At 35.0% G+C, this 46,508-nt stretch carries 46 protein-coding genes and 1 riboswitch; of the genes, 44 read left to right on the plus strand and 2 right to left on the minus strand.

The genetic code is table 11. The features are described 5' to 3' along the window. Positions 1–76 precede the first annotated feature (76 nt). From J2Z80_RS11635 to J2Z80_RS11665, 9 genes are all read left to right on the plus strand, one after another. Positions 77–1,009 carry a tellurite resistance TerB C-terminal domain-containing protein gene (locus J2Z80_RS11635; RefSeq protein WP_245301298.1) on the plus strand — a complete coding sequence of 311 codons (933 nt, stop codon included), beginning with the start codon at positions 77–79 and terminating at the stop codon, positions 1,007–1,009. Beyond that, a complete protein-coding gene (locus tag J2Z80_RS15210; RefSeq protein ID WP_280953193.1) occupies positions 1,006–1,842 on the plus strand; it encodes a BREX system ATP-binding domain-containing protein in 837 nt (278 codons plus the stop codon). Before J2Z80_RS11635 ends, J2Z80_RS15210 begins: the two co-directional genes overlap by 4 nt. A gap of 19 nt (positions 1,843–1,861) precedes the next feature. After that, positions 1,862–2,338 (plus strand): BREX system ATP-binding domain-containing protein, encoded by a 477-nt coding sequence (locus tag J2Z80_RS15215; RefSeq protein WP_349292602.1) that lies wholly within the window; start codon positions 1,862–1,864, stop codon positions 2,336–2,338. A gap of 71 nt (positions 2,339–2,409) precedes the next feature. Beyond that, positions 2,410–4,545 (plus strand): DEAD/DEAH box helicase, encoded by a 2,136-nt coding sequence (locus tag J2Z80_RS11645; protein WP_209454544.1) that lies wholly within the window; start codon positions 2,410–2,412, stop codon positions 4,543–4,545. Next, positions 4,521–4,697 carry a hypothetical protein gene (locus tag J2Z80_RS11650; protein ID WP_209454545.1) on the plus strand — a complete coding sequence of 59 codons (177 nt, stop codon included), beginning with the start codon at positions 4,521–4,523 and terminating at the stop codon, positions 4,695–4,697. The genes J2Z80_RS11645 and J2Z80_RS11650 overlap by 25 nt, the downstream gene beginning before the upstream one ends. A gap of 121 nt (positions 4,698–4,818) precedes the next feature. Further along, positions 4,819–4,974: a hypothetical protein gene (locus tag J2Z80_RS15030; RefSeq protein WP_245301299.1), complete on the plus strand. Its 156-nt coding sequence runs from the start codon at positions 4,819–4,821 to the stop codon at positions 4,972–4,974. Then, a complete protein-coding gene (locus J2Z80_RS15035; RefSeq protein WP_245301300.1) occupies positions 4,971–5,219 on the plus strand; it encodes a helix-turn-helix domain-containing protein in 249 nt (82 codons plus the stop codon). Before J2Z80_RS15030 ends, J2Z80_RS15035 begins: the two co-directional genes overlap by 4 nt. After that, positions 5,216–5,674 (plus strand): preprotein translocase subunit SecB, encoded by a 459-nt coding sequence (locus tag J2Z80_RS11660; protein WP_209454546.1) that lies wholly within the window; start codon positions 5,216–5,218, stop codon positions 5,672–5,674. The genes J2Z80_RS15035 and J2Z80_RS11660 overlap by 4 nt, the downstream gene beginning before the upstream one ends. Positions 5,675–5,796: 122 nt before the next feature. Continuing rightward, positions 5,797–6,945, plus strand: coding sequence for a plasmid pRiA4b ORF-3 family protein (locus J2Z80_RS11665; protein ID WP_209454547.1), 1,149 nt, complete (start codon positions 5,797–5,799; stop codon positions 6,943–6,945). Positions 6,946–7,030: 85 nt separating this feature from the next. On the opposite strand, the gene J2Z80_RS11670 is transcribed toward J2Z80_RS11665, so the two are convergent. Then, entirely contained in the window at positions 7,031–7,474 is a 444-nt protein-coding gene (locus tag J2Z80_RS11670; RefSeq protein WP_209454548.1) for a helix-turn-helix domain-containing protein, read from the minus strand. Between the two features lie 234 nt (positions 7,475–7,708). Here J2Z80_RS11670 and J2Z80_RS11675 point away from each other — a divergent pair, with 234 nt between their 5' ends. From J2Z80_RS11675 to J2Z80_RS15295, 16 genes are all read left to right on the plus strand, one after another. Further along, positions 7,709–7,918 carry a helix-turn-helix domain-containing protein gene (locus J2Z80_RS11675; RefSeq protein WP_209454549.1) on the plus strand — a complete coding sequence of 70 codons (210 nt, stop codon included), beginning with the start codon at positions 7,709–7,711 and terminating at the stop codon, positions 7,916–7,918. A 312-nt stretch (positions 7,919–8,230) separates the two neighbouring features. Continuing rightward, on the plus strand, positions 8,231–9,436 hold the full coding sequence (locus J2Z80_RS11680; RefSeq protein WP_209454550.1) for a sugar ABC transporter substrate-binding protein: 1,206 nt from the start codon (positions 8,231–8,233) through the stop codon (positions 9,434–9,436). Positions 9,437–9,689: 253 nt separating this feature from the next. After that, positions 9,690–10,697 carry an ABC transporter permease gene (locus J2Z80_RS11685; protein WP_209454551.1) on the plus strand — a complete coding sequence of 336 codons (1,008 nt, stop codon included), beginning with the start codon at positions 9,690–9,692 and terminating at the stop codon, positions 10,695–10,697. Continuing rightward, entirely contained in the window at positions 10,694–12,205 is a 1,512-nt protein-coding gene (locus J2Z80_RS11690; protein ID WP_209454552.1) for a sugar ABC transporter ATP-binding protein, read from the plus strand. The genes J2Z80_RS11685 and J2Z80_RS11690 overlap by 4 nt, the downstream gene beginning before the upstream one ends. Continuing rightward, positions 12,205–13,155 carry an ABC transporter permease gene (locus J2Z80_RS11695; RefSeq protein WP_015311266.1) on the plus strand — a complete coding sequence of 317 codons (951 nt, stop codon included), beginning with the start codon at positions 12,205–12,207 and terminating at the stop codon, positions 13,153–13,155. The genes J2Z80_RS11690 and J2Z80_RS11695 overlap by 1 nt, the downstream gene beginning before the upstream one ends. An 82-nt stretch (positions 13,156–13,237) precedes the next feature. Beyond that, positions 13,238–15,346, plus strand: a complete 2,109-nt coding sequence (locus tag J2Z80_RS11700; protein ID WP_209454553.1) for a beta-glucosidase family protein — start codon at positions 13,238–13,240, stop codon at positions 15,344–15,346. A gap of 357 nt (positions 15,347–15,703) precedes the next feature. Then, entirely contained in the window at positions 15,704–15,898 is a 195-nt protein-coding gene (locus J2Z80_RS11705; protein ID WP_245301301.1) for a hypothetical protein, read from the plus strand. Positions 15,899–15,974: 76 nt separating this feature from the next. Continuing rightward, complete coding sequence (locus J2Z80_RS15040) at positions 15,975–16,109, plus strand: TM2 domain-containing protein (RefSeq protein ID WP_349292604.1); 135 nt, start codon at positions 15,975–15,977, stop codon at positions 16,107–16,109. A gap of 193 nt (positions 16,110–16,302) precedes the next feature. Next, on the plus strand, positions 16,303–16,467 hold the full coding sequence (locus tag J2Z80_RS11715) for a hypothetical protein (protein WP_209454554.1): 165 nt from the start codon (positions 16,303–16,305) through the stop codon (positions 16,465–16,467). Positions 16,468–16,522: 55 nt separating this feature from the next. Further along, positions 16,523–17,227 (plus strand): restriction endonuclease, encoded by a 705-nt coding sequence (locus J2Z80_RS11720; RefSeq protein ID WP_209454555.1) that lies wholly within the window; start codon positions 16,523–16,525, stop codon positions 17,225–17,227. 33 nt (positions 17,228–17,260) lie between these two features. Next, on the plus strand, positions 17,261–17,389 hold the full coding sequence (locus tag J2Z80_RS15220) for a hypothetical protein (protein ID WP_280953196.1): 129 nt from the start codon (positions 17,261–17,263) through the stop codon (positions 17,387–17,389). Positions 17,390–17,468: 79 nt separating this feature from the next. Continuing rightward, a complete protein-coding gene (locus J2Z80_RS11730; protein ID WP_209454556.1) occupies positions 17,469–17,945 on the plus strand; it encodes a GNAT family N-acetyltransferase in 477 nt (158 codons plus the stop codon). A gap of 408 nt (positions 17,946–18,353) precedes the next feature. Further along, on the plus strand, positions 18,354–19,610 hold the full coding sequence (locus J2Z80_RS11735) for a 2-hydroxyacyl-CoA dehydratase subunit D (protein WP_209454557.1): 1,257 nt from the start codon (positions 18,354–18,356) through the stop codon (positions 19,608–19,610). An 11-nt stretch (positions 19,611–19,621) separates the two neighbouring features. After that, positions 19,622–21,331 carry an acyl-CoA dehydratase activase gene (locus J2Z80_RS11740; protein WP_209454558.1) on the plus strand — a complete coding sequence of 570 codons (1,710 nt, stop codon included), beginning with the start codon at positions 19,622–19,624 and terminating at the stop codon, positions 21,329–21,331. Positions 21,332–21,440: 109 nt separating this feature from the next. After that, positions 21,441–22,028, plus strand: a complete 588-nt coding sequence (locus J2Z80_RS11745) for a YdcF family protein (protein ID WP_209454559.1) — start codon at positions 21,441–21,443, stop codon at positions 22,026–22,028. A gap of 51 nt (positions 22,029–22,079) precedes the next feature. Beyond that, complete coding sequence (locus J2Z80_RS15295) at positions 22,080–22,184, plus strand: hypothetical protein (RefSeq protein ID WP_349292605.1); 105 nt, start codon at positions 22,080–22,082, stop codon at positions 22,182–22,184. 64 nt (positions 22,185–22,248) lie between these two features. Here the strand turns inward: J2Z80_RS15295 and J2Z80_RS11755 are convergent, their stop codons facing one another. Beyond that, complete coding sequence (locus tag J2Z80_RS11755) at positions 22,249–22,632, minus strand: carboxymuconolactone decarboxylase family protein (RefSeq protein WP_209454560.1); 384 nt, start codon at positions 22,630–22,632, stop codon at positions 22,249–22,251. 260 nt (positions 22,633–22,892) lie between these two features. On the opposite strand from J2Z80_RS11755, the gene asrA reads away from it, so the two are divergent. The 19 genes from asrA to J2Z80_RS11850 all read left to right on the plus strand — a co-directional run bounded on the left by asrA (position 22,893) and on the right by J2Z80_RS11850 (position 46,421). Then, positions 22,893–23,939 carry an anaerobic sulfite reductase subunit AsrA gene (gene asrA, locus J2Z80_RS11760; RefSeq protein ID WP_209454561.1) on the plus strand — a complete coding sequence of 349 codons (1,047 nt, stop codon included), beginning with the start codon at positions 22,893–22,895 and terminating at the stop codon, positions 23,937–23,939. Next, positions 23,932–24,720 carry an anaerobic sulfite reductase subunit AsrB gene (asrB, locus tag J2Z80_RS11765; protein ID WP_209454562.1) on the plus strand — a complete coding sequence of 263 codons (789 nt, stop codon included), beginning with the start codon at positions 23,932–23,934 and terminating at the stop codon, positions 24,718–24,720. Before asrA ends, asrB begins: the two co-directional genes overlap by 8 nt. Positions 24,721–24,737: 17 nt before the next feature. Continuing rightward, complete coding sequence (asrC, locus tag J2Z80_RS11770) at positions 24,738–25,754, plus strand: sulfite reductase subunit C (protein WP_209454563.1); 1,017 nt, start codon at positions 24,738–24,740, stop codon at positions 25,752–25,754. A 76-nt stretch (positions 25,755–25,830) separates the two neighbouring features. Then, a riboswitch (TPP riboswitch) is annotated at positions 25,831–25,930 on the plus strand. 113 nt (positions 25,931–26,043) lie between these two features. Beyond that, on the plus strand, positions 26,044–27,348 hold the full coding sequence (thiC, locus tag J2Z80_RS11775) for a phosphomethylpyrimidine synthase ThiC (protein ID WP_209454564.1): 1,305 nt from the start codon (positions 26,044–26,046) through the stop codon (positions 27,346–27,348). A gap of 28 nt (positions 27,349–27,376) precedes the next feature. Next, positions 27,377–27,859 carry an energy coupling factor transporter S component ThiW gene (thiW, locus tag J2Z80_RS11780; RefSeq protein WP_085113025.1) on the plus strand — a complete coding sequence of 161 codons (483 nt, stop codon included), beginning with the start codon at positions 27,377–27,379 and terminating at the stop codon, positions 27,857–27,859. Positions 27,860–27,948: 89 nt separating this feature from the next. Then, positions 27,949–28,251: a ferritin family protein gene (locus J2Z80_RS11785; RefSeq protein ID WP_085113024.1), complete on the plus strand. Its 303-nt coding sequence runs from the start codon at positions 27,949–27,951 to the stop codon at positions 28,249–28,251. 209 nt (positions 28,252–28,460) lie between these two features. Then, a complete protein-coding gene (locus J2Z80_RS11790) occupies positions 28,461–29,033 on the plus strand; it encodes a Uma2 family endonuclease (RefSeq protein WP_209454565.1) in 573 nt (190 codons plus the stop codon). Between the two features lie 348 nt (positions 29,034–29,381). Then, positions 29,382–30,068 (plus strand): GntR family transcriptional regulator, encoded by a 687-nt coding sequence (locus J2Z80_RS11795; RefSeq protein ID WP_245301302.1) that lies wholly within the window; start codon positions 29,382–29,384, stop codon positions 30,066–30,068. 41 nt (positions 30,069–30,109) lie between these two features. Further along, complete coding sequence (uxuA, locus tag J2Z80_RS11800) at positions 30,110–31,180, plus strand: mannonate dehydratase (protein WP_209454566.1); 1,071 nt, start codon at positions 30,110–30,112, stop codon at positions 31,178–31,180. 144 nt (positions 31,181–31,324) lie between these two features. Continuing rightward, positions 31,325–32,296 carry an ABC transporter permease gene (locus tag J2Z80_RS11805; RefSeq protein WP_209454567.1) on the plus strand — a complete coding sequence of 324 codons (972 nt, stop codon included), beginning with the start codon at positions 31,325–31,327 and terminating at the stop codon, positions 32,294–32,296. Positions 32,297–32,311: 15 nt separating this feature from the next. Beyond that, positions 32,312–33,184: a carbohydrate ABC transporter permease gene (locus J2Z80_RS11810; RefSeq protein ID WP_209454568.1), complete on the plus strand. Its 873-nt coding sequence runs from the start codon at positions 32,312–32,314 to the stop codon at positions 33,182–33,184. A gap of 140 nt (positions 33,185–33,324) precedes the next feature. Then, positions 33,325–34,977, plus strand: a complete 1,653-nt coding sequence (locus J2Z80_RS11815) for an ABC transporter substrate-binding protein (RefSeq protein ID WP_209454569.1) — start codon at positions 33,325–33,327, stop codon at positions 34,975–34,977. A 119-nt stretch (positions 34,978–35,096) separates the two neighbouring features. After that, positions 35,097–38,534 (plus strand): glycoside hydrolase family 2 TIM barrel-domain containing protein, encoded by a 3,438-nt coding sequence (locus tag J2Z80_RS11820; protein WP_209454570.1) that lies wholly within the window; start codon positions 35,097–35,099, stop codon positions 38,532–38,534. Positions 38,535–38,718: 184 nt separating this feature from the next. Then, positions 38,719–39,729 carry an endo-1,4-beta-xylanase gene (locus tag J2Z80_RS11825; protein WP_209454571.1) on the plus strand — a complete coding sequence of 337 codons (1,011 nt, stop codon included), beginning with the start codon at positions 38,719–38,721 and terminating at the stop codon, positions 39,727–39,729. 15 nt (positions 39,730–39,744) lie between these two features. Next, on the plus strand, positions 39,745–41,838 hold the full coding sequence (locus J2Z80_RS11830; RefSeq protein WP_209454572.1) for an alpha-glucuronidase family glycosyl hydrolase: 2,094 nt from the start codon (positions 39,745–39,747) through the stop codon (positions 41,836–41,838). 89 nt (positions 41,839–41,927) lie between these two features. Next, complete coding sequence (locus tag J2Z80_RS11835; RefSeq protein WP_209454573.1) at positions 41,928–43,088, plus strand: Gfo/Idh/MocA family protein; 1,161 nt, start codon at positions 41,928–41,930, stop codon at positions 43,086–43,088. A 19-nt stretch (positions 43,089–43,107) separates the two neighbouring features. Beyond that, positions 43,108–44,178 carry a Gfo/Idh/MocA family protein gene (locus J2Z80_RS11840; protein ID WP_096232012.1) on the plus strand — a complete coding sequence of 357 codons (1,071 nt, stop codon included), beginning with the start codon at positions 43,108–43,110 and terminating at the stop codon, positions 44,176–44,178. 30 nt (positions 44,179–44,208) lie between these two features. Beyond that, positions 44,209–46,251, plus strand: a complete 2,043-nt coding sequence (locus J2Z80_RS11845; RefSeq protein ID WP_209454574.1) for a glycoside hydrolase family 52 protein — start codon at positions 44,209–44,211, stop codon at positions 46,249–46,251. A gap of 38 nt (positions 46,252–46,289) precedes the next feature. After that, positions 46,290–46,421: a GH39 family glycosyl hydrolase gene (locus tag J2Z80_RS11850; protein WP_245301303.1), complete on the plus strand. Its 132-nt coding sequence runs from the start codon at positions 46,290–46,292 to the stop codon at positions 46,419–46,421. Positions 46,422–46,508 lie beyond the last annotated feature (87 nt).

The raw sequence follows: 46,508 nt of genomic DNA on the forward strand, positions 1-46,508 counted from the left end.
ATGATTTCAGAATGAAATTTTGGGGGATAAATTTAAAATATGTCTCCTGAAATTCAGTTATATCAGGCAACAGAAGTTGCCGAGAATACTCATTACATTTAAGGAGGCATTAAAATTATTTCAAAAAATAAACATTGAAGAAGGGTTAGATTTAGAAAAGGCTTGGTTTAAACAAGAGAAAAAAACGGCAACGTATTATTTATTTAAAAGTGCAGTGATTGGTCGAAATGTTGGTAGCCGAGTTATTGAATATACGGAATACGTACCGACAGAATATTTTTATAACGAGATCACTGCTTTATTTCGTGTTTCTGAAAATGTTACTCGTTTGTGTAACGGTATTAAGAGGCAAATTCAAGCAAATGAAGAGTTACTTCCACCTAATTTCAAAAAACGTTTATTAGAAGAGATGAAAAACAAAAAAGTATATAAGACTGATGAAGATGTAGGAATTAAAAGTCGTTTTTCGCATATTGTAACAGCAAAAATTGAAGAGAAAGGGAGCCAAATTCCTCCAAAGCCCAATGAAACATTAGAAACAAAAATAGCTAATAATGATTCTAACAAGTCTTGGAGAACAGAATTGGACGGTAAACAAGTTGAAGCATTGAAGCAAAGGCATCAGGCTTTTCTTTCAGAGTTTTCCAGTGATGAGCAGGATGAGGATAAACAAATGTTTGACGTAGAGAAAACAAAACTTGACATTCCCGAGCGGCCGATAATTACACTGAGTGACGATGATGTGGATGTTGAAGGATTTCTTTCCTCATTAACGGAAGAAGAAATTAAATTTATTAGCACATTCTCTAGCAAAAGGAGAAGAATCGACGTGGTGAATGATGAGATAAGAGATAAAGGAATTCCCGCTGCGGTTTTTATTAACGAAATCAATACAAAAGCGGAGGAATATTTAGATGATGTGTTTATTGAACAGATAGGCGATGATTATGTGATAAACGAAGAATTAGTATGTGTATTGGAGGAAATAGAGAGGAGTAAAGCAATATGAAAATTAAAAGGCGTGATTCAGCAGATATTTTAAATGCATTAGCTGGTGGGGTAGTTCCCAGTCGAGGCCTTCAATATATAATAGTTGGTCGTGAAGCTGAGATGAGACAAATAAAAGAGGATCTAAAGGATATTAAGGAAAATGGAAGTTCGTTAATTAAATTTTTTATTGGAGCATACGGAACTGGCAAAAGCTTTATGCAAAATTTTGTTCGTCAGATAGGTCTAGATGTAGGGTTTGTCGTTGCAAAAGCTGATTTTACTCCACATAGGAGATTATACGGTAATGATAACCAAGCTGTTGCTTTGTACAGCGAGCTAATGAGGAACTTATCCACTAAATCAGTTCCACATGGTAATGCTTTACCGGCGATTTTGGACCAGTGGATAACAAATATTCAAAATAAGGTGGTACAAAAATTGGGCTATGACGGGCCTATTTTGAATGATCCTACTTTTATTCAAGCAGTTGAAAAAGAAATTATTGATGTTGTTTCACACTTGGATGAGCTAACGGGGGGATATGATTTTGCAAATGTATTAGGCGTTTATTATCGGGGTTTTGTAGAGCAAGACAGGGAAAAGCAACGCCGTGCTTTGAGATGGATACGAGGGGAGTACCTGGCAAAAACCGATGCTATTCGTGATTTAGGAATTCGTGAAATTATCAATGATAACAATTATTATGGATATTTGAAGGTGCTGTCGAAATTTGTGCGTCAAATAGGATATTCAGGATTAATCATTAATTTAGATGAGGCAGTTAATTTATATAAAATTACGCACCGAGAAGCAAGAGAAAAAAATTATGAGTATATTTTAATGAATATATAATGATATTTTACAAGGAGCAGTGGAAGGTTTATATATTACCTTCAGCGGTACACCTGAGTTTTTGGAAGATGAGCGCAGGGGACTTTACAGCTATAAAGCATTGGAACGTAGGTTAAAACCAGGTGTTCAAAGCGATGAATACCGTGATTTGAAGCAACCCGTAATTAAATTAACGCCAATTACTCCTAATGAAATTCTGGTTTTATTAATGAATATCCGTGATATACACGCAGCTCATTACGGTTATGAACCAATGGTAACGGATGAAAAGATTCGTGATTTTTTGATTCATTTTTACGAACGACCGGGTGCAGAGAAGCAAATCATCTTGGGGGACGTTATTCGACAGTTTATCAGTAGTTTAAATATTCTTATTGAAAATCCGATGACAGATTGGAAAGAATTATTTGATGCTTCTGATGTAACACCACAAGATGATAAGATAGATCGAAAAGTGGTTAATATACATGATCGCTTTCAACGTGGCAAGTTTTAATAGCTTAAGGTATTTTTACATGTGAATGATACAGAATGCGCTATTTGTGTTGGTATGGGAAGAGGGATAAAATGAGCCAGATATTTTATATGTTATCTGATACTGTGCAAAAGAAAATATGGGATATGAGTTGGACACGATTTACATCTATTCAAGAGAAAGCAATTCCCGTTATTATGAATACGCAAAAGGATGTGGTTCTTTCGTCAGCTACAGCTTCGGGAAAAACAGAAGCAGCGTTTCTGCCTATTCTTAGCCAAATTGAAGAAACAGCGCCTTATACTCTTAAAGTTCTTTATATATCACCATTGAAGGCGTTGATTAATGATCAATTTGAACGCATTCAAAAGTTATGTGATCAAATGTATATTCCGGTTCATCGCTGGCACGGTGATGTTAGTCAATATAGTAAAAAGAAGTTTATTGATAATCCTGCTGGTATATTGCAAATCACACCTGAGTCCATTGAAAGCTTGTTTATAAATCGTACTTATGCACTGCCTTTGTTATTTCAGTATCTTCAATTTATTGTGATTGATGAAATTCATGTTTTTATTGATACAGAACGTGGAGTTCAGTTACGTTCATTATTGTCTCGCATTGAATGTTTTACCAAAGATCGACCACGTATTATTGGGTTATCGGCAACAATTGATAATTTTGAGTTAGTTAAGAACTGGGTTAATTACCGAGACCCAGATAACGTTGAAATTATCGAGGCAAAAGAAAATGACAAAGATCTTTATTATAATTTGATGCATTTTGACAGTGAGAAAATGAGGAGTTATCCTATCGAACTTTATGAAGATATCAGGGAATTGACCTGTAATCATTCTGCCTTAATTTTTTTTAATAGCCGAGGTGCTGTTGAAGAAGCAACAGTTATTTTAAATCGTTTGGCTGAACGAGATGGAATAGGGCAGATGTACTACGCACACCATTCTTCGATTGCTAAAGCGGAACGTGAATTTGTTGAGAAGATGATGGCTAAATCTACTGTGCCTAAAAGTATCGTAGCAACCAGCTCATTGGAGCTAGGAATTGATATTGGAGAAATAGATTTTGTTATTCAAGTGGATAGTACTTTTACTGTTTCATCTTTAAAACAAAGGTTAGGAAGGTCAGGCAGAAAACAGGGTAAAGATCAGTATTTGCAATTATATACAGCAGATAAGTACGGGTTATTACAATCTATTGCAGTGATGGATTTGTTATTACAAAAGTGGATAGAGCCGAGTAAAGGTTATTCGCACCCTTATGATATTTTGTTTCATCAAATTATTTCAATATGCCACCAAATGAATGGCGCTGCACCAGAAGATTTAATTACATTGTTGAAACGCAATGGTGCATTTTATGATTTACCGGAAACAGATATTTGCCTGTTAATTGAACATATGGTTAAGCAAGATTATTTGGAACAACTTAGTGATACAGGCCAGTTGATTGTCGGATTAGAAGGGGAACGACTGCTTAGAGGAAAAGATTTTTATTCTGTTTTTATGACTGAAGATTCATATGAAGTATTAGATGGAATTAAAAAAATTGGGGAAATTGAAAAAACGCCATTCGTAAATGAAGGAGATAACATTATCCTTGCTGGGCGATTGTGGACGATCAAAGAAGTAGATGCTAAACGCAGCAAGGTATATGTGCAGAAAGCAGTGGATGGGCATCCACCTAATTATTCAGGTGGGGGTGTGCGATTGCACAGAAGAATTCCTGAACATATGCATGAGATATTATGTTCAGATTATATATTTGATTTTATTAATGATGATGGTCGCTATACTTTAGAAGAGTTACGTGCGCCTTATCGTCATTATAAAGTAAGACCGGATGAGAGAATAATATGGAGGATGGATGGTGAACTATTATTTGAAACATTTACCGGCACTAACATTTTTCAAACGTTAATTTGGATGCTTCGCTATTATGGTGTTAATGTAGATAAGACTGATGGTATTGGGCGTATCTCTATTTTGGACAATATTGATTTAATAGAAATATTAAAGGAGATTCGACAGAAAGATTGGTCTTTGAGTGATTTGTTACCTTATACAATGGACCACGAGTTTTTTGTGTCAAAATATAGCCCGTTTCTTACTAAGGAATTACAGATTAAAATGCATGAAGCACATTATGTTGATATTAAAGGTGTACTCGATTTTCTAAATTGCTATTGTATTCGAGAAATCAGGCTGTAGTACAAAGCGGAATTTGCTTGTATCAACAACCTGAAGGTTACATCTCAAGCCATGAAAGAGAGAACATAAAAGATAATAAAGGGAATGGTGAATTTGGGGAAAAGAGATGGAAGATAAAGGATCCAATTTACGGTTTTATAGTAGAACCGTGAAGATTCTATTCTTAAATACCTTGGATAAAGAAAAGTTTATAAGAATGTATAGGCAAAGACTTAAATTTTTAGAAGAGTATAAAAATCAATGTTATAAGAAAAAAATAGAAGGGAATTTATTATGGAGATTATTGACAATGAATTAAAATTAGGAGATGCATGGAAGTTAATTGATGAGTTAGCTGATGAATCAACAAAAGAAAAGTTTGAATTAGATGATATATTATATGAGATTTCTATGAAGATATATGAATTTAGGATTAAAAAAATGATTTGACGCAAAAACAGCTTGCTGAGAAATTGGAAATTAAGCAATCAATGGTATCAAAACTTGAAAGTGGTCAATATAATCCAACCATTGAACAACTGTGGAAAATTTCAAAAAAGCTAGGATGGAATTTTAAGATAATATTTGGAGAAGAGAATGGCAAAGCTAAAATCTGGGATACAGTTGACTTTGAAGAAAACCTAAATGATCAAACAGATAAAAAATTAGAAATTAAATTGGCGGTGGGGTCATGATTAATGCAAATAGGGTGTTAGCAGACTTTCAGTTTGTTGCAAATAGGGTATCTGAGTTTAAAATTGAGACGAGGGATATTGGTACAAATGAGGCTAAAGTACATGTTACTTATGATTTTGACTATAATATAAAAGAAATTGATGAATTTGAAGATAAATATACAGGATATATTGAATTTATAACTGTGATAAAGGCAAAGATTAAGAATACTATTTTGTTTAAAATTAATTTAAATATGGAAGGGGCATTTATTGGAAATGCTCAAAAACTAAAAAAAGATGATTTTCTTAGCATGCTGGAGCTAAATGGCTTAACGACACTTTCTCAGTTATCGCGGGCATATATTTTAACTGTTACATCTCTTTCTGGAATAAATCCACCAGTAAAATTGCCTATGGTAAATATTTTTAAATTAATGCAGCAGAAAAAGAATAATGAAGCAAATAAAAAATAAACAGGAAACAAGGAATTTGCTTATAGTTTTAAAAACAATTATGTTAAATTACTGTTTTTGTTTGACTATGACCACGATTTTATGTATTATTGAAAATGATCATGTATAAGGTGTGATAGGCTATGTTAATACAATGTACAAAAAAGTTGTTAGATGTGCTGGAGAGAAAACCCGTTACGTATGAAGAAGAAAATTTATTATTTTCTTGGCACGCGAATTTAATTACATTGAATCGAAGGAAAACGATGGTTCTTGTAAATGATAAAAACAGGTATGTGGTTGTTTTATATGGACTTAAGGCAAAGGATTTTAGAAGGTTTGATGAAGTTATTTTAAATGCTATTCGTCTGGTGTTATTAGATGAGTGTATTGATGAAGAAATTGTGGAAGAGTATATAAGACAAGCGGGAAAAGTTGTATATGGAAAAACAAAAAATAGTATTTATGTAGGGAAAATGAATGCTGCTTGTAATGTGGTGTACTTATATGAAGATTTGCTTTTGGACAATACAGTTTATCAAACTTTTGTAAGCAAAGTAGCAAGCCGTTATTGGGTAGGCAAACAGGAAGAAGGATATACATCTCCAAGTAAAGAAATGTTTAAAGATTTAGAAGATTTTGTTGGTAGACCCATTTTTAAATGCAGGGCAGTAGAGTTAAAAGTAACACTTGAGATAGAAAATCATAATATTTGGCGCAGGCTTGTTGTTCCTATAAATACTACATTTACACAGCTTCACAAAGTACTTCAGGCTGCTTTTGGCTGGCAGGATTATCATCTTCATGAATTTTTCATTTATGGCAATGAACGACAGGATGTCTCATTTATCAATCATCCTTCTTACAGTAAAGATGGATATAAGGCGATTGTAAATTTAGTCAGCGATGAAGAAGCTTTTGATTATCCAAACGAGAGTGGCATAGAAATGATTTTTGAAAAGGGTATTAAGTTATCAGAATATATTCCGCAATATAAAAGGTTGATGTATGTTTATGACTTTGGAGACAATTGGCAGCATTATATTGAAGTTCAAAAGATCATTGACAATTATGATAAAAATTATGCTGTCTGTATTGATGGGGAAGGAAATGCCCCACCAGAAGATGTAGGCGGTGAATATGGCTATGATGAATTTTTAGAAATAATTTCTGATAAAAACAATCCAGAATATGAAAATATGATGGCTTGGGGAGAAAATCAAGGGTACAAAGAATTTGATATTGAGGAGGTAAATAAAAAGATTAGTTCATTCTATGAATTAAGTTGCTAACTATGGAATGTTTATTAAAAGAGGCTCTAACGATAAGTGGGTCACAGGTAATCCTCTTTTATAATTTTTTAACATAATTTAACTTTTATTCAAAATCCTTTCTATATTCAGGACCTTTGGCAAGTTTTTCTTGCTGTTTTTTATATATTTCATCAGCAGTAACTAAAAAAGCATATACATATCTTATTTGCTCTTCTGCCAAAATTTGCCCTTTAAAAGATAACATTTTTCGACCATCTAAAAACTGTTCAATATCTTCAATAGGTATATCTTTATAATCTGAAGAAGTATTTTGATTTTTAACATTATTACTTTCATTAACTTGACGCATAATTTCATCAGATGTTGTATCAAGTGCTTTAGCAATTTTAGAAAGCATTTCAGGATCAAAATATTTATTTTTATTTTTTTCTATTTGATATATTGCAGTATTACTAACTCCTATCAGATTAGCTAATTTTCTTTGAGAAATGTTTTTACTTTGCCTTAATTCTTTTATTACGTCACCAATCGTTTTTTTGCTCTTCAAAATAACCACTTCCTCTTAATTTACTTTCTTATTTCCAATTGTAGCAAAAAAGTGACATGTATGTCAACGTATAAATGACAATCTGAAGTTTGACTGTAAACGGATTGATAAGAGAGATATTAATGTCATTAATAAAATTACAAAATATAAAATAATATAATAAAATAATTGACATTTATTAAATGACATTATATAATAAAAGTAACAACACAAGATGTCAGAGGGGGAAATTATATGATTAATAATATTAATAATGTTATTAATGAGATACTTATAAAATATAATTTAACTCAAAAACAATTATCACAAAAAGTTTACATGAGCCAAAGACAACTAATACGCATTAAAAAAGGCGAATCGCGTCCAGGGAATAAATTCATAACAGGTCTAAAAAATGCATTTCCAGAGATTGACCTAAACGAACTTATTGAAAACATAAAATAAGAATCTTTATTTTAGGTAATGTAAATGATACCAATTGCTGTGAAAATGAAGTAAATTGAATGTCATACAATCCATTAATAACTTTTAATAGTTTAAGCTTAGTTTTATAAGGATGCCTCCATTTCTGATATTGATAATTCTTTGAAATTGGAGGAAGTCCTTTGAAATATGCGAAACCTTAATATTTTAAAGTTTTTTGGGTTTTGCAAACTAAATGTCAGTAATCAATGGAGGTGTTAAATTTATGTAGAATAATGAGAAGTTTGGGAGTTTGCGTTATCTTATCAAGTAAGTTGAAAAGGAGTGATAAAAATGAGGAAAATTTTCTACGTTTTATTGGTAATTATTTTAGCATGCACATTAATATTTAGTGGGTGTGGTTCGTCATCTTCGTCTTCTAAAATATCATCGACCACTACGCCGCCTTCTCAGAAAAATTCAACAACAGCTAATAAAAAGCTTAAATTGGGATTTAACAATTTCTTAAAAGGCTTTTATTCATTGGACATTCTTGAAAAAAGTTTTAAAGCGACTGCCGATGCATTAAATGTGGATACTATGATTACAAATGATGAAGGCAAAGTAGAACAATCGGTTCAGAACGTTCAGAACATGATTTCTTCGGGTGTTGATGGGATTGTATTCTTCGGTATTTCAGATACGCTCTTTCCTGTTGTATCACAAAAATGCAGAGAAGCTAAAATACCGTTTGTAATTTATGATCATATTCCTTCTGATAAAAGTATGGAAATACTCCAACAAAATCCTTATTTTGTGGGTGTAGTCGGCGAACATGACTATGATGCTGGTTATCCGATAGGTGAATACGCTGCAAATCAAGGTCTTAAGAAAGCGATTGTAGTAACAGGAAAAAATACGGATACAACACACTCTGCGAGAGTTAAAGGTTTTACAGATTCATTTACCAAAGCTGGTGGAAGAGTCCTTGATGTTGGCTGGGGCAATACAACGCTAGCTGACGCACTTTCCCAAACTGACGACTTACTTACGGCTCATCCCGATGTTGATTGTATCTATGCTACTGGTGGCGATTTTGGCAGCGGTGCTCTGCAGGCACTTCAAAAACATCCTAACGTTAAAGCAAAAGTATTTGTAACTGATCTTGATCCAGATATTCTTGCTGGTCTAAAGGCAGGTACAATTACTGCCGCTAACGGTGCGCATTGGGTTAATGTTGACTTTGCGACTATTCTCCTTGTTAATTACCTCAACAATCATCCATTGAGAGATTCTGGCAATAAGGCACCCGTAGTAACAGTCCCAGTTCTGACATTACCCAATAATCAAGTATCTCTTTACCAAAAATTTTGGCTGAACAATGAGCCGTTCTCAGTAACTGAATTACGGAATTTAACTGTTCCGTGGAATCCGAATGTTACTTTAAATGAAGTAAAATCTGTAATTAGCAATTATTCTATTAAATCTAGGTTGGAGGAAAAGCAGAAAGAAGGCCTTGTTACTTCAGATGAATTAAAAAAAGCAGGAATCATCAACTAACATATTTGATGTTTTTGTGATATGAGAAAGGAGATGGAAAGCTCCATAGATAAATAGCTTTTATCATAATATATAAATATAGAAGACCTGGAGAAAAAGGGGCTTTCCATATTGTTCAACTGTTAATTATAAAGAATGATTTTGTTTACAATTAGTTTTGGTTTTTTCTAAATACATAGTTAGCTTTATTAAAGCAATTGATATCATGAATGGTATGAATAGATTTTCAATATTTTACAGGGGAGATGCTGCGATGAAATCGGTTGATAGTGAGAAGAGTTATTCTCTGGGGAAATTTCAAGAAAGAAGATTTTTGGTAAGTAGATATGATATAAAAAAACTTTTAAGTGTTATTCTTATCATAATTCCTTACATAATATTTAATATTTTTACTAAAGGACGTTTCATGGAAAGTTCTAATATTCTTTCTATTTTGGTCCATGCTGTTGTGCCAGCTTTCGTAGCGTGGGGTTTTTGCTTCATTTTTACAAGTGGAATTATGGATTTGTCAATTGGAGCTATCATGATTTTGGCCTGTATTGTAAGCGGTATTCTGGCTATAAAAATCGGGTACTTCGGTTTGATTTTAGGTGGGATTCTTGTATCATTTGCACTAGAATATATTAATTTAAAATGTATGATTAAGACGAAAATACCTTCTTGGGTGTTTGGACTTGGTATGGCTATGATATATGAGGGAATTGGTGCACTTTATGGAGCATCACAACTTAAACTAGGCAAACAGGTAGTATCTTTAGGAGTTACTGCTAGAAAATTAGGTTCTATTCCATGGATTATTATTGTTTTGGCATTAGGCCTTATTATGGCATATATCATTTTTAATAGGACTTCTATCGGCTTTGATATTCGAGCTGTAGGTAGTAACAGAGAGGTTGCCAAAATGATGGGTGTAGATGTAACTAAAGCAATCATAAGGGGTGGTCTAGTTGGTAGTGTTTTTATTGGCCTTGCGAGCGCTATTAACGAGAGTTACGCAGGAAGAGTTATGCCAACAACAGGTCTAAACAGTATAGCCTTGATATTTATTCCTCTTGCTGTATACCTGTTAGCACAAGCATTTGAGCAGATTTTTAATCTTACCGTGGCTGTTATAATTAGCTCGGTAATTGTCGAATCATTATTTAATATTTTAACTATACTCGGTGTACCATCTGGAACATGGCAACAGGTTGCGGTAGGAGCATGTGTTATAGTATGTGGCGTCCTAGCTCAGAGGCATTATAAGGGGGTAGTAAAATGACAAACGAGTATATTTTTAGAGCTGAAAAACTTAATAAATTTTTTGGACCAACACATGCAAACAATGATGTTTCAATCTCTATTCAGAAGGGAGAAATTCGCGGTTTAATCGGTGAGAATGGCTCCGGAAAGTCTACGTTGATTTCATTGATCTCAGGTATTATCCAAAAAGATAGTGGGATGATGTTTTTAGACGGAGAACCGTACGAACCGAAGACGCCGTTGGATGCTTTCAATCATAAGATAGGTACAGTAGTTCAAGAACTTGGATTGGTGGATGGACTGCCAATAGGAGTAAATATTTTTTTAGGTAGGCTTGATATGTTCAACAAAAATGGAGTAATTGATTTGCAAGGTCTTTATAAAGCTGCAAGCGAACACCTGAGTTATTGGAATCTTGGTAAATTTCCGGTCCAAAATCTTGCTAGTACTCTTTCTGTTGAAGAGAAAAAAATGGTTGAACTTGCAAGAGCTCTGTCAGTGAATCCGAACTTTCTGATTCTTGATGAAATTACTACGGCCATTTCGCTGAACAACAGGAAATTGCTGTATAGCATTATAGAGCAATTTAAAAAACAAGGGAAATCTGTTTTGCTAATTACACACGATCTTGAGGAAATTATCAAAATTACGGATAACATTACAATTATGCGTGATGGAGTTGTAGTGGATACAAGGAAAAGTTGTGAACTGACTCCTGATATTTTGAAACGCCTGATGGTCGGCAGAGAGTTAAGTGGTTCATATTATAGGAATGACTGGGAAGATCAATATGAAGACGATGTGGTGTTAAGTGTGTGTGATTTGACTGTTGAAGAGCATTTTGAAGATGTCTCATTTGATTTGCATAAAGGGGAAATACTTGGCATATGTGGCTTAAGTGATGCTGGAATTCATGAACTTGGAGAGACTATTTTCGGCGTAATAAAGCCGCAAAAAGGTTCCATATACTTTATATCATCAAATGAAAAGATAAAAGTAAAAAATTCTATTCATGCAAGAAAGCTTGGCATTGGGTATGTTCCGAAAGATAGGGATAAGCAGGCGCTGATGATAAACGACAGTGTAGAGAATAATATATGTTTGCCATCTATTGAAATATTGCAAGGTCCCTTCGGTTATATCAGACCTGCAAAGATGAGAAAATTAAGCAGCAAAGTTGTTAATGATTTTGAAATAAAGGCAAAAAGTATTTCTCAGTATATTAGGGGACTAAGTGGTGGAAATAAACAAAAAATTAACTTTGCCAGATGGATGAACGAAAAAGTCAGAATTTTAATTATGGACTGTCCTACTAGAGGAGTTGATGTAGGGGTAAAAGCTTATATTTATAGTGTGATGAATGAAGCAAAAAAGCAGGGGCTTTCAATCATCATGATTTCGGATGAGTTGCCAGAGCTAATCGGTATGTGTGACAGGCTTCTTGTAATGAAAGAAGGAAAAGTTGTAAAAACCTTTTATAGAAGTTCTGGCTTCACGGAAGAATCAATTATGGAGGTGATGATGTAATGAAAAAAGGTTTATGGTCTAGTTATCAGCGTATTTTCCCATTTATAAGTTTGATTTTGCTTATAATCATATTCAGTATTATTGTAGGGCCCAAATTCTGGAGTGTTGATAATCTGGTTAATATAATTAATCAGGTAGTACCATTGATTTTGGGTGGGGCAGGGATGATTTTTGTTGTGACTCAGGGAGGGTGTGACCTCTCACAAGGCTCTGCTCTGGCGCTAGTTGGAACGATTGCAGCAATGGCTTCTAATAGTCTCGGGTTTATAGCATATTTCCCTGTAGCTATTTTTCTAGGTGCATTGATTGGTGCTTTTAACGGCGTTATCGTGAGCAAATTCAAAGTTCAGTCGCTAATGGTTACACTTGCCATGATGATTACTCTTCGTGCGATAGTCGTGTATATAACAGGTGGACAAGTTATCTATGTTTCTAGCTCTGTGCTATTATTAGACAATTTTGCTATTAAAATCTCGATTTTTGTTACAACTATGGCAGTTATGTATTACCTGTTTGAATATACAAAAATAGGATTTTATAGTAAAGTTATTGGAGAAAACGAGATGGTCGGAATTTATACCGGTATTTCTGTAGATAAATATAAAATTCTAGCCTTTATGATTTCTGGTATTATGGCAGGAATTGTGGGTGCTTTAACAGTCGGACGAATTGGCGGTGTTGATCCGGCAATGGGTAATTTTTTTGAACTTCAAGTTCTTATGTCCCTGTTTGTCGGTGGAGTGCCAGTTACAGGAGGAGCTGGAAGTAAAATCTATAAGCTATTTATTGGTGCGCTGATTCTTTCTGTACTTCAAAATGGCTTGATTCTCTCTAGAGTCAGTGCAGAAGTATCGGAATTAGTTGAAGGTATTATTTTGATTGGTGTTGTATTCTTTACTTTATATATACGTTCTAAATTTATACAGGTTCAATCTGCAGGAGAAAACTGATTAAATAATGTATTTTGTTAAGTTTTAAGAAGCAAGACAAATTTATTGTCTTAAAAAAATGATTATATGAGGAGGAATAAGTATGTCAAAAAAACAAAAATCTAATAATACAAAGGGAGAAGAAGTTATGTCAAGTCTAAAAGAATATCGATTGTCTCTTACCGAAAGAGCTAAAGATATTGTTTCAAAACTAACGCTGGAAGAAAAAGTATATTTGATGAGTGGACGTGTAAGTGAGGAGGAACTTACAGAGGCTTTTAACATTAGTTCTTCTGATGTGCATTATAACTATTATCCTTACCCTGCTGGTGGAAATCAGCGTTTGAATGTACCTGAATTGAAATTTTGTGATGGTCCACGTGGGGTAGTTTGCGGAAAGAGCACTTGTTTTCCTGTGCCAATGGCACGCGGAGCTACTTTTGATCCTGAGTTGGAGGGAAAAATTGGCGAAGTGATTGCTAAAGAAATCAGAGCTTACGGTGGGAATTTCTATGGTGGCGTATGCGTAAACCTCCCTTATCATCCCGGATGGGGACGAAGCCAAGAGGTTTATGGTGAAGATGATTTCCTTTTGGGCAAAATGGGTTCAGCGCTAGTAAAAGGAGTACAAAAACACAATGTGATTGCCTGTGTTAAGCATTTTGCATTTAACAGTATGGAAAATGCACGCTTTACCGTTAATGTGAAAGCAGACCAAAGAACGGAACAGGAAGTATTTTTACCACACTTTAAAGACTGCATAGATGCAGGCGCAGCCGCTGTGATGAGTGCCTACAATAAATACAATGGAACTTATTGCGGACAAAATGGCTATTTGCTTGATCATGTGTTAAAAGAAACGTGGGGATTCGATGGATTTGTCATAAGCGATTTTATTTGGGGAGTAAGAGACACTATCGGTTCTGCAACAAACGGACTTGATGTCGAAATGTGTAACACAAAGTTTTATGGAGAAAGATTAGTGAAAGCTGTTCATGACGGTCTAGTGAGCGAATCAGAGATTGATGAAGCAGCGGTTAGAATTGTTCGAACACTTCTTGCTTTTACCGATGCAAAAGATCCACAAGAATATACTAAAGAATTAATTGCTTGCCAAGCACATATTGCTTTAGCTAAACGGGCCGCCGAAGAAGCAATGACACTTTTAAAAAATGATAATAAAGTTTTGCCATTTTCTAAAGCAAAAGTAAAGCGTATCGCTGTAATAGGAAAACTTGCAAATAAAGCCAATATTGGTGATCACGGTTCCAGCCGAGTATTTCCGCCTTATGTCGTAACGCCACTTGCAGGTATTACCAACTTAATGGAAAACAGCGAAGTGGACTACTATAATGGGGAAAATTTAGAACTAGCGGTACAGATTGCGAAAGCTGCTGATGCAGTTGTATTGGTAGTTGGCAATGATCATGATGACGAAGGAGAGTATTTGGAGCCAAATGATGTTGCTAAATTTAGTAAAAAAATCGGTGGAGATCGCAAAAATCTTGGATTACATAAAAATGAAATTGAGCTAATCAAAAAAGTTGGACCCATAAATCCAAACACAGCAGTTGTGCTGATTGGCGGTAGTATGATTTTAATGGACGAGTGGAAAGACTATGTTCCAGCCATACTTATGGCTTATTATCCTGGTATGGAAGGTGGTACAGTAATTGCTGAAACGCTCTTTGGTGATGTGAACCCAGGTGGTAAACTTCCGTTTGCGATAGTAAAGAATGAAGAAGATTTGCCGAAGATTGACTGGTATGCGGATGAAATTACTTACGGTTATTATCACGGATATACGAAATTGGACAAGGAAAGAATTAAGCCGTTGTTCCCATTCGGTTATGGTTTGTCATATACGTCATTTCAGCTTTCAGACCCTTCATTTATTGTAGATAAAGATAACATCATTGCAAGCTGTAAGGTAAAAAATACAGGTGAAATGAAGGGGGATGAGGTAATACAGTTTTATGTTGGCTTCAGTAATTCGTCGGTTGATCGTCCGGTTAAATTGCTGCGGGGTTTTCAACGTGTAACTTTAGAGCCTGGACAAGAAGTAACAGTTAATATTACCTGCCCGGTTGAAAAATTGAAGTGGTATAATCCGCAGACTTCTTCATGGGAGTTGGAAGACATCACTTATGAGGCATATATTGGAACCAGCAGTGATCCAAATGATTTACTGTCTGGAAATTTCCGAATTTGAGAATTATAATAATCGATTAGGATAAATAGAAGTTTTTAGTCTACAAAAAAGTTTATTCGAAAGGTACTGTGCATGTTGAAGATTTGCATAGTACCTTTTTAGTTTTATAGATACTGTATGCCCAGAACGTAGGAATGTGTAGAATAATAAAAAATATTTTAGATAAGCTTTTTGACATTATATGTGATAAAATATAAATATAAAGAATTGCAAAAATAAAAACAAAAGAATAGCTGATGAAAATTATTGAAAGTAACAATAATAGCACAATAAATAAATGATATGAGAAAATTATGGAAATTGTAATAGTGCTAAGATTTATAGGAGGGATTAATAATAAAGTCAAATTTAAACGAAGTGTGGAATTTAATAAATAGTCTATCGTTTGCAGAAAAAAAGATAATTTATAAAAGAATGCAAAATGAAATAGACAAAAAATTATTTGAAATAGTTAATAAGATTAATGAAAGAGCTGATACGGACCCGATATCTTTAGATGACATAACAAAAGAAGTAGAGTATATTAGAAGGAAGAAATATTATGTACGATAAGATAACTGATTGTAGAGATGAAAAAAAGAGTGTTGCTTTAACATGGATCTTATAGTTTTTTTTAGGAGGTTTTGGGATTCATAGGTTTTATCTTGGCAAAACTGTATCAGCGATAATCTTGCTTATTTTAACAGTTGTAACGGTTTGGTTTACTGCTGGAATACATACTTTAATATGGTTTATTGTTGATGCTTTTTTTTACCAAAAATGATAGGAGACAATAATAGAGAAATTGTAATAGAAATACTCAATCAAATAATAGGATTAAGCAAAGGTGGAACAGTTTAAAGTTAATAGTTAAGTCTTAAGCAAATTATAAACGTTTATCATAATTAGCAAAAACTTTTTTTATGGTGAAAACGGAGAAAACGGACGAGATACTAGCCATGAAAGAGGTTTTGAAAATGATACGTTTGATTAACTTAGAAATGTACATGAGAAATATATATTCCATGAATAATAACTACTATTCCATTTATCAATATCATAGAACAGGCCGTAAAGAGATAGATTTCACAAAAGATGTATCTAAATTATATGATGAGGAAACAGGTTTTAAATTTATTTAAAAAAATATATTGTTGTGAACTATGATATTCAAATAAGATAGGGGTGCAAATTAAAATGTCTTCTAATGATGTATCTTCTATAATAACTTCTTCATTTTTGAAAGGAATTTTAATGGGAGTAAAAATACTTTGGCCTTTATGGTTCTTAATTTTCGCTACAGTACTTATAAAAATTCTTTTTCATTTATGGGAATTGCGTAGGCTTTCAAAATCAGGTATTAAAGAAATAGATCAAATGGATGGATTGACTTTTGAAAAATATTTACAATCTTTATTTAGAAATCTAGGCTATAGAGTAGAAAGAACTGCATATATTGGTGATTATGGAGCAGATCTTATTGTCTCTAAAGATGGTATAAGAACTGTTATACAAGCAAAGCGATATAGCGGAAAAGTAAACATAAAGGCAATCCAAGAAGTAGTTGCGTCTAAAGCAAAGTATCACTGCACTGAAGCTATGGTTGTCACAAATAGCTATTTTACGAAGCCAGCAATAGAATTAGCAAAGGCAAATGGAGTAAAATTATGGGATAGAGATAAATTAGTAAATGCATTGTTATCAATAAAAAAAGATACTGGATTAAATGATGAAATAAATGAAATTGTAGTATCTGAAGAGCAATTAGCAGATATGGATGATAATAATGTTTGTGCTATATGTGGAAAGCGTGTGACAGAAAAAGTAAAACAATATTGTCTTTCAAATCCACAGAGATTTGGAGGTAAAGTATATTGTTATGAGCATCAGAAGAATAAATAAAATCTAAGGCCTGTTTTGAGTGATGAGCTATCGATGTTATCACGGGCATATATTTTAACTGTTACATCTCTTTCTGGAATAAATCCGCCAGTAAAATTGCCTATAATAAATATTTTTAAATTAATACAGCAGAAAAAGGATAATGAAGTAAATAAAAAATAGGTAGTAGATAAGGGACTTGGTTATAGTTTGATATTTGGGAATATTTTGACAATACCGAATAAAAGTGGTGAGAAATCTAGTGAATATAAAAATAAGAGAAGCAGAATTGAATGATTATGAATCTATAAGTACTCTTGTAAAAGAAGTACATAGTTTACATGTGAGAAATAGGCCGGATGTGTATGCGGATGTAGAGAATCCTTTTACGGAAGAAAGATTTAAGGAGATATTAAATGATGATAAAACGAAAGTTTTTGTGGCTGAAAATAGTAATAATGAAATAATCGCTTACAGCATTATAGAAATAATGATTGCGAGAAATATTCCAATTCTTAAAGAGAGAAAATTTGTCTATATAGATGATTTATGTGTTAGTTCCACTCATAGAAGAAAAGGCGTGGGGAGAATGCTATTTAAGCATATTGTTGATTATGCAAAAAAATCAGGTGCAGATGCTCTTGAATTAACTGTATGGGAATTCAACAGCGATGCGATAAAGTTTTACGAAAGTTTAGGTATGACGACAAGAAATAGAAGAATGGAATTGAAGATTTAAACTTTATAAATAATTATTTAAACATTTTAACAGGATATTATCCATTATCTTATCTAATTTTATTTTTGAGAAGCGAGGCATGAGAAAAAATTGGTGAAGCCGGAGGGTTGGGTTATAATATTAATAGATTAATATTATAAAGACGATGTTCTCCTCTTAGTAATTAAAGAAAGGCTTTTAAAGGTTTTGGCACTCATTAAAGTTTTTTCAGAAGTTACACAGGCTTTTAAAATCCGCAATAAATAATATATGAAGTATGGATGCTGAGAGCATGATGTCAAACTTTACAAAAAAATAATAGAAGAGTTAAAAACATGAAAGAAGGTAATAGAAGAAGGAATAAGTACGTACATTTTATGATAATTAGTTTATTGAAAATTAATTGAAGGTATATAGGGGTGTCGTCAAATGGATTTAGTAGATACATATGCAAGATGGATAAAGAAGAATGTGGATGACCCAGAGATGGTCAGAAAGCTTATTATATTGGGTTTGAAGGCAGAGCATGCCTACTTTTCTCTATTTAGAGACAAGCAAGTGCCAAGGTCGTTTAACTACCTAAATAAGATAGGTGTGGAGTTTATATTAAATCCATTGATATATAGAGATCAGTCAGCATGGGTCAATTTGTTTGCTCCCACCGAAATACTTCATGCTATGGACATATACCCATTGTGTATAGAGGCTTTTTCTTCTTTCCTTGTTGGTTTTCACTGTGAAGATGTATATGTAGACTATGCCCAACGGTCCGGGATATCTGATACCCTTTGTAGCTATCATAAGGGGTTTATAGGAGCTGCTTTAACCGGTCTTTTACCTAAACCTAAGTTTATGATTACATCATCAATGCTGTGCGATGCCAATATAAGCACATTCAGATATCTTTCATGGTATCACCATATACCCATGTATTCCATAGATGTGCCGCTTGAATATAGCCAACAGAGTATTAGCTATTTGGAAAAACAGCTTAGGGAAATGGTGAAGATGCTGGAAGAGGCAACTGGTAAAAAGATGGATGAGGATAAACTGAAGGATGTAATAAAAAGGGAAAATAAGATTCACGCACATATGAATAGATATATTGATGCTTTGAGGTATAAATGCCATCCTACCACCTTGACGTTAGAGATGTATATGTTGTTTATCAATCATACATTTATGGGGACTCAACCAACATTGAATTTTTATGAGATGTTGACAAATGAGCTGGATAGCTTTCCCCACAGCAGAGCAAAGAGGGTATTTTGGGTACACATCGTGCCTTTTTATCCAAATGCATTAAAACGTTATTTTAATTACAGCCATAGGTATGAAATTTTGGGACTTGACTTGAATTTTGATTATTTAGAGGAGATGGATTATGAAAACCCGTACAGGACATTGGCCAGAAAAATGCTTCTTAATAATAACAATGGGCCTTATCAAAGGAAAGTGGACAGCATAATGAGCATAGTTGACAGGCTGCAACCTGACGGTATAATACATTTTTGTCAGTGGGGATGTAAGCAGTCTGTAGGAGGAATGATGCTGCTTAAAAAGGCACTGGATGAAAGGGGCATACCTTTTCTTGCTTTGGATGGCGATGGAGCGGATCGGCGCAACCATCATGAAGGACAGATAAATACAAGGCTGGAAGCTTTTTTGGAGATGTTAGATAAGTAAGGGAGATGCTTATGATCATAGGATACATATGTAAATATACACCTGTAAAGCTTTTGGAGAGCATGAGTATTGAATGCGTGCGCATTGAGCCATCATATATTGATAATGGTATAGCCGAAGCCCATATGCATCCCAATGTGTGTACATACGTAAAGGGAGTGCTGACAGAAGTATTTAAGGGGGGATATGATGGCATAATCCTTGTAAACTGCTGTGACAGCGTAAGGCGGTTGTATGATGTCCTAAAAAACGCAGAAAAAGGCAAAATGATATATATGTTGGACTTACCGAGGAAAAGCGGAGACCAGTCAGTGGCCATGTATGCCTCCGAAATAAAAAAACTTGTACAGACATTTACAGATTTCTATGGGAAAAAATTCAATGCTCAGGATTTTATAAGGTATATATCGACAGAGCAGGAAAATGCCGGGCAATTTAATATGCCCAAGGGAAACGATGGTATAAGGCTGGCTATAATGGGAGCCAGATGCAATTCATCTCTTATTGATTTGCTTAAAAAGGCAGGGGCAGATGAGGTGTTAAATTATACATGTACTGGGAATTTATTAAATTTTAAGCCGCTTCCTGATTTCTCAGCAGGTGAGCAGGACATAATAGAGTGGTATGCTGGAAGCCTTATCCGCTCTATACCATGTATGCGCATGGCAGATATTGATAGAAGACGTGATATGTTGAAGGATATAATGGCAAACGTTAATGGAATTGTGTATCATACTATAAAATTTTGTGAATTCTATTCATATGAGTATTCGTATATAAAGGATAATTGTCGTTTTCCCATCTTAAAGATAGAGACCGATTTTACCCAGGGCAGTGAAGGACAACTTATAACAAGGATTGGTGCCTTTGTGGAATCATTGAAGGGTAGCAATAATAAAGTAGAGAGACCTTCACATGGAACTAGGAAAACTATAGTTGCCGGCATAGACAGCGGGTCTTTGTCAACCGACGTTGTTATACTGGATGAAGACTGTAATATACTGTCATATAGCATTGTACCAACTGGTGCATCTATAGTGGATAGTGCCAACAAGGCCTTTTCACAATCTCTTAAAAGAGCTGGAATTACTCCACAAGATGTTTCATTCATCGTATCTACTGGATATGGGCGCATTAATATCCCTTTTGCCAATAAACAGGTAACAGAGATAACTTGCCACGGCAAAGGGGCCTATTTCTTAAATAGCAATATAAGGACTATCATTGATATAGGCGGGCAGGATAGTAAGGTAATAAGATTGGATGAAGATGGCAATGTGGTGGATTTTGTAATGAATGATAGGTGTTCGGCAGGTACGGGACGATTTTTGGAAGTTATGGCAAAGGCCCTTGAAATTCCACTGGAAAAGATGGGAGAAGAAGCTGAAAAGGCGACGGAAGACATAAATATTACAAGCATATGCACGGTTTTTGCAGAGTCGGAGGTTATATCCCTTATTGCACAAAATAAAAAAAGGGCAGATATAATAAAGGGATTGCACAATTCAGTGGCCAGCAAAACAATTGGCTTGCTTGATAGGCTGGGCCGGAAGGGTGCCTATATGATGACAGGTGGAGTGGCAAAAAATAGAGGTGTGGTAGAGGCAATAGAGCAGCGAATAGGGGACAAAGTACATATTCCTGCGGAGCCACAGATGGTAGGAGCTTTGGGAGCAGCCATTTTGGCGCTACAGGAAATTAAGGCGAAACACGTTAAGTAAATGAAAATATATTTTTAATACAAAAGATTGTTCCAAGAGCCACTTTTTTAGGGATATTTAAATTCAATATAGTATTCTATTAAAATTAAAAGAAATTTTGGGGGTTATGATGAAACTTCTTATAAAAATTACTGCATTGCTAATAATTTTTGTCGTGCTTTTAAATATTATTGCAGAGTTACAGGTGATTACATTTGCATATAATGCAAAACCGGTAAAATCTGATGCTATTATTGTCCTCGGATGTGCAGTTTACGGGAAAAATCCGAGTCCTTTTTTTAAGGAAAGGTTAAATGAAGCTATAAAACTTTATAAAGAGGGACTTGGTAAGTACATTATTGTATCTGGCGGTAAAGGACCTGGTGAGGATATATCTGAGGCAGAAGCAGGGAATGAGTATCTTTTGAAAAATGGTATACCTGATAATACTATATTAAAAGACGACAAGTCGTATTCAACGTTGCAAAACCTTGAAAATTCTAAGAAAATTATGAATGAAAAATCGCTAAAGACAGCAATAATTGTATCAAACAAATTTCACCTGAAAAGGGCAAGCATAATAGCGAAAGAAGCAGGCATAAATGCAAGCTATTCAGGAGTATTTGTAAAAAGGTATTTTTATGAAGAAGTGTACGGCTTTTTACGAGAAGCACCTGCATTATTGTATATGTATTTAAAGAATATTGCTAATTTGTGATATCGAAAGCACATTAGAGAGAAAATTCCGTACAGAGGAATTGGCTCTGGCATAAGAAGAATGATAGCGGAATGCAAGAAAGCAGGTATCAAAGAACCTGAATTTATTGAAGATAAAGAAGCAGAATTATTTAAGGTTATATTTTACAGACCGTAATATTGTGTAAAAGGCTTTCCTTTTCTCATAGGAGAAGGAAAGCCTTTTTTAGTGAAAGTGTGCTTTATTTTTCAGATGGTTTTATCATAAGTCCATTGTTGAAGTGGTTTAAACCACCGACTAGATCGATAACTGATAAAAGCTCAACTATTTCTTCATCAGTTACGCCCGCTTCCTTTAATTTGTTGGTGTATGTAGTAATGCACATTTCACAATTGTTTAAAATTGACACAGTTAAAGCTACAAAAAGTTTTGTTTTTTCGTCTATCTTGCCAGATCCCATTACAACACGTGATTTTTCAAGAAAGAGTTTAAGATATTCTGGCTTATTTGCCATTGCACGCATTGTTGGAGGAATAAATCCCATCTGCTTTTCTATTTGCTCAAATAATTGCTTTACTTCTGGACCTGCCTCTTCATTGCTAACTAATTTAACACCTATAGCCATACTATCACTCCTAAAAATGAAATAATATATACCACCCTCTATGACGGGGTACAACATAATAATACTACTATTCTTTTATGAATGCAAGTACGGTGAAAATTTCAGCTTATGTAAGCTTTGAAACAACTAAAGAGATATCCGACATATAAGTTCCTGTTATGGTTTCTATAAATTTTTATTATTATACTCGTTAAATATTTGATGTTATAATTATATCAAAATATGTTAAATAATTTTCAATTTTCAAAGGAGGAGAGAACTTGGGATATCTAATTGAGAATAAAGATTTTGACAATATTTTAAATCTACTGAAGAAAGATTATAAAATTTATGCACCGAAACGTTTTGAAAAGCGTGGCCGGTATTCTGACACAGATCTTATAAGATATGATGAGATAAAATCTTTGAAGGATATTGTATACGATGAAAAATCCGATTTTTCACCAAAAGAAGTTATATATCCAATAACACAAGCTTTGTTTTATTTTACAGAGGATGAGTACAGAGAAAGCAAGGTATTTGATAAAAAAATACTATTATTTGTAAGAGCTTGTGATATAAATGGCATAAGAAGACTTGATACGATTTTCCTCCAAAACGGAGGTACAGAAGATATTTATTACAAGAGGCTCCGTGAAAAAGTAAAATTCGTTTTGATGGAATGTAAAGATGGTTGGGATACCTGCTTCTGTGTTTCCATGAACTCTAATAAAACAGATAACTATAGTCTCGCGATAAGATTTAATAATGATAATGTAATGGTTGAAGTTAAAGATGATGAATTTATTGACATATTTAAAGATAAGGAAGAAATAGATTTTAAACCTGAATTCGTAAAATCAAATCCGAAGGTTGTCCATGTTCCAGAAATAGACAGCACAGATCTACTCAAAAAAGTATATGATCTTGACATGTGGGAAAGCTTTAATTCCCGCTGTATAAGCTGCGGTGCTTGTACTGCTGCTTGCGTAACATGTAGCTGTTTTAATACAGTAGATTTAATTTACAGTGAAAATGCAAATGTCGGCGAAAGAAGAAGAGTGCAGGCAAGCTGTATGCACAAGGATTTTACAGAGATGGCGGGTGGCCATGTATTTAGAAAAACTGCCGGTGAAAGGATGAGATTCCGTACACTTCATAAAGTATATGATTATAAAGCTCGCTTTAAAACTGAAAACATGTGTGTCGGTTGTGGCCGCTGTGATGAAAGATGTCCAGAGTTAATATCCTTTTCAACAACGATAAATCGCTTATACGATGAAGTTGAAAAGTTGAAGTCGGGTAAAGGAGGCAGCATAAATGAATAATATTTTCATGCCTAAGCCATATAAGATACTTGAAATAGTTCATGAGACGAATTTGGAATACACATTTAGAGTTGAAGTTGATGTAAAGGCAGAGCATGGGCAGTTCTTTCAAATTTCCATTCCAAAGATAGGTGAAGCACCTATCTCGATAAGCGCTATGGGTGACAATTGGATGGAATTTACTATAAGAAAAGTTGGAAAAGTAACAAATGAGATATTTAACTTATCTCCTGGCGATAAGATATTCATGAGAGGACCTTATGGTAATTCATTCCCAGTTGACAAATATAAAGGAAAAGACCTAGTTGTTATAGCTGGTGGTACAGGTGTATCACCTGTGAGAAGCTTACTTAAGTATTTTTATGATAATTCGGAAGAAATAAAATCACTACACTTTATAGCAGGCTTTAAAGATGAAAACAGCGTCTTGTTTAAAGAAGATTTAAATAATTTTAAGACAAAATTTAACACCATATATACTCTTGATAAGAAAAAAGTTGATGGATTTGAAGTTGGCTTGGTGACAGAGCATATAAGTAAAATACCATTTGATAGCTTTGATGATTACAATGTCATTGTCGTTGGTCCGCCAGTGATGATGCATTTTACAGCATTAGAATTATTGAAAAATGGGGTACCAGAAGATAAAATTTGGGTTTCCTTTGAGAGAAAGATGTCTTGCGGAGTTGGAAAATGCGGTCACTGCAAGATAAACGAGACGTATGTTTGCCTCGAAGGTCCTGTGTTTAATTACACAAAAGCAAAGGATTTACTTGATTAAATGTGGAGGTGTATGTAATGAACTATGATATAGATGTAAAAAAAGTCCGCAGAAATTGTTACAGGCAATCGAAAGTCCGCGGTGAATTCATGCTGCAGATGCGCGTTCCAGGCGGTGTAATGGATGCTAAATATCTGTCATATGTAGAGCATATTGCAAAAACATGGGGGAATGGACAATTTCATCTTGGCGTTAGACAAACTTTATCAATTCCGGGAATAAAGTACGAAAATATCGATGAAGTCAATAAGTATATAAAGACGTTCATTAAAGAGATAGAAGTAGAGCTTTGTGGTGTTGACATGGAAGTAGATGACAATGGATATCCAACGATAGGTTCTAGAAACATCATGGCTTGCATAGGAAATAAACACTGCATAAAGGCAAATATCGACACAACATCACTTGCAAGGAAAATTGAAAAAATCGTCTTTCCAAGTGATTATCATATAAAAGTCAGCATAGCCGGATGTCCTAATGATTGTGCAAAGGCTCATTTCAACGATTTTGGAATTATAGGCATCACTAAAACAGAATATGATTATGATCGTTGTATAGGATGCAAGAAATGTATCGAGGCTTGTAAACAACATGCTACAGGTGTTTTATACATGGTAAATGGAAAAATCGAGAAAGATTCATGCTGTTGCGTTGGCTGTGGTGAGTGTGCACTTGTATGTCCTACAGGTGCTTGGTCTAGAAATCCCAAGAAATTCTACAGAGTCCTCATTGGTGGTAGAACCGGAAAACAGACACCTCGCATGGGAAAGATTTTCTTGAATTGGGTAACAGAAGATGTAGTGCTGGGCATACTTAAAAATTGGCAAGATTTCTCAGCAGAAGTATTGAATCATAAACCAGTATATCTCCATGGAGGTCACTTGATAGACAGAGCTGGATACAATAAATTTAAAGAGCTTATATTAAAGGGTGTAGAATTAAACCCTGAAGCTATGGTTGCAGATAGAATATTTTGGGCAGAAACTGAATACAGGTCAAATATAAATGTAAAACCTGTTTGTGATATTAAATAATTAGATTTTTAATCCCGATTGCCTTTACAATTTTAGAGTTTTAAAGTATAATTAGATTAAATTTAATACTTGTGAAATTAGTTTGCGGGGGAACCATTTTGGTTGAGAAGGTAAAACCTGACCCTTAGAACCTGATGTAGTTAATACTACCGTAGGGAAGCAAATGTCTGTTATTATAAAGCTTTACCATGCGGTAAGGCTTTTTTATTATTCTGACATTAAATATTACTTTCTTTTTCCCCTTCATTTTACAAGTATCAAAAAAATAATTTATGAAAGGATGAGTAAAATGAACTACACTACACAATTAGACGCAGCCAAAAAAGGAATTATTACAGAAGAGATGAATGTTGTGGCAGCTAAAGAAGATATTGAAGTGGATTTATTGCTGAGTAAGGTAGCTTCTGGTGAAGTAGTTATACCTACGAATAAAAACCATGAAGCACTTAGTCCAGAAGGTGTAGGGGCAGGCCTTAGAACAAAAATAAATGTAAACCTAGGTGTATCAAGGGACTGCAACAATGTAGATGCAGAATTAGAAAAGGCAAAAAAAGCAATAGAAATGAAGGCAGAGTCAATTATGGATTTAAGTTCATATGGTAAAACTTTTGAATTTAGAAACAGATTGATAGATATCTCTACAGCCATGATAGGTACTGTTCCAGTATATGATGCTGTAGGATATTACGACAAAGATTTAAAAGACATTACTCCTTCAGAATTTATAAAAATCGTTGAAAGGCATGCACAAGACGGCGTTGATTTTATGACTATCCATGCAGGCATCAATAGAGAAACAGCGAAAATTTTTAAACGGAACAAAAGACTTCTTAATATCGTTTCTCGCGGAGGTTCTTTATTATATACATGGATGGAATTAAATGATAAGGAAAATCCTTTTTATGAGTATTTTGATGATATTCTTGACATATGTGCTGAGTACGATGTAACAATAAGCCTTGGCGATGCATTGAGACCAGGATGTATAAGTGATTCCACAGATGCATGCCAAATAAAAGAGCTTATAACGCTGGGCGAACTTGCAAAAAGAGCTTATGAAAAGAATGTTCAAGTGATTATTGAGGGACCGGGTCATATGAGGCTAAATGAAATCGAAGCAAATGTTTTGTTGGAGAAAAAGCTATGCCATGGTGCACCGTTTTATGTATTGGGTCCAATTGTAACAGATATTGCTCCAGGGTATGATCATATTACTAGTGCAATTGGTGGTGCGATCGCAGCAGCAAGTGGGGCAGATTTCCTGTGTTATGTTACGCCTGCAGAACATTTGAGGCTTCCAACTATTGAAGATATGAAAGAAGGCATCATTGCTTCTAAAATAGCTGCCCATGCAGCAGATCTGGCAAAAGGTATACGTAATGCAGAAAAATGGGATAATGACATGTCATATGCAAGAAAAAAGCTTGATTGGGATGAAATGTTTAGATTAGCTATAGATCCTGAAAAGGCAAAAAGGTATAGAAGTGAATCACAGCCACATGACAGTGAAACATGTACAATGTGCGGGAATATGTGCGCTGTAAGAAACATGAACAATATTATTACTGGAGAAGATGTAAGCTTGTTAAAATAAGATTTTTAAAAAATGGAGAGGATTGTAGATGAATATAAAAAAGATTACATATTCAGCCATGCTCATTGCTATCGGTGTAGTTTTTGCAAATTTTGTATTCTTTCCTGTAGGTGTTTCAAAAACAACGCCTATACAGCATATAATTAATGTCATATCTGCAGTAACACTTGGTCCTGGATATGCAGTGCTAATCGCATTTTCAATATCGATAATTAGAAACATAATGGGCACTGGAACGCTATTGGCTTTTCCGGGCAGCATGATTGGCGCTTTATTGGCAGGAATTTTATATAAATTGACAGGGAAAAAGATTTTAGCTGCATTAGGGGAGGTTTTTGGTACAGGGATAATAGGAGGTCTTGTGGCATTTCCAATAGCCAAATACATCATTGGTAAAGATGTGGGAGCATTTTTCTTTGTAACTCCATTTTTAATAAATACAGTGACAGGAAGCATCATAGCCCTTATTTTGCTTGAGGTTTTGGATAAGTCGAAAAAGGTCTATAAATAAAATATGGTAATTTGGTAAATTCCTAATTTTGTGATATAATGAACTTACAATCAAATAATAACAAATAATAATAAAAAGGGGGTTACAGTATGCCTGATTTTGGTACTCCATTTGCTGGACTTGCAAATAAAAACAAGATTACACATGAGGAGCTTATAAGAGCTATACGTTTTATGGTGGCAGCAGAGTATGAGGCGATTCAGTTATACATGCAGCTAGCAGAGTCAACAGATAACAAATTAGCAAAAGATGTTTTAGTAGATATTGCAGACGAAGAAAGAGTGCATGCCGGAGAATTTTTAAGGCTTTTGAAAGAATTATCTCCAGATGAAGAAAAATTGTATGAAGAAGGAGCAAAAGAAGTAGAAGAAATGATTGAAAAAAACAAATAGACTTTTATACATATATTGATATTTCAATGGAGGCTGTCTTTTTTACATTATGTAAAATGTCACAGCCTTTTTTCCTTATGTATTTACTTGAATATAATAAGCAATAATGTAATAAAAAGCTGATGCAAATGTACCAATTTGTAACAACTTAAAACTATGAAATAAAATATGATGTTTCTAAGTTTTATAAAGGATGGAGGGAAAAAATTATGGCTTTACCTGATGAAAATAAGACGTATACGTACAGAGATTATAAGGAATGGAAAGATGATGGACGCTGGGAGTTAATAAATGGGAATCCATTTCTCATGGCTCCGCCTTCAAGAATACATCAAGAGATCTTACGAGAGATATTAACTATTTTTTCTGTGTATCTGAAAGATAAATCCTGCAAAGTTTATAGTGCTCCATTCGGAGTGAGACTCCCTAAAGGAAACGAGAAGGACGAGGACATAGAAACAGTTGTAGAACCTGATATTGTAGTAGTATGTGATAAGTCGAAATTAGATGATGAAGGGTGCAAAGGTGCACCGGACTTAGTTGTAGAGATTGTTTCACCTTCTACAGCCAGAAATGATAAGATTGAAAAATTTAATCTATATGAGAAGGTAGGCGTAAAAGAATACTGGATAGTAGAACCGGATAATAAGATCGTAACTGTTTTTACGTTAGATGACGATAAAAGGTATGGAAGGCCTGGGATATATTCTGATGAAGATAAAATTAAAGTTTCAATTTTTGAAGATCTTATCATTGATTTAAGATCTGTTTTTACATTTTAGTTTAACCATCAAGACACAAGTGAAAACTCTCTTGTGCCTTATTTTTTAACCTTAATTCTGTTTTATTTTTCCAGAAAAAATTTTTTTAAAACAAGAAGGATTTTTGAAATTTGCGTAGAATATATTATAATATAAGAGCAACATATTAATATACTAGTATACAAGTTTAAAACTAAAATGATTTTTACTTGACTCATTACGCTTTATGTCCCCTATGAATTTTTTAAACAGAAGAAAAATTAAATAAAAAAAGAAGGAATTTTAAAAATGATGTCGAATATATAAGAATATGAATATTAATATGCTAGTATACAAGAATACAAGTATTAAAATAGGGGATGTGAAGCGATGGGATTAGAGCTTTTGGAAAACAATACGTATGAGTCAAAAAAAGATTACATCTACAGAATGATTAGAAAGAACATAATCGACATCAATCTAAAGCCTGGAGATGTTATATCAGAGAATGATATAGCTAATGCATTTGAAACCAGCAGGACGCCTATTAGAGAAGCATTTACGAGGCTGGCAAATGAAGAACTGATTGAAATTTACCCACAAAAAGGCACGTTTGTTTCTTTGATAGATATAAAGCGTGCTCAAGAAGCTAAATTCATGAGGGTAAATCTTGAAAAGGAGATTATAAGGCAGGCTTGCAAGGATTTCCCGGACGAGATATTGTTTCAGCTTGAAGCAAATATTAATCAACAAGAATTCTGCATAATGAAAAAGAACTATATTACAATATTCGACCTTGACAATGAGATGCATGAACTTATTTACAAAGGTTGCAAGATGGGCAGGATTTGGTCAGCAATAAGATTTATAAGTGGTGATTATGACAGAATAAGGACTTTAAGGTTGTCATCTGATACTGATTGGAATGCAATAATTGATGATCACAAGCAGCTTATCAAATCAATAAAAGACAAGGATGAGGAAAGAGGACTAAAAATAATCAGCGATCACTTAACGATGATAGATAGAGATGTGATACTGCTTAAAGAAAAGTACCCAGAGTATTTTAAACAATAAAAAATGTTGCACTAAAAATCTACAATAAGGGAGTAAGATATATGAAAATGACTTTTAGATGGTTTGGCGAAAAAGATGACAGTGTAACACTTAATCAAATTCGCCAAATACCAGGTGTTTCAGGAATTGTAGGGGCTTTATACGATGTGCCGGTAGGAGAAGTATGGCCGATTGAAAAAATTCTTGATTTGAAGAAAAAAGTTGAATCATATGGTCTAGAGTTGGAGGTTATAGAAAGTGTAAATGTTCACGAAGATATTAAGCTTGGACTTCCAACGAGAGATAGATACATTGAAAACTACAAGGAGACCATCAAAAATTTGGGCAAAGCCGGTGTTAAAGTTGTGTGCTACAACTTCATGCCTGTATTTGACTGGATAAGAACGAATTTAAATGAAAAATTGCCTGATGGATCATATGTCATGTCTTACGATGAAGACAAGATTAGAGGAATTGATCCATTAAAACTGATAGAAGATATGGACAAAGGCTCTAATGGCTTTATACTTCCTGGGTGGGAGCTTGATCGCCTAAAAGAATTAAGAATGCTGTTTGATATGTATAAGGATGTAGATGAGGAAAAATTATTTGATAATCTTAAGTACTTTTTGGAAAATGTCATACCTACATGTGAAGAATACGATGTAAAGATGGCGATTCACCCAGATGATCCGCCATGGTCATTATTTGGATTGCCAAGGATAGTAACATGCAAGGAGAACCTTGAAAGGATTGTAAACCTTGTAGATAGCCCGTATAATGGATTGACACTTTGTAGCGGTTCACTAGGCTCAAATCCTGAAAACGATATACCAGAGCTTGTAAGGTATTTTGGAAAGATGAGCAGAATTCACTTTGGACATGTAAGGAATATAAAATTTACAGGTGATGGTAAGTTTTATGAGACATCACATCTATCAAGTGAAGGGTCATTTGATATGTTTGAGATAATGAAAGCTTACTATGATATAGGGTTTGAAGGATATATAAGGCCGGACCATGGCAGGATGATATGGGGTGAAAAAGCAAGACCAGGATATGGACTTTACGACAGAGCTTTAGGCGTAGCGTATTTAAATGGACTTTGGGAGGCAATTCAAAAGATGTCTTGAGGCAATTTGTATTTAGTAATGTGATTGTCATACTATTGAAGTTGTGACTATATAGAAATCGTTGCCAACTATTACAAATCGCATAATATTTTATTTGTATTAAGATGTTTGCTTAGTCAAACATTAGAGAAAGGGGATAAGCAGATGGATTCGGTTTTAATGAATAAAGACGAAAGTAATAAAAAGACCAAAATGAAGAAAAACAGCAATTTCAAAAACACGTTAAAAGCTATAAAAAAAGACTGGCAGCTGTATAGCCTTCTTATACTTCCTATAGCGTACTATATCATCTTTAGATATATACCTATGTATGGAAATATTATAGCTTTTAGAAGATTTGTGCCTGGTGGTCCTGTGTATGGCACAGAATGGGTTGGACTTAGATACTTTAACATGTTTATACACGATCCAACATTCTGGCACGTTTTTAGAAATACGATAATTTTAAGCGTCGAGTATCTGGTAATAAGCTTTCCATTTCCAATAATTTTTGCACTGCTTTTAAATGAGATTAAAAGCACATGGTTTAAGAGGTTTACACAGACAGTATCGTATTTACCATACTTCATTTCTACAGTTGTTGTTGCAGATATGATAATGCAGATACTTGATCCATCATCAGGTGTTATAAATATGATTTTGAAGCACTACACTGGTCATACTATAAACTTTTTAGCAGAACCGCAATGGTTTAGGACGATTTATATAGTTTCAGGTATATGGCAAGGCATGGGATGGGGCGCAATACTTTACCTTGCGGCCCTGACAAATATCAACCCAGAATTATATGAAGCAGCTATTATCGATGGAGCTAGCAGATGGCAGCAGACGATATATGTAACTATTCCAGGCATATTGCCAACGATTATGATACTCTTGATACTAAATATTGGCGGACTTTTAGCAGTAGGATTTGAAAAGATACTGTTATTGTATAACCCACTTACGTACTCTACGGCAGATGTAATATCGACATATGTATATAGAATGGGACTTGTATCAAATAACTTCAGCTATGCGGCTGCAGTAGGCATGTTTGAAGCGATAATAGGTCTTACACTAGTTTACACTGCAAACTACTTGTCAAAAAAATTTACAGAGTCAAGTCTATGGTAAAGGAAGTGATGATATATGAAAGAATCAAAGCAATATAAGATATTTAAAGTAGTAAACACAATAATAATGATAATTGTAATTTTAGTGACGCTTTATCCATTTTGGTACCTAGTAAGTTTATCTCTAAGTGGCGAAAAATATGTTTATGCAGGCTTGGTATCATTATATCCTAAAGGTCTTACGTTTAAAACTTATCAAGTTCTTTTGGCAGAGAAAGAATTCTGGACCAGCTATAAAAACACGATTATATATACAATAGTTGGTACACTTGTTTCATTGTTTTTATCGACGCTTTTAGCATATCCTCTTTCAAAAAAGCGTCTTAAAGGAAGAGGAATAATACTTGGTTTTGTAGTATTTACCATGTTTTTTAGCGGCGGTTTGATACCTACGTACCTATTAGTTAATGCATTGGGAATGAGAAATACAATATGGGGTGTTGTGCTTCCAGGCGCAGTCAGCACATTTAACGTAATGGTCATGAAGACTTTCTTTGAAGGCATACCAGCGGAATTAGAGGAAGCTGCGGAAGTGGATGGAATGAGCACATATGGGATATTGCTTAAGATAATCCTTCCGTTGTCAAAGCCTATAATGTACGTTATGGCACTTTTCTATGCAGTAGGTGTATGGAACAACTGGTTTGGACCATTTATATACCTTGATGACAGCTCAAAATTTCCAGTTGCACTTTACCTTAGAAATATATTAGCAGGTGCACAACAAACAGCAGTTAACGGTACTACAGATGAAAGTGAGTTAGTACAGATAGCTGCTACTTTAAAGTCAGCCAGTGTCATACTTGCATCAATACCTATAATGATGGTATATCCATTTATACAAAAATACTTCGTTCAAGGTGTTATGATTGGCTCATTAAAAGGTTAATTTAACAGTATGTAAATATCAAAAAAATGAAAGAAGGTGAAGGCTTATGTGCACTTTTAAGGAGGTGGTAGCAAAGATATAAAAGACTTAAAGTTTATGTCACTTTTAATCATTTGATTTAATAAGAGGAGGATTTTTATATGAGTAAAAATGTAAAAAGATTGCTGTCATTCTTATTAGTTGTTGTGTTGGCAGTAGGTGTTTTACTGGCAGGGTGTGGCAATAAAAATTCATCATCCAGCAGTAGCAATACAAGCAAACAAGAACAAACGGCAACAAATAGCAAAGATCCACAAAACTTACATTTTAAATCAGATAAGCCATTAGAGTTCACTATGCTGTACAGTGATCACCCAAATTATCCGTATAAAGAAGATTGGCTTTTGTGGAAAGCTATAAAAGATGCTACAAATGTTACGTTGAAACTTACAATAGTGCCTATGAGTGATTATACACAAAAGAGAAGCCTTTTAATAAGTTCGGGCCAAGCGCCAGAGATAATAACTAAGACATATCCTGGACAGGAAGTACCATTTGTTTCATCTGGTGCTATACTTCCAATAAGCGATTATATAGATCAGATGCCTAACTTTTCAAGAGAAGTTAAAGAGTGGGGCCTTCAAGATTTAATAAATTCATTGAAACAAGCTGATGGTAAATTCTATGTATTACCAGGTTTGCATGAAATTAATGTTCCAGATTATGCGTTAGCAATTAGACAAGACATTTTTGATAAAAATAATATACCTGTTCCAAAATCGTGGGATGAATTGGAATCAGCATTGAAAAAATTAAAGGAGATATATCCAAATATAACACCTTTTTCAGATAGATGGCAAGGTAATGCATTGTTAAATGTTGCAGCTCCTACATTTGGTGTTGCTGGAGGATGGGGAGCTGGAACTGGTATGTACTATTATAGAGATAAAGATGAATTTGGGTTTTATCCTGCTACAGATGACTACAAAAATATGTTAACATATTTTAATAAACTTGTTAAAGAAGGACTTCTTGATCCTGCAAGTTTTACACAGTCTGACGATCAGGCAGTACAAAAATTTGTAACGGGTAAATCGTTTGTAATTATGACAAATACGCAGGAAATTGAAAGAATGAAGACTCAAATGGATCAAACATTGGGCAAAGGCAACTATAAGGTAACAAGAATATTGCCGCTAGCAGGGCCTAAAGGAGCAGTTATGCCGGATAGCCGTCTTGAAAACGGTATAATGATATCTGCTAAAGCGAAAGAGGATCCGAATTTCCCACAGCTTTTAAAGTTTGTTGACTGGCTGTGGTACAGTGAAGCAGGTCAGACACTTACAAAGTGGGGCGTTGAAGGTGTGACTTATCAGAAAGTCAATGGCAAGTTCCAGCTTATGCCTGATGTAAACTACATGAACTTAAATCCAAGTGGCACAAAGAACTTGCAGAAAGATTATGGATTCTCCGGTGGTGTATTCTGTCTATTATATGGCGGACCAAAAGATCTTGCGGAATCTATAATGACTGAAGAAGTTAAAAACTACACTAATGAAGTAAATAATACATTTAAATATTTGCCACCTGCACCGCCAGTTTTATTTAATGAAAGTCAAAGAGAACAAGCCAATATGTTAAGCCAACCTTTGATGGATTATGTTAGTCAGATGACATTAAAATTTATAACTGGTGTTGCCTCAATAGATAAAGATTGGGATAGTTATGTACAACAATGCAAATCAAAAGGTTCTGACCAATTGACAAAACTAACTAATGACGTATATAAAAGTACAAAGGATAAGATAAAATAAAAATGTATTGAGATAATTTTTCCCTTTGAGGGCTTATGCCTTCAAAGGGAAAAATGTTAGTTTGATAATTAATATTAATAGTTATGGTTACGAGTTTTTGAAAGTGAGTGTATCTTAGTATGAATAAGAAAATACTTTTTAATGATGGATGGGAATTTGCGAAAAGTAACCTTGAAGTTACAAATTTGGACACTTTAAAATTTAAATCAGTTGATATACCACATGATTGGCTTATATACAATACATTAAATCTCTATGAAAACAGTATAGGCTGGTATCGCAAGAAATTTACATGTGCTAAAGAAGGAAAGCAGATTATCTTATGTTTTGATGGAGTTTATATGGACTCTTCCGTATATGTAAATGGACAGCTTGTAGGAGAATGGAAATACGGTTATTCTTCTTTTGAACATGATATTACAGATGCATTGGCAGATGGGGAAAATGAAATTCTTGTGAAGGTAGTGTATCGAAGCCCCAACAGCAGGTGGTATTCTGGTGCAGGCATATATCGCAATGTATGGTTAAAAATAAGGGATAAAAATCATATTGTGACAAATGGAATTTATGTAACGCCAAAACAACAAGTTGATGGGTGGCTCGTAGAAGTAGACACAGAATTGAATATTTATGGAGATGCACAAATTGTCCATACTATTATGTATAAGGATCAAATCGTTGCTACTTCAAAGAGCGTTGTTAAAGCAAGTAACTCTGTTACACATAATGAGCAAACTATTTTTGTAAAAAACCCGAATCTTTGGAGTCCTGAAGAGCCTAATCTTTATAAACTTATAACTGAATTATATTTGATCAAAGCAGATAAAGATTCAAGAGAAAGCATAGAAAAAATAGAATCTATATCTCAGAATATCGGTTTTCGAAAGATTGTACTTGACCCTCAGCAGGGTTTGCTTCTAAATGGCAAAAAGATGAAACTACATGGAGTTTGTGAACATCATGACTTGGGAGCCTTAGGAGCTGCTTTTAATAAAATTGCTTTAAAAAGAAGATTTGAGATATTGAAAGATATGGGTGTTAATGCTATACGAACGGCTCATAATATGCCTGCACCAGAGTTTATGGATTTAGCAGATGAGATGGGGTTTTTTGTACTATCAGAGGCTTTTGATATGTGGGAGAGATCAAAAACTCCTTTTGATTATGCAAGATTTTTTAAAGAATGGGTTCATAATGATGTAAAAAGCTGGGTGATGAGAGATAGGAATCATCCGAGTCTTCTAATGTGGAGTATTGGAAATGAGATCTATGATACTCATGCAGATGAGGGAGGGCAAGAAATAACTAAAATGCTCGTGGATTATGTAAGAAAATATGATCCAAAAGAGAATGCAAAAATTACTATTGCATCCAATTATATGCCTTGGGAGAATGCTCAAAAGTGTGCTGACATTGTTAAGGTAGTTGGATACAATTATGGAGAAAAATATTATCAAAAACATCACAAAGAACATCCTGACTGGATTATCTATGGTAGTGAAACAAGTTCAGTTGTACAAAGCAGGGGCATTTATCATTTTCCATTTGAAAAATCTATTCTTACAGATGACGATGAACAATGTTCGGCTCTTGGAAATAGTTCAACCAGTTGGGGAGCAAAGTCAGCAGAGGCATGTATCCTGGCAGACAGAGATACACCTTTTTCTCTCGGACAATTTATATGGACAGGATTTGACTATATAGGTGAACCTACACCATATCATACTAAGAATTCATACTTTGGGCAGATTGATACTGCTACGTTTAAGAAAGATTCGTATTATATTTATCAAGCAGTATGGACAGATTACAAGACAAAGCCAATGGTTCATATTTTTCCTTATTGGGATTTTAATAAAGGCCAATTAATTGATGTCCGAGTATGCTCAAATGCACCTAAAATTGAATTACAATTAAATGGTATCACAGTAGGAACTCATGAAATTGACTATGAGCATGGAACACAACTTGTTGGCTGGTGGAAGATACCTTATGAAGAAGGTGAATTAAAAGCTATAGCCTATGATGAAACAGGAAAAATTGTTGCAACAGATGTAAAAAAATCCTTTAAGGATGCAAGGAAGATTCGTTTGCATGCAGATAAAGAAAGTCTTATTGCGAATGGTACGGATTTAATTTTTGTAGAAATAACCGTTGAAGATGAAGATGGAAATATAGTAGAGAATGCAAATAACAGAGTACATGTCAATGTTACGGGAGCAGGTCGTTTGATTGGTCTTGATAATGGTGATAGCACAGATTATGACCAATATAAAGGACTGAGCAGAAGATTATTTAGTGGCAAGTTAATGGCGATCATAGGGGCAACATTAGAACCTGGAAAGATTCATATGGAAGTAACCTCTAAAGGTTTAGAAAGTCAAATTGTGGAATTTGAGTCTCTTCCCGTAAAGGGAGAAATTTTAGAGGGGATTTCTGCACATATGAAGAATGAAGATTTGCCATGTGTTATGGGAAGCAATGATGAAATACCTCTTCGCAAAATTGAAATTATCAGTACTTCAGGACAAGAGTTTAATGAATCAAAGAGGGAGATTCTTGTAAAAGCAAAATTATATCCTGAAAATACTTCTTATCATGATGTAGAGTGGAACATTGTGAGTGATGGTGGGATCACATCTAATATTGCCAAAGTAGAATCATTTGGCCATGAGGCGAAGATAATAGCTTTAGGTGATGGAGAATTTCGAGTTCGCTGTACTAGTAAGAATGGTACTGATAAGCCGAAAATCATATCAGAACTGGAATTTAAGGCAGTTGGTCTTGGAACGGTCTATAAAGATCCTTATGGATTTATATCTGCAGGACTCTATGATTATAGTAAAGGTGAGGTTACTAACGGAAACGAAAAAGGAATAGCTACAGCTAGAGATGGTGAAACTCAAGTAGGTTTTCGCAATATTAATTTTGGACCATATGGCTCTGATACTATAACCATCCCTATTTTTGCTTTAACAAATGAAAAATATTCTCTGCAAATTTGGGAAGGAATGCCTGATGAAGCGGGAAGCGAATTGTTGACTGACGTAGTTTATCAAAAAGAACCCAAGTGGAATGTGTATCAAGAAGAGACCTATCGCTTGCCAAGAAGACTACGCGGTGTTACTTCAATTTGTTTTGTTCTTCATCAGAAGGTACACATCAAAGGATTTTCTTTTGAAAAAAAGAACAGAGCCTTTGAGAAAAATATGGCTGCAGAAAGTGACCACATCTATGGGGATACTTTTACAGTAAAAGGTAACTATGTCGAAGGGATAGGAAATAATGTTTCCCTAGTATTTGAAGATATGGATTTTACAAGTGAGGGAGCCACAAAAATTGTAGTTTATGGCAGGTCGCATATTGATAAAAATACAATTCATGTCCGATTTGCTAATTCTGAGAGCGAAAGTAATCAAATTATCGAATTTACTAAGTCCGACGAATATGAAGAGCGAGTATTTGAATTGGAAAGAATAACAGGAAAACAAAAAGTGACCTTCATATTCTTACCAGGCTGTAATTTTGATTTTGGTTGGTTCCGCTTTGAACCGTAAAAAATGTGATAAGGTATGTAATAGAGATAAGAATTATTTATGGTGTTAGAAAAAAGTTTGATTCATTAATCGATGTGCAACTTCAGGTATTTACGTTTAATAAATAATAGTATGGTATTGCAAAATACAAATACTTTAAAACGGATATAAGCTTTTCAAAGGGAAAAATGTTAGGGGGTAAATTATGTGTCAGTTGTGTGATAATATAAGTTTAAAAGAAGTGTATAAGGATTATTTTCCCATAGGAGCTGCTGTAGCGGTAAGTGATTTGGAAGATGAAGGACAGAGGGAAATTCTTTTAAAACATTTTAACAGCATAACGCCTGAAAACTCGCTTAAATTTGCAATCATACACCCAGAAGAAGATGAATATGCGTTTGATGATGGGGATAAAATTGTCAATTTTGCTGCAGGAAATAGAATGATGGTGAGGGGACATACATTTGTGTGGCACAATCAAGTTCCTGAATGGCTTTTTAAAGATGAATCATGTGAAGCAGTTTCAAAGGAAATTTTAGTTGAAAGGCTTAAAACGCATATCAATACATTGTGCAGCAGGTACAATGACAAGATTTACGCATGGGACGTCGTAAATGAGGCTGTGGAGGATAAGAGCGACTTTTTATATAGGGACTCCCAGTGGTATAAGATAATCGGCGAAGAATATTTGGAATTGTCTTTTAAGATTGCAAGACAAGCATCACAAAATGCGGTTCTTTTTTACAACGATTATAACAATGAGAAGCCTGAAAAACTACATAAATCGCATAAGCTATTAAAATCAATGATTGATAGAGGAGTTCCAATTGACGGGATTGGGATACAGGGCCATTGGGATATACATGACAGAGACCTTTTTGACAATCTGAAAGCTGCCATAGAATTGTATGCTTCTTTAGGAGTAAAGATTCAGATAACAGAACTTGATGTTTCGATGTTTTCATTTGATGATAAGACAAGAAGTATTTTGAAGCCAACAGATGAAATGATTGAAAAACAATCAAAAGTTTATAAAAAATTATTTGAGATATTCAGGTATTATAAAGATGTAATTAGTGGTGTTACTTTTTGGGGTATAAGCGATAAACACACATGGAAAGACAATTTTCCGGTTAAAGATAGAAAAGATTGGCCGCTTCTTTTTGATGCCGATGGTAGACCCAAAAGTGCCTTTTACAGCATAGTTGATTTTTAATAATCATTACATTTTATGGAGAGTGATAAGATCATGACGTTGAATAATAGGGAATTAGTTAACAGCATGTACGACTGCTGGCTTAGGTATAAGCTTTGCGATGAAAAAGTACTTGATGGATATAAGGATTATTTTAATTATATTGTAGTTAAAAGCAATGATAGAGTTATTAGCAATGCGGCCAATGAGCTAAAAAAAGCTTTATCGGATATTAAAGATGTTGATATAGAAATTATCGGCAACATGCCGGAGTCCAATTGCATTTTTATAGGCACTCTAGATGATTTTAAGGCAGAAGGATTTGATATTGATTTGAATAATGAGCTTGAAAATGAAGGCTTTGCCTTAAAGACATTAGAAAAAAATAATCGAAAAATAATGGCAATAATAGGCGGAAGTGGAAAAGGCGTGCTATATGGTGCTTTTCACCTAATAAGGTCTATATTTGGTGGTAGAGCTTTGGAAGATGCATTGTGCATTGATAATCCTCAAAATGCTTTTAGGATATTAAATCATTGGGACAATATGGATGGTAATATTGAAAGAGGATATGCGGGAAAATCTATCTTCTTTAAAGATAATCGCATGGTCCAAGATCTTTCGAGGATAAAAGATTATGCAAGGCTACTTGCTTCTATTGCAATAAATGGCGTTGTAATAAATAATGTCAACGTCCATCAGCAAGAAACTAAGCTTATTACAGATGAATTTTTGCCTGATGTAAAAAGGATTGCAGATGTCTTTAGAGATTACGGTATAAAGACATATCTAAGCATAAATTTTGCATCACCTGTTGAGATAGGTGGTCTTTCTACTGCAGACCCGCTTGACGATGAAGTTAAGAATTGGTGGAAAGATGTAGCATCAAAAATATACAGCTACATTCCTGACTTCGGAGGATTTTTAGTGAAAGCAGATTCAGAGTTTAGACCTGGACCATTCACATACGGACGCAATCATGCAGATGGTGCAAATATGCTGGCTGAAGCATTAAAGCCATATGGCGGTATTGTCATCTGGAGGACATTTGTATATAACTGCATGGTAGACTGGAGAGACCGTTCTACAGATAGAGCAAAAGCAGCTTATGACAATTTCAAGCCGTTAGATGGAAAATTCATGGATAATGTCGTCTTGCAAATAAAAAATGGCCCGATGGATTTTCAGATAAGGGAACCTATTACACCATTGTTTGGTGCAATGGAGAAGACAAATGTTTTTATGGAGTTTCAGATCACTCAAGAGTACACAGGACAGCAGAAGCATTTATGCTACCTTGTGCCCCTTTGGAAGGAAGCTTTAGACTTTGATACATTTGCGAAAGGTGAAGGCTCGTTTGTAAAGAAAGTGGTAAATGGCAGCCTATTTGGAGCAAAATACGGCGGAATTGTCGCTGTAGCAAACATAGGCGATAGTAAGTCATGGACAGGACATCCTCTTGCACAATCAAATCTCTTCGGTTTCGGAAGGCTTGCATGGAATCCAGACCTTTCGTCAAGAGAGATAGCAGAGGAATGGATTAAACTTACATTTGGGTGTGATAAAGAGGTTTTGGAGACGGTTGTACCGATGCTTTTGGAATCCAGGGAAATATATGAGGAGTATACAAGTCCTCTAGGGATAGGATGGATGGTAAACCCAGGCCATCATTATGGCCCTAATGTTGATGGCTATGAATATTCCCATTGGGGAACGTACCACTACGCCGATTTTAAGGGGATAGGCGTTGACCGCACTGTCGCAACGGGGACAGGTTATACGGCGCAGTACAAAGAGCCTGTTGCGAAAATGTACGAAAATATCGATACGTGTCCTGATGAGCTTTTGCTTTTCTTCCATCATGTGCCTTACGATCACAAATTGAAATCAGGGAAAACTGTGATTCAGCATATTTACGACACCCATTTTGAAGGAGTGGAAAGGGCAGAAAAATTAAGGGAATCTTGGACGAAACTAAAAGGAAAAATAGACGATGAGATATTTAAAGCTGTGTTAGAAAGATTAGACATACAGGTTGTTGATGCTAAAGAGTGGAGAGATGTTGTAAATACCTATTTTTACAGAAAGACAGGCATAAAAGATGAACATGGAAGGAAAATTTATGAATAACCGTCTTAGGCAAAGCTTGAGATAGAAATACGGTAAAAATCTAAAAATTTGGATTATAAAGTTAGTTGATTGATTGGAGGAAGTTTATTATGATTAATATAGCCATTATTGGCGCAGGCAATATTTCTTCTGCTCACATACAGGGCTTTTTAGAGTTTAAAGATAGGTGCAAAATCGTAGCAATATCAGACATCTACAAGGATAAGGCAGAAGAAAAGAAAAGGCGGTTCGGTTTAAATGATGCCACTGTGTACAGCGATTACAGAGAGATATTAAAAAGAGAAGATGTCGATATTGTGGACATATGCACGCCGCCTTACACACATGCAGACATTGCAGTGGAAAGTTTAAATGCCGGAAAGAATGTAATCGTAGAAAAGCCAATGGCAGCATCATTAGAAGAGTGCGACAGAATGATAGAGGCGTCAAGGAAAAACAAAAAACTCTTGTCGGTAATAGCGCAGAACCGCTTCAGGACTCAATTCATGAAATTAAAAAAGATCGTCGAGTCTGGCCTAGCAGGTGATATAGTACATGCACAAGTAGACTCATTTTGGTGGAGAGGTCATTCGTACTATGATCTGTGGTGGAGAGGTACATGGGAAAAAGAAGGTGGAGGATGCACATTAAATCACGCAATACACCATATAGACATGCTTATATGGCTTTTAGGAATGCCTGAAGAAGTACAGGCTGTCATGAACAATGTAGCACATGACAACGCCGAAGTTGAAGACATATCGATAGCGATACTTAAGTATAAAAGTGGTGCGTTAACTCAAATAACCAGTTCAGTTGTGCACCACGGCGAGGAGCAGCAGATAATACTTCAAGGGAAAAAGGCGAGGATATCTGTACCGTGGAAAGTATATGCATCTACAGCATCAAGCAATGGTTTTCCATCAGGCAGAGATGAAGAATTAGAAAAGAAGATACAAGATTATTATGACAGCTTGGAAGAAACGAAGTACAGCGGTCATACTCCACAAATAGATGATGTATTAAAGGCATTAGAATCAGAACATGAAATCTTGGTAAAAGGTAGCGACGGAAGGAATGCCTTAGAGCTTATAACGGCTATCTACAAAGCAGCAACAACAAGGGAAGTTGTAAAGCTTCCACTTAATAAAGATGATCCATTCTATACAGTAGATGGCATAATGTCAAGTGTACCTCATTTTTATGAGAAAAAAACGTTTGTAGAAAATTTCAATGACGAACGTATAACATTTGGAAGAGATATTAAGTAAAAATAGGGAGGAATACCAAATGAGCAAAGAAAACGGCATGTACTATATGCCTGAAAGCAGGGCTAAAAAAGTCTGCAGTGAAGGAGATTTTGAATTTGCAGCAATTGGACTAGATCATGGGCACATATATGGAATGACAAAAGGACTAATAGAAGCTGGTGCTGAAGTAAAATGGGTATATGACAAGGACCCAGAGAAAGTTGAAAGATTCATAAAAGCATTTCCTACTGCAAAAAAGGCCAGAGACGAAGATGAGATACTGATGGATAACTCAGTTAAATTGGTAGCAAGTGCAGCAATACCATCAGAAAGGTGCGCTATAGGCTTAAAAGCCATGGATGCTGGCAAAGATTACTTTGCAGACAAGCCGCCTATGACAACCAGAGAGCAACTGGAGCAGGCTAAAGACAAAGTGAAAAAGACGAAGAGAAAATATGCAGTCTACTATGGTGAAAGGCTTCACAATGAAGCATCTGTCTATGCAGGACAATTAGTAGAAAAAGGGGCAATAGGCAGAGTAATACAAGTCATTGGCATGGGGCCACATAGAGAAGGAAAGGGCAGGCCTGACTGGTTCTACGAAAAAGACAAATTTGGAGGAATACTTTGCGATATAGGAAGCCATCAAATAGAACAGTTTTTGTATTATACAGGTGCAAAAGATGCTAGGGTCCAATCGGCAAAAGTAGCAAATTACAATCATAAACAGTATCCTACTTTTGAGGACTTTGGCGATGTGACGCTAATTGGCGATAATGGAGCCACAGGCTATTTTAGGCTTGACTGGTTTACTCCAGATGGCCTTGGCACATGGGGAGACGGAAGGCTATTTATATTAGGAACAGATGGATATATAGAACTTAGAAAGTACATCGATGTTGCCAGAGAAAATACGACAGACCACGTGTACCTGGCAAATAAAGATGGCGAATATCATATGGATGTAAAGGGGAAAGTCGGATTTCCCTTCTTTGGTGAATTAATACTGGACTCAATAAACAGGACAGAAAATGCAATGACCCAAGAGCATATATTTAAAGCTATAGAGCTAGCATTAGAGGCTCAAACAAATGCAATAAAGGTAGAATGAAATTTATAATCTTAAGAAGAGGTGTTTCACATGATAAGTAAATCTTTTTATGCGCATCACAGCGCATTTGGAGCTTTTTCAAGTTTTGTGATTGGAAAATGCGGCAAAGGCGGTGGCGTTGTACTAAATGATGTGCGGCCGCCTGAGAACAATGTCTATATTGGATACAAAAGAGATGGAGTGATAAACCTACTTCCATTTGTTAAAGATGATACAAAAAATGCTGAGGAAGAGTTTACAGGAGAAGTTTCTAACAATAGTGGAGAAAAAAACATAAAGATTTTTAAAGAAGATGAAATAGAAAGGGAAATGGGATGGGCATCAGACACATGGATTGCTGGAAACTTTAGATTTTCGATACTTACTCCATTTGGATACGTCAAAAATCCTGTAGTGATGGATGAAAATGAGAAAAAACTCGCACTGGCTCCTGTTATATTTGTGCAGTTGACGATGGACAACACTGACAGTGATAAGGACGCTGAGATGATATTTGGCTTTGAAGGGCCTAAAAGGATATTATCTGAGCTAACAGACGGAAAGTACTTAGGTGGTGCCTTTGAAAGAAAATACGGTTTTGCCATCAAAAAAAGCGATGATGTAAGAGAACTGTCAAGACTTGATATTTTGACGTCATGGGCCAATGGCAATTATCAAAACCACGGTCTTGGTAGAGCACCTTCTTTGATATTTAAAGTTCCTGCAGGTGCCAAGAGAACATTTACTATTGCATTAGCAACTTATCAAAGTGGAATTATAACGACAGGAATTGATACTGAGTTTTACTATACTTCTGTGTTTAAGTCGCTAGAGGATGTCCTTGCGTTTGGTCTTGACAATGTTGATTATTATATAAATTTGGCTAGAGAAAGGGATGAAGAGCTTAGGAAAAGCGGACTCAATGAATACAGGCAGTTTTTGCTAGCTCATGCTGCTCACAGCTATTATGCCAGCACTGAGCTTCTTAAAAGAACCGATGGTACGCCTTTATGGGTTGTAAATGAAGGCGAATATATAATGATAAACACATTTGATTTGACGGTTGATCATGTCTTCTGGGAAATGAGATTTCACCCGTGGACTATTACAAATACACTGGACTTGTACGTGGAAAATTACAGCTACAAGGATCAAGCAGGTCTTGCATTTACACATGATATGGGTGTTGCAAATGGTTTTTCTAAAAAAGGGTATTCTTCTTATGAACTTCCTAACCTTACAGGATGCTTCAGTTATATGACTCATGAGGAGCTTTTAAACTGGGTGCTGACAGGTTCTGTTTATGCCATAAAAATGAACGACAAAGAATGGCTTAATAAGAACATGGATGTTTTTTCTGAATGCTTTGATTCCATCATTGCAAGGGATAAGAATAACGACGGGATAATGGATGTGGACAGTTCAAGATGCCAAAATGGCTCAGAGATAACTACTTATGACAGCCTTGATGAAAGCCTTGGTCAGGCGAGAAATAATTTATACCTTGGCGTAAAGACGTGGGCAGCGTATGTAGTACTACATGGACTATTTAAAGAAAATGGATTGGAAGAAAAGGCGAAAAAAGCGCTAGAAAAGGCGAAAGAGGCTGCAAATACAATTGTTGGCAAGTTTGATACAGAAAATCAGTATATCCCTGCGGTATTTGAAAATGGAAATACATCTAGGATAATACCGGCTGTTGAGGCGTTGGTTTATCCGTATGTTGTAGGATATACTGACTTTGTAAGCGAGGTAGGAGTTTTTGGTGAGCTTATAAAGGTATTGAAGAAGCATGTTATGACGATTATGAAACCGGGTATATGCATAGATGAAGTATCTGGTGGCTGGAAGCTTTCCTCAACAAGCAAGAATACATGGAACAGTAAGATATTCTTGTGTCAATATGTCATAAAAGATGTGCTTAATATAGACTTTGGAGATAAAGAGATTGAGTGGGATAGAGTACACGCAATGTGGCAACAGGTGTCTTGCAGTGAAGATTGTGCTACAGACCAGGTTAATAGCGACACAGGTTCACCTAGAGGAAGCCGTCTCTATCCTAGGCTTGTAACCAGCATACTGTGGATGAAATAAATTATTAAATTATCTAACATAATTTCGGGGGGCTTAACATGGTAAAAATAAAGATACCAATAAATTCTAATGGTAAAAAATTCACCAGTAGATGGAGATATTGTGTAGGTACAGGAAGATTGGGACTTGCGCTGCAAAAAGAGTATATTGATACTTTAAAATTTGATTAAGGTGTCAAAAGTATTTTTTTCATCCAAGTTTAGATGAAATATGGTAAAATAGAAATATAAACAAAAGGAAATAGAAGGAGCGATACA

Origin of the sequence: Thermoanaerobacterium butyriciformans (genome assembly GCF_017874545.1) — a bacterium.
In the GTDB taxonomy this organism is placed as follows: Bacteria; Bacillota; Thermoanaerobacteria; order Thermoanaerobacterales; family Thermoanaerobacteraceae; genus Thermoanaerobacterium; species Thermoanaerobacterium butyriciformans.

Coding starts and splice junctions, on each gene's coding strand:
- J2Z80_RS11665 (WP_209454547.1), top strand. CDS start 5,797: ATGTTAATACAATGTACAAAAAAGTTGTTAGATGTGCTGGAGAGAAAA.
- J2Z80_RS11755 (WP_209454560.1), bottom strand. CDS start 22,632: ATGGCTATAGGTGTTAAATTAGTTAGCAATGAAGAGGCAGGTCCAGAA.
- uxuA (WP_209454566.1), top strand. CDS start 30,110: ATGAAAATGACTTTTAGATGGTTTGGCGAAAAAGATGACAGTGTAACA.
- J2Z80_RS11795 (WP_245301302.1), top strand. CDS start 29,382: ATGGGATTAGAGCTTTTGGAAAACAATACGTATGAGTCAAAAAAAGAT.
- J2Z80_RS15220 (WP_280953196.1), top strand. CDS start 17,261: ATGTTATCACGGGCATATATTTTAACTGTTACATCTCTTTCTGGAATA.
- J2Z80_RS11745 (WP_209454559.1), top strand. CDS start 21,441: ATGAAACTTCTTATAAAAATTACTGCATTGCTAATAATTTTTGTCGTG.
- J2Z80_RS11660 (WP_209454546.1), top strand. CDS start 5,216: ATGATTAATGCAAATAGGGTGTTAGCAGACTTTCAGTTTGTTGCAAAT.
- J2Z80_RS11825 (WP_209454571.1), top strand. CDS start 38,719: ATGTGTCAGTTGTGTGATAATATAAGTTTAAAAGAAGTGTATAAGGAT.
- J2Z80_RS11685 (WP_209454551.1), top strand. CDS start 9,690: ATGAAATCGGTTGATAGTGAGAAGAGTTATTCTCTGGGGAAATTTCAA.
- J2Z80_RS11835 (WP_209454573.1), top strand. CDS start 41,928: ATGATTAATATAGCCATTATTGGCGCAGGCAATATTTCTTCTGCTCAC.
- J2Z80_RS15030 (WP_245301299.1), top strand. CDS start 4,819: ATGGAGATTATTGACAATGAATTAAAATTAGGAGATGCATGGAAGTTA.
- J2Z80_RS11645 (WP_209454544.1), top strand. CDS start 2,410: ATGAGCCAGATATTTTATATGTTATCTGATACTGTGCAAAAGAAAATA.
- J2Z80_RS11845 (WP_209454574.1), top strand. CDS start 44,209: ATGATAAGTAAATCTTTTTATGCGCATCACAGCGCATTTGGAGCTTTT.
- J2Z80_RS11700 (WP_209454553.1), top strand. CDS start 13,238: ATGTCAAAAAAACAAAAATCTAATAATACAAAGGGAGAAGAAGTTATG.
- J2Z80_RS11740 (WP_209454558.1), top strand. CDS start 19,622: ATGATCATAGGATACATATGTAAATATACACCTGTAAAGCTTTTGGAG.
- J2Z80_RS11690 (WP_209454552.1), top strand. CDS start 10,694: ATGACAAACGAGTATATTTTTAGAGCTGAAAAACTTAATAAATTTTTT.
- J2Z80_RS11815 (WP_209454569.1), top strand. CDS start 33,325: ATGAGTAAAAATGTAAAAAGATTGCTGTCATTCTTATTAGTTGTTGTG.
- J2Z80_RS11790 (WP_209454565.1), top strand. CDS start 28,461: ATGGCTTTACCTGATGAAAATAAGACGTATACGTACAGAGATTATAAG.
- J2Z80_RS11850 (WP_245301303.1), top strand. CDS start 46,290: ATGGTAAAAATAAAGATACCAATAAATTCTAATGGTAAAAAATTCACC.
- asrB (WP_209454562.1), top strand. CDS start 23,932: ATGAATAATATTTTCATGCCTAAGCCATATAAGATACTTGAAATAGTT.
- J2Z80_RS11675 (WP_209454549.1), top strand. CDS start 7,709: ATGATTAATAATATTAATAATGTTATTAATGAGATACTTATAAAATAT.
- J2Z80_RS11720 (WP_209454555.1), top strand. CDS start 16,523: ATGTCTTCTAATGATGTATCTTCTATAATAACTTCTTCATTTTTGAAA.
- J2Z80_RS11805 (WP_209454567.1), top strand. CDS start 31,325: ATGGATTCGGTTTTAATGAATAAAGACGAAAGTAATAAAAAGACCAAA.
- asrC (WP_209454563.1), top strand. CDS start 24,738: ATGAACTATGATATAGATGTAAAAAAAGTCCGCAGAAATTGTTACAGG.
- J2Z80_RS11695 (WP_015311266.1), top strand. CDS start 12,205: ATGAAAAAAGGTTTATGGTCTAGTTATCAGCGTATTTTCCCATTTATA.
- J2Z80_RS11735 (WP_209454557.1), top strand. CDS start 18,354: ATGGATTTAGTAGATACATATGCAAGATGGATAAAGAAGAATGTGGAT.
- J2Z80_RS11810 (WP_209454568.1), top strand. CDS start 32,312: ATGAAAGAATCAAAGCAATATAAGATATTTAAAGTAGTAAACACAATA.
- J2Z80_RS11785 (WP_085113024.1), top strand. CDS start 27,949: ATGCCTGATTTTGGTACTCCATTTGCTGGACTTGCAAATAAAAACAAG.
- J2Z80_RS15210 (WP_280953193.1), top strand. CDS start 1,006: ATGAAAATTAAAAGGCGTGATTCAGCAGATATTTTAAATGCATTAGCT.
- thiC (WP_209454564.1), top strand. CDS start 26,044: ATGAACTACACTACACAATTAGACGCAGCCAAAAAAGGAATTATTACA.
- J2Z80_RS11820 (WP_209454570.1), top strand. CDS start 35,097: ATGAATAAGAAAATACTTTTTAATGATGGATGGGAATTTGCGAAAAGT.
- J2Z80_RS11680 (WP_209454550.1), top strand. CDS start 8,231: ATGAGGAAAATTTTCTACGTTTTATTGGTAATTATTTTAGCATGCACA.
- J2Z80_RS11840 (WP_096232012.1), top strand. CDS start 43,108: ATGAGCAAAGAAAACGGCATGTACTATATGCCTGAAAGCAGGGCTAAA.
- J2Z80_RS11830 (WP_209454572.1), top strand. CDS start 39,745: ATGGAGAGTGATAAGATCATGACGTTGAATAATAGGGAATTAGTTAAC.
- thiW (WP_085113025.1), top strand. CDS start 27,377: ATGAATATAAAAAAGATTACATATTCAGCCATGCTCATTGCTATCGGT.
- J2Z80_RS11715 (WP_209454554.1), top strand. CDS start 16,303: ATGATACGTTTGATTAACTTAGAAATGTACATGAGAAATATATATTCC.